50 protein-coding genes, 1 tRNA gene and 1 pseudogene are annotated in these 52,299 nt (G+C 42.0%); 29 read left to right on the top strand and 23 right to left on the bottom strand.

Features of this window, described 5'->3' with window-relative positions:
• From PWQ49_RS07485 to PWQ49_RS07445, 9 genes are all read left to right on the top strand, one after another.
• Nucleotides 1-426 (top strand): PGF-CTERM sorting domain-containing protein (locus PWQ49_RS07485; RefSeq protein ID WP_300609533.1); only part of this gene is annotated, 426 nt, incomplete at its 5' end.
• Between the two features lie 113 nt (nt 427-539).
• Entirely contained in the window at nt 540-1,079 is a 540-nt protein-coding gene (locus PWQ49_RS07480; protein WP_300609531.1) for a hypothetical protein, read from the top strand.
• Between the two features lie 75 nt (nt 1,080-1,154).
• Nucleotides 1,155-1,266 (top strand) — tRNA-Met (locus tag PWQ49_RS07475).
• A 468-nt stretch (nt 1,267-1,734) separates the two neighbouring features.
• Nucleotides 1,735-3,210 carry a DUF2193 domain-containing protein gene (locus PWQ49_RS07470; protein WP_300609529.1) on the top strand — a complete coding sequence of 492 codons (1,476 nt, stop codon included), beginning with the start codon at nt 1,735-1,737 and terminating at the stop codon, nt 3,208-3,210.
• A gap of 50 nt (nt 3,211-3,260) precedes the next feature.
• Entirely contained in the window at nt 3,261-4,010 is a 750-nt protein-coding gene (locus PWQ49_RS07465) for an MIP/aquaporin family protein (protein ID WP_300609527.1), read from the top strand.
• Nucleotides 4,011-4,626: 616 nt separating this feature from the next.
• Nucleotides 4,627-5,142: a DUF134 domain-containing protein gene (locus PWQ49_RS07460; protein ID WP_300609525.1), complete on the top strand. Its 516-nt coding sequence runs from the start codon at nt 4,627-4,629 to the stop codon at nt 5,140-5,142.
• A gap of 43 nt (nt 5,143-5,185) precedes the next feature.
• On the top strand, nt 5,186-5,533 hold the full coding sequence (locus PWQ49_RS07455; protein WP_300609523.1) for a DUF5320 domain-containing protein: 348 nt from the start codon (nt 5,186-5,188) through the stop codon (nt 5,531-5,533).
• 30 nt (nt 5,534-5,563) lie between these two features.
• Entirely contained in the window at nt 5,564-6,553 is a 990-nt protein-coding gene (locus tag PWQ49_RS07450; RefSeq protein WP_300609521.1) for a radical SAM protein, read from the top strand.
• 330 nt (nt 6,554-6,883) lie between these two features.
• On the top strand, nt 6,884-9,652 hold the full coding sequence (locus PWQ49_RS07445) for a DNA-directed DNA polymerase (RefSeq protein ID WP_300609519.1): 2,769 nt from the start codon (nt 6,884-6,886) through the stop codon (nt 9,650-9,652).
• Between the two features lie 414 nt (nt 9,653-10,066).
• Here the strand turns inward: PWQ49_RS07445 and eno are convergent, their stop codons facing one another.
• The 5 genes from eno to nadC all read right to left on the bottom strand — a co-directional run bounded on the left by eno (nt 10,067) and on the right by nadC (nt 15,608).
• On the bottom strand, nt 10,067-11,344 hold the full coding sequence (gene eno / locus PWQ49_RS07440; RefSeq protein ID WP_300609517.1) for a phosphopyruvate hydratase: 1,278 nt from the start codon (nt 11,342-11,344) through the stop codon (nt 10,067-10,069).
• A 406-nt stretch (nt 11,345-11,750) separates the two neighbouring features.
• On the bottom strand, nt 11,751-12,194 hold the full coding sequence (locus tag PWQ49_RS07435) for a DUF296 domain-containing protein (RefSeq protein ID WP_300609515.1): 444 nt from the start codon (nt 12,192-12,194) through the stop codon (nt 11,751-11,753).
• Between the two features lie 128 nt (nt 12,195-12,322).
• On the bottom strand, nt 12,323-13,429 hold the full coding sequence (locus PWQ49_RS07430) for a cell division protein FtsZ (protein ID WP_300609513.1): 1,107 nt from the start codon (nt 13,427-13,429) through the stop codon (nt 12,323-12,325).
• 21 nt (nt 13,430-13,450) lie between these two features.
• Nucleotides 13,451-14,695 carry a CARDB domain-containing protein gene (locus PWQ49_RS07425; RefSeq protein ID WP_300609511.1) on the bottom strand — a complete coding sequence of 415 codons (1,245 nt, stop codon included), beginning with the start codon at nt 14,693-14,695 and terminating at the stop codon, nt 13,451-13,453.
• 88 nt (nt 14,696-14,783) lie between these two features.
• Nucleotides 14,784-15,608, bottom strand: coding sequence for a carboxylating nicotinate-nucleotide diphosphorylase (nadC, locus tag PWQ49_RS07420; protein WP_300609539.1), 825 nt, complete (start codon nt 15,606-15,608; stop codon nt 14,784-14,786).
• A gap of 111 nt (nt 15,609-15,719) precedes the next feature.
• Between nadC and PWQ49_RS07415 the strand changes: the two genes are divergently transcribed.
• On the top strand, nt 15,720-16,535 hold the full coding sequence (locus PWQ49_RS07415; RefSeq protein WP_300609509.1) for an aspartate dehydrogenase: 816 nt from the start codon (nt 15,720-15,722) through the stop codon (nt 16,533-16,535).
• 30 nt (nt 16,536-16,565) lie between these two features.
• Nucleotides 16,566-17,408: a geranylgeranylglycerol-phosphate geranylgeranyltransferase gene (locus PWQ49_RS07410; RefSeq protein WP_300609507.1), complete on the top strand. Its 843-nt coding sequence runs from the start codon at nt 16,566-16,568 to the stop codon at nt 17,406-17,408.
• A 1-nt stretch (nt 17,409) separates the two neighbouring features.
• Here PWQ49_RS07410 and PWQ49_RS07405 read toward each other — a convergent pair whose 3' ends face one another.
• Both PWQ49_RS07405 and PWQ49_RS07400 read right to left on the bottom strand, forming a co-directional pair.
• On the bottom strand, nt 17,410-18,093 hold the full coding sequence (locus PWQ49_RS07405) for an RNA ligase partner protein (protein ID WP_300609505.1): 684 nt from the start codon (nt 18,091-18,093) through the stop codon (nt 17,410-17,412).
• Between the two features lie 322 nt (nt 18,094-18,415).
• The gene (locus PWQ49_RS07400) at nt 18,416-19,117 is read right to left on the bottom strand and encodes a (5-formylfuran-3-yl)methyl phosphate synthase (protein WP_300609503.1); all 702 of its coding nucleotides are present in this window, start codon (nt 19,115-19,117) and stop codon (nt 18,416-18,418) included.
• Nucleotides 19,118-19,165: 48 nt separating this feature from the next.
• On the opposite strand from PWQ49_RS07400, the gene PWQ49_RS07395 reads away from it, so the two are divergent.
• The gene (locus tag PWQ49_RS07395) at nt 19,166-19,894 is read left to right on the top strand and encodes a HisA/HisF-related TIM barrel protein (protein WP_300609501.1); all 729 of its coding nucleotides are present in this window, start codon (nt 19,166-19,168) and stop codon (nt 19,892-19,894) included.
• The gene (locus PWQ49_RS07390; RefSeq protein WP_300609499.1) at nt 19,884-20,117 is read left to right on the top strand and encodes a hypothetical protein; all 234 of its coding nucleotides are present in this window, start codon (nt 19,884-19,886) and stop codon (nt 20,115-20,117) included. The genes PWQ49_RS07395 and PWQ49_RS07390 overlap by 11 nt, the downstream gene beginning before the upstream one ends.
• 52 nt (nt 20,118-20,169) lie before the next feature.
• On the opposite strand, the gene tmk is transcribed toward PWQ49_RS07390, so the two are convergent.
• Both tmk and PWQ49_RS07380 read right to left on the bottom strand, forming a co-directional pair.
• Entirely contained in the window at nt 20,170-20,769 is a 600-nt protein-coding gene (gene tmk, locus PWQ49_RS07385) for a dTMP kinase (RefSeq protein WP_300609497.1), read from the bottom strand.
• 11 nt (nt 20,770-20,780) lie between these two features.
• On the bottom strand, nt 20,781-20,909 hold the full coding sequence (locus tag PWQ49_RS07380) for a hypothetical protein (protein ID WP_300609495.1): 129 nt from the start codon (nt 20,907-20,909) through the stop codon (nt 20,781-20,783).
• Nucleotides 20,910-20,978: 69 nt separating this feature from the next.
• Here PWQ49_RS07380 and PWQ49_RS07375 point away from each other — a divergent pair, with 69 nt between their 5' ends.
• A complete protein-coding gene (locus tag PWQ49_RS07375) occupies nt 20,979-21,635 on the top strand; it encodes a DUF166 domain-containing protein (RefSeq protein ID WP_300609493.1) in 657 nt (218 codons plus the stop codon).
• 13 nt (nt 21,636-21,648) lie between these two features.
• Here the strand turns inward: PWQ49_RS07375 and PWQ49_RS07370 are convergent, their stop codons facing one another.
• A complete protein-coding gene (locus tag PWQ49_RS07370; RefSeq protein ID WP_300609491.1) occupies nt 21,649-23,076 on the bottom strand; it encodes a methanogenesis marker 14 protein in 1,428 nt (475 codons plus the stop codon).
• A 3-nt stretch (nt 23,077-23,079) separates the two neighbouring features.
• Complete coding sequence (gene trxA / locus PWQ49_RS07365; RefSeq protein ID WP_300609489.1) at nt 23,080-23,478, bottom strand: thioredoxin; 399 nt, start codon at nt 23,476-23,478, stop codon at nt 23,080-23,082.
• 154 nt (nt 23,479-23,632) lie between these two features.
• On the opposite strand from trxA, the gene PWQ49_RS07360 reads away from it, so the two are divergent.
• Both PWQ49_RS07360 and PWQ49_RS07355 read left to right on the top strand, forming a co-directional pair.
• Nucleotides 23,633-23,800 (top strand): hypothetical protein, encoded by a 168-nt coding sequence (locus PWQ49_RS07360; RefSeq protein ID WP_300609487.1) that lies wholly within the window; start codon nt 23,633-23,635, stop codon nt 23,798-23,800.
• A 4-nt stretch (nt 23,801-23,804) separates the two neighbouring features.
• Complete coding sequence (locus PWQ49_RS07355) at nt 23,805-24,791, top strand: restriction endonuclease (protein ID WP_300609485.1); 987 nt, start codon at nt 23,805-23,807, stop codon at nt 24,789-24,791.
• A 1-nt stretch (nt 24,792) separates the two neighbouring features.
• Here PWQ49_RS07355 and PWQ49_RS07350 read toward each other — a convergent pair whose 3' ends face one another.
• Nucleotides 24,793-25,005, bottom strand: coding sequence for a hypothetical protein (locus PWQ49_RS07350; RefSeq protein ID WP_300609483.1), 213 nt, complete (start codon nt 25,003-25,005; stop codon nt 24,793-24,795).
• A 397-nt stretch (nt 25,006-25,402) separates the two neighbouring features.
• Nucleotides 25,403-26,380, bottom strand: a complete 978-nt coding sequence (locus PWQ49_RS07345) for a radical SAM protein (RefSeq protein ID WP_300609481.1) — start codon at nt 26,378-26,380, stop codon at nt 25,403-25,405.
• 382 nt (nt 26,381-26,762) lie between these two features.
• On the opposite strand from PWQ49_RS07345, the gene PWQ49_RS07340 reads away from it, so the two are divergent.
• The 10 genes from PWQ49_RS07340 to PWQ49_RS07295 all read left to right on the top strand — a co-directional run bounded on the left by PWQ49_RS07340 (nt 26,763) and on the right by PWQ49_RS07295 (nt 37,345).
• A complete protein-coding gene (locus PWQ49_RS07340) occupies nt 26,763-27,926 on the top strand; it encodes a Coenzyme F420 hydrogenase/dehydrogenase, beta subunit C-terminal domain (protein WP_300609479.1) in 1,164 nt (387 codons plus the stop codon).
• Between the two features lie 402 nt (nt 27,927-28,328).
• Complete coding sequence (gene gatC / locus PWQ49_RS07335) at nt 28,329-28,610, top strand: Asp-tRNA(Asn)/Glu-tRNA(Gln) amidotransferase subunit GatC (RefSeq protein ID WP_300609477.1); 282 nt, start codon at nt 28,329-28,331, stop codon at nt 28,608-28,610.
• A 9-nt stretch (nt 28,611-28,619) separates the two neighbouring features.
• Entirely contained in the window at nt 28,620-30,041 is a 1,422-nt protein-coding gene (gatA, locus tag PWQ49_RS07330; protein ID WP_300609475.1) for an Asp-tRNA(Asn)/Glu-tRNA(Gln) amidotransferase subunit GatA, read from the top strand.
• Nucleotides 30,042-31,472: an Asp-tRNA(Asn)/Glu-tRNA(Gln) amidotransferase subunit GatB gene (gene gatB / locus PWQ49_RS07325; RefSeq protein ID WP_300609473.1), complete on the top strand. Its 1,431-nt coding sequence runs from the start codon at nt 30,042-30,044 to the stop codon at nt 31,470-31,472. It begins immediately after the preceding gene.
• 86 nt (nt 31,473-31,558) lie between these two features.
• Nucleotides 31,559-31,708 (top strand): 50S ribosomal protein L40e, encoded by a 150-nt coding sequence (locus tag PWQ49_RS07320; protein WP_300609471.1) that lies wholly within the window; start codon nt 31,559-31,561, stop codon nt 31,706-31,708.
• Between the two features lie 5 nt (nt 31,709-31,713).
• Complete coding sequence (locus PWQ49_RS07315; protein ID WP_300609537.1) at nt 31,714-32,460, top strand: geranylgeranylglyceryl/heptaprenylglyceryl phosphate synthase; 747 nt, start codon at nt 31,714-31,716, stop codon at nt 32,458-32,460.
• Between the two features lie 32 nt (nt 32,461-32,492).
• Nucleotides 32,493-34,214, top strand: a complete 1,722-nt coding sequence (locus tag PWQ49_RS07310; RefSeq protein WP_300609469.1) for an ATP-binding cassette domain-containing protein — start codon at nt 32,493-32,495, stop codon at nt 34,212-34,214.
• 62 nt (nt 34,215-34,276) lie between these two features.
• Complete coding sequence (locus tag PWQ49_RS07305; RefSeq protein ID WP_300609467.1) at nt 34,277-34,600, top strand: hypothetical protein; 324 nt, start codon at nt 34,277-34,279, stop codon at nt 34,598-34,600.
• Between the two features lie 28 nt (nt 34,601-34,628).
• Nucleotides 34,629-36,305, top strand: coding sequence for an AarF/ABC1/UbiB kinase family protein (locus PWQ49_RS07300; RefSeq protein ID WP_300609465.1), 1,677 nt, complete (start codon nt 34,629-34,631; stop codon nt 36,303-36,305).
• A gap of 74 nt (nt 36,306-36,379) precedes the next feature.
• Nucleotides 36,380-37,345, top strand: coding sequence for an NrpR regulatory domain-containing protein (locus tag PWQ49_RS07295; protein ID WP_300609463.1), 966 nt, complete (start codon nt 36,380-36,382; stop codon nt 37,343-37,345).
• A 1-nt stretch (nt 37,346) separates the two neighbouring features.
• Here the strand turns inward: PWQ49_RS07295 and PWQ49_RS07290 are convergent, their stop codons facing one another.
• From PWQ49_RS07290 to PWQ49_RS07275, 4 genes are all read right to left on the bottom strand, one after another.
• Nucleotides 37,347-37,472, bottom strand: a complete 126-nt coding sequence (locus PWQ49_RS07290; protein ID WP_300609461.1) for a hypothetical protein — start codon at nt 37,470-37,472, stop codon at nt 37,347-37,349.
• 80 nt (nt 37,473-37,552) lie between these two features.
• Nucleotides 37,553-39,040, bottom strand: a complete 1,488-nt coding sequence (gene tes / locus PWQ49_RS07285; RefSeq protein WP_300609459.1) for a tetraether lipid synthase Tes — start codon at nt 39,038-39,040, stop codon at nt 37,553-37,555.
• Nucleotides 39,041-39,416: 376 nt separating this feature from the next.
• Nucleotides 39,417-40,544, bottom strand: a complete 1,128-nt coding sequence (locus tag PWQ49_RS07280; protein WP_300609457.1) for an isocitrate/isopropylmalate dehydrogenase family protein — start codon at nt 40,542-40,544, stop codon at nt 39,417-39,419.
• A 19-nt stretch (nt 40,545-40,563) separates the two neighbouring features.
• Nucleotides 40,564-41,046: a 3-isopropylmalate dehydratase small subunit gene (locus PWQ49_RS07275; protein ID WP_300609456.1), complete on the bottom strand. Its 483-nt coding sequence runs from the start codon at nt 41,044-41,046 to the stop codon at nt 40,564-40,566.
• 802 nt (nt 41,047-41,848) lie between these two features.
• Between PWQ49_RS07275 and PWQ49_RS07270 the strand changes: the two genes are divergently transcribed.
• Entirely contained in the window at nt 41,849-42,124 is a 276-nt protein-coding gene (locus tag PWQ49_RS07270; protein ID WP_300609454.1) for a UPF0058 family protein, read from the top strand.
• Between the two features lie 180 nt (nt 42,125-42,304).
• Here PWQ49_RS07270 and PWQ49_RS07265 read toward each other — a convergent pair whose 3' ends face one another.
• A complete protein-coding gene (locus PWQ49_RS07265) occupies nt 42,305-42,607 on the bottom strand; it encodes a GNAT family N-acetyltransferase (RefSeq protein WP_300609452.1) in 303 nt (100 codons plus the stop codon).
• Nucleotides 42,608-42,632: 25 nt separating this feature from the next.
• The gene (gene arcS / locus PWQ49_RS07260) at nt 42,633-44,465 is read right to left on the bottom strand and encodes an archaeosine synthase subunit alpha (RefSeq protein WP_300609450.1); all 1,833 of its coding nucleotides are present in this window, start codon (nt 44,463-44,465) and stop codon (nt 42,633-42,635) included.
• Between the two features lie 85 nt (nt 44,466-44,550).
• Here arcS and PWQ49_RS07255 point away from each other — a divergent pair, with 85 nt between their 5' ends.
• A complete protein-coding gene (locus PWQ49_RS07255; RefSeq protein WP_300609448.1) occupies nt 44,551-45,930 on the top strand; it encodes an FAD-binding oxidoreductase in 1,380 nt (459 codons plus the stop codon).
• A complete protein-coding gene (locus PWQ49_RS07250) occupies nt 45,930-46,958 on the top strand; it encodes a (Fe-S)-binding protein (RefSeq protein ID WP_300609446.1) in 1,029 nt (342 codons plus the stop codon). The genes PWQ49_RS07255 and PWQ49_RS07250 overlap by 1 nt, the downstream gene beginning before the upstream one ends.
• A gap of 55 nt (nt 46,959-47,013) precedes the next feature.
• Here PWQ49_RS07250 and PWQ49_RS07245 read toward each other — a convergent pair whose 3' ends face one another.
• The 4 genes and pseudogenes from PWQ49_RS07245 to PWQ49_RS07230 all read right to left on the bottom strand — a co-directional run bounded on the left by PWQ49_RS07245 (nt 47,014) and on the right by PWQ49_RS07230 (nt 51,763).
• Nucleotides 47,014-48,843, bottom strand: coding sequence for a YgiQ family radical SAM protein (locus tag PWQ49_RS07245; protein ID WP_363321839.1), 1,830 nt, complete (start codon nt 48,841-48,843; stop codon nt 47,014-47,016).
• 9 nt (nt 48,844-48,852) lie between these two features.
• Entirely contained in the window at nt 48,853-49,488 is a 636-nt protein-coding gene (locus tag PWQ49_RS07240; protein WP_300609444.1) for an MBL fold metallo-hydrolase, read from the bottom strand.
• An 11-nt stretch (nt 49,489-49,499) separates the two neighbouring features.
• A pseudogene (locus PWQ49_RS07235) lies at nt 49,500-50,255 on the bottom strand (TatD family hydrolase).
• A gap of 8 nt (nt 50,256-50,263) precedes the next feature.
• Nucleotides 50,264-51,763: a 2-isopropylmalate synthase gene (locus PWQ49_RS07230; RefSeq protein WP_300609442.1), complete on the bottom strand. Its 1,500-nt coding sequence runs from the start codon at nt 51,761-51,763 to the stop codon at nt 50,264-50,266.
• Nucleotides 51,764-52,299 lie beyond the last annotated feature (536 nt).

The raw sequence follows: 52,299 nt of genomic DNA, 5'->3' as shown, positions 1-52,299 counted from the left end.
GATGAACGTGGAGAACTTGAAAGAACCGAAAGCAGTTCTACAGAATACCTCAAGTACTACAACACTGATGACATCTCACTTGATGAGGATGAGACTATCCACATCGCAGGAGAAATGTACTTCAAGACTGCTGACAACTCTGATCTCAGGTATTATCCATTCGTCGAAATGACTATTGAAGGCGAGGAAACAACCCAGCCAGATGAAGAAGAAGAGACTGACGAAGAAGAGCAGGTAACTGACAACGAAACAGAAGGTAACGATACCATTGAAACTCCAGTAGATGAGACTCCAGATGAAACTGAAGAGCCACCTGTGGAGGATGAAGGTAACGAGACAACTGATGAATGGCCAGTTCCTGGATTTGAAGCAATCTTCGCAGTTGCAGGTCTTCTTGCAGTAGCATACCTCGTGAGGAGGAACTAAACGTAAATTAATTAGAAGGGAATAATCCCTTCTAAGCCTTTTCTTTTTTGACTTACTTTTCTGATAAACTTTAAATACTGTTTTGAATATTCTTTTCTCCTTGAGGTGATTCCATGAAATCAAAAATTATTGCACTATTGTTATCGCTCACACTTGTGATGCTGGCAGTATCCGGATGTACTGATACTGACAGAGAAGAGAAAACCGGTGAAATGGATGTTTCCGATGTGGTTGTATTAAAAGAAATCCCAGCAGGATTTGAATATCTCGGAGCAAGAATGCTTTCTGTAGGTGAAGTTCTCGATGGTGTCTGCAATGAATCCGAGTTCGTGGAATCCTCAGAGGGCATTTATAAGGGAGACGGGTTTGATATTTACGTGACCACAGTTGAAACCCCTTCTGAAGATGATGCTGAAAATCTGGTATCTCGCTACAAAGCAACTTTTCCGCCAATGTCAAAAGGTGACAGGTTTATTGAAGAATCCATCAATGATCACTTTGTAACCCGTATTGTCTGGCATGTAACAAATAAGGGAGAAGAAGTTGAGCGTTATGCCTATATTTGGAATAACGGTAGTTATGTGTTCCATATAAGAGGGGGGACATCTGATCCACTCATACTCAGGGAATTTGCAGAAGCTACAGGGTACTGACCGAAGCTTCTCCTCATTCTTTTTTTTAACCGATATGCTTTAATATGAATATGTACTTCCTACATCCTGCAACATGCCCGGATAGCCTAGTTGGTTGGGGCGCCAGACTCATAGGGTAATTCTGAATGGGTGCTCCCATGTCTCCTGAGACATCTGGAGGTCGCGTGTTCGAGTCACGCTCCGGGCATACTACTACTTGTTTAGTTGTTTATTACTCAAATAGAAGAGTAGATTCAGCAAAAAGGCCATTTTTTCTTAAAGTAAATGTACGTCTTCCATGTCAATATACTAAAATGATTTAGGACTAAGTAGTTCCAAGATATGCATGTGCTTTTTAACAATTTAAATTAATGAGTTATCACTACTACTGCTCTCTCTCACTCACACATTTTAGGTGAAGTTGCAAAACTACATGCTACTATCAAGATTCATCTCTTAATCGATGACACATGAAATCAATTATTAGAAATCTGTCTCTTGGAGTATTTCACAAAAGTTAAATATTTCAAAGTCCGTTTAATAGTTATCTCAAAATAATTCAAAATTACGTGTGGCTTTAATTGTTAATGTAGGGGTATTATCTTTAAAAGCCAAATTTAATGAGCGGAGCATTTTGATTATTTTGAGAATATCTTTCTAATAGGGGGAATTTAATATGAAAGAAATATATGATAAAATGGCAACAGAAGCCATGAATGCACAGAAGGCAGTTGTAAGTACTATAAATAAGAAGCGAGGCACTGCTTTTAAGGTAGAGGATGCAAAACCCTATGTAGATGCAGTCAACAAAATGCAGCCAATGGGTGATCAGTGCAAAGAAGTATTCGATTTGCATGTCAATTCAGTAAATACGCATTATGAAGTCCTCTCCGGGTTGACCGATACTGTAAGACCGGAAGATGATCCTTATGTAGAACATTACCAGACTCCTCCTATATTGGAAATATTGTATGAGGAAGACCCGGCCTTCAGGGAGTCAGTGGAAAAGTTCATTGACATGATTGGCAGGTCAGAGGCACTTATAGGTAAAGAATCCATCAGAAGATATGCAGGCTTCTATGGCCCTACATGTGTGGTAGACTTTGCCTTTTCTCCCGGAAGCACCAGCAATGTTGTTAACAGGATACTGCAGCAAACAGACATCCCAGTAGAACACAAGCGTGCAATACTCTCTTCCAAGTCCTGGGGAATGAATACATCATACGGCATTGGTGCCAAGTTCCAGATGGCAATTGAGAATGGTAAGACACCCGATGAAGCTGTTAAAGAAGAGATTGAAATGCTCCAGATGGTTTATGATACACCAATGGATGCACAGGCTAAACTAATGGACGAGGCTGGTCACACGTCTTTTGATGTGAAAAAATACATGAGCCAGTATAAGCAAAAAATGAAGCCTACTATCAGGGCTGCAATGGATGCTGATGTTTTTTACGGGAATATCGTCACAGTTCCTGCATATGGTGTTGGAGATGTTGCTCATCACATATCCCAGTCGATGTTCAACATGACAAAAGATGATGTTGTCATGGCAGTTATCAATGCTGTAACAGACGTCATGGACGGGACCATGAAAAATGCTATGGGCAAGTTCAAAAATGAATATTCTCCGCTGACCATTGCAACAGATGCAGCCGCAGGAGCAACTACAAAAATACTCTGGATGGATGGATTCACAACTATGATGGTTCATGACCTGTTGGTCAAGAGATTCCACAACCTTGTGCTTAACAATCCAACAAGAGGTGCAGCAGCTGAACTTCACAACGTTGACTTTATGGATCTCATCGAAAAGGGTGAACGTATCATCGATCACAAGCCAAGAGGTATGGGTGGAATGGTCCAAGGCATACCAATTGATTTTAGCCCTATAGAGAAGAACGAGGTCCTCAACAACCCTCAGCGCTACGCATATCCTGCCTGTGCAATCACTGTTCGTTTCTCGGCACTCATGCGTCTGGCTGATTTCCCATGCCTGCTGACAAGTGAACCCGTAACTGCTACAATGCTGACCAACATTATAGCACTGCACAAGACCGAACCACATTCACCGGCACGTACTTGCAAGTTCTGTGCAGCAAATTACTTCGATTACAAGTGCAATTACTGTAACTGGACGGAGGCAGTTTGATCACAGATGTGTCTCTATGAGACACATTTTGTTTTCAGGCAGGTGGTTTTATGTCAGAACAGGATCTGTTTAAGAGATCCATCGCAGAATTGATAGGAACTTATGTACTGGTCTTCCTGGGAACAGGGTCAGTTGTCACAACTGTCCTGCTGACTCAGGGGGCAACATTGATCCCTGGTAATACTTTCAATATAGGTATTGATATCGCTGCATGGTTTGCAATAGGAATTTCATTTGGAATTGCTGTATTGGCAATGATCTATGCTTTCGGACATATTTCGGGAACGCACATAAATCCGGCAGTCAGTATTGCACTGTGGGCTACAAAGCGCATGAAAACATCGGATATGGTCAGTTACATCGTAGCCCAGCTCATAGGTGCAAGTCTTGCATCCTTCACCATTGTGGCTATATTTGGTTCAAGGGCTATTGGAACCGGTCTTGGTGCAACTGCCATGTTCGACGGCGTGAGCTATGGACAAGCAATATTATGTGAAGCTGTGGCAACATTTTTCCTGATGCTTACCATTATGGGGACTGCCGTGGATAAAAGAGCCCCAGGAGGGTTTGCAGGTCTTGCAATCGGTCTTGTGGTTGCTGCGGATATTACGGTAGTAGGTAACATAACAGGTTCATCACTGAATCCGGCTCGTACCTTTGGCCCATATCTTGCAGAGTTACTCTTAGGCGGACAAAACCTGTGGTGGCAATTCCCAATATATCTAATCGGACCTATCATTGGGGCACTTGTAGCAGCGCTAATCTATGATTATGTGTCAGATGTTAAAAAAGTGTCTTGAGAAAGATACTTTTTCCTTTTTTATCATAGCAATGATGATGATTTTCTCTTGGAATGGCATAAATAATTTGTTTAATATTGCTTAATCCTATTCAAAAGTAAGGCAAGAAGAGTGAATATTCTTTAATCTTTACTGCGTTTATGTTATATCTGATAACATCCTTAACGTGCGCCACAGACTCTGACGTATATAAATCTACAGATATCAATCGAAAATTGTTTAGAGCTGCCAATATTGACAGTGGTGATCCGCGCCAACAAACCTATCAGCTTGTGCCTGATGGCTCTTAACAAAAGTGAACGGGTTAAAATGTTGATAGCGAATGATGTAAGGTCTGGGTAAAACCATAAAAGCCGATCTTATCGTAACAGAATTGATGGCACTTAATCTTGTTTTCAGAATAATACTTACTATTATTTCTTTTCTTTAGACTGCTTTACATATCTCAAGAAATCCTCAACATTTGTTTCAAGGGCAAGTCTTAATCAATACCAACCAATATCTTTATGGAATAGATTGGACATTGCAGCAAATAATCTTTGTATTATATAATTTTTTAATATACATCATGAATTGGGAATATATTTATCTATGTTATGCATTATAATGCATAACAATGGTTCGTCCAAGAAAACGAAGAATGGTTGACTTTGAACACAACATAAGGCATTTCAAGCCATCTGGTATTGGTCTAAAAGATCTCGAGGAAGTCAATATAACCATTGATGAATTGGAATGTTTGAGGCTTAGTTATCTGGAAAATATGAAACAGGATGCTGCAGCCTGCAAGATGCAAATTCATCAGTCAACCTTTCAACGAACCTTGCGTAAAGCGCTGGAAAAAATTTCTGACGCACTTGTAAATGGAAAAGCAATACGGATAGAAGGAGGTAATTATAGTATGCCTGGAAGAGACGGAACAGGCCCCACTGGTAGTGGACCGGTTGGTGGCCATGGTCAGGGTCGGGGGCGAGGTGGTTTTGGTGGACAAAATGTCCAGGGCGCCGGTAGAGGTGGCTTCCCCCAGAATTGTCGTTGCCCATCATGTGGTAACACTCAACCCCACCAGCCTGGAGTTCCATGTAGTCAGGTGAAATGCTTGAAATGCGGCTCACCTATGGTAAGAGCTTGATTGCATAGTAGTTGAAAATGATTTATAAAAAGCGAGGTGTTGTATGATGCCGGGAATAGACGGAACCGGACCTCTGGGAAGAGGTCCAATGACAGGAAGAGGTGCAGGATATTGCTCAGGATTTGATATGCCTGTATTGTCCAAGCATGCAGGCACAGGATCTCGTGGAAGAAACAGATTTTTCCCTATGATGGGACGGCGGGCAGCCTTTTCAAGACGCCGTTTTGTTCCAATCTCCAAGGGTTTTCAATCTTCTGAAACAACTGACTATCAAAAAGCCTTTCTTGAAGAAGAGCTGAATGCTCTTGAAGCAGAAAAAACATGGATATTTAAACGCATCGGACAATTGAAATCGATGCTTAATGAAGATAGATCAGGAGATGTCTCCTGATCCATTTTTTAATCAAAGAAGGAACTATTAATGGAAAAAAGAAAATCCAGAATCATCTATGGACCGATACTTTCCAGACGATTGGGACGTTCGTTGGGCATTGATGTCATCCACAGATCTTCCTCCAGAAAGAACTGTAATTTTGATTGTGTTTACTGCCAGCTTGGACATGTTGATAAAAAAATATCTTCTCCTGAAGAAGTCAAAGGCTTAGTGAGTTGCACTGAGGTTGTTGATGGTATAGAGCACTATCATCGCAATATTGATGATATTGATTACATCACCTTTTCCGGAACATGTGAACCGACATTGAACCTCGGGTTGGGTGACATGATAACTGAGGTAAAGAAGCTCATCAATGTTCCTGTCTGCGTGATCACCAATTCTTCCCTCATGGGCAGAAAAGATGTCAGAGAGAACCTTGCAAATGCTGACTTGGTGGTTGCTACACTGGTATCAGGAAACGAAAAAACGTTTAAAGCTATTAACAGGCCAGCATCAGGAATAAACCTTCATGATATCATCGAAGGGTTAAGAGAACTCAAGAAATCGGGTGGTCCAAAGCTTGCAATAGAGGTCATGTTACTGGATTCAAATTCCGGATATCCAACAAATTCCAGTGATCAGGAAGTTGATAAACTGATCGAAGTTCTCAAGTTCATAAACCCCGATGAAATAGAAATTCTCACCATAAGTCGTCCACCTGCAGAAGATTTTATCGTTCCGGTTTCAGAAAACAGGCTCAAGGAGATAGCACAGAAGTTCGATGAAGAATTCGGAAGAAAACGGGTTAGACTTGTCTTAAAAGGCATAAAAAGGAAAAGATCAACCATAAAGCACGAAAATCTTATAGAAGAGGTCTACGACCTCATACTTAGAAGACCCTGTACCTTTGCTCAAATCGGACAATCTCTTGATATTGATGAAGATGACCTCTTTCCAATAATTAAAGGATTGGTTGACGGTGGAAAAATTGTCAGGGTAAATTCTGGCAATGATTCATATTACCGTGCTACATAATCCAAAAAAGATATCATAATCAATATGATGAGAAGGTTACATTGGTTATTATTCTTGCAGCTTTAAAAGGGATTGTTGGATATTACGTGTTTCATGTTATGCTGGAAAAAGTATAAGAAAGAGTTATGAAACAGACTTATTTTTTATATAGGATTATTAATTTTATTTATATTGATTTGCAGTTGACGTATTTTTCCTCTTTTAGGTAGAAGTATTTTTGGATGAATTGGATTGGCATTTTCAATTTTGAGAAGTGGACATATATACAAGTAAAAACATAAGAAAGCTGGCTTTACTGACTGATTGTTTCAGATAAAAGTGAGTTGTTCTATGGCGCAAACATCAACAGAAGACAGACATTTTCAGTTAATAGATGCGGATTATTTCCGCCAGGATTCCGGACCTGTAATCAGGCTTTTCGGAAGGACTGATGATGGGAAGAGCATCTGCTGTCATGTTGCCGGGTTTGAGCCTTATTTTTATGTTAATACGGATGATGATCTGGAAGTTATTTCTGAACGAATAAGAGAAAAACTGAATCTAACCAATAAATCTGGAAAAATAAAAAAAGTCGAAGTTGTACAGCGATTTGAGCCGATAGGCTACCAGAAAACAATGAAACCAATGCTGAAGGTGTTCACTCACGATCCGGGAAATGTTCCTGAGATAAGGGATGACATTGCTGAAATAGCCGGTGTCAAGGCTGTGTACGAAGCTGATATCCTGTTTAGGACAAGATACCTTATAGACAATGATTTTCACGGTATGCGCTGGCTTAAGGGAAAGGGTAAGAAAATAAACCCGTCAGGTTATGCATGTGATGAAATTCTGGAACTCTTTGAAGTGAAAGAAACTGAACGCAAAGCACCCGCTGATCTCAAATATTTTGCTTTTGATATTGAGTGTCTTCCTGAAGATGGGAACATGCCCACTCCTGACAGATCCCCCATTATCATGATAAGCATGTCCTTCAATCCTGTTTTTGAGGGGAAAGATACAATTGTTCTCATAGCAAAGCCTGTAGATGGGATGGATAATGACGTAGAGGCATGTGCCGATGAAGCAACACTTCTCAAACGTTTTTTTGAAATATTCAGAAAATATGATCCCGATGTAGTAACAGGATACAATAGCAATGGATTTGATGTGCCCTACATTGCTGAAAGGGTAAAGGTCCTCAATAACAGTGGTCATGATATTGATTCTGCTGTAGGCAGAGACAGAAGACCCCTTTCCTACCGCAAGATCGGGACACAAACCATGGTTTCCATCCCCGGGCGTGTGGTTGTGGATACATTACCCATCATAAGACAGCAATTCAGCCTCAAACGCTATACATTACGTAATGTATCCCAGGAACTTCTTGGAAGGGAAAAACTAGATGTTTCTGCAGATGAAATGGAGGAACACTGGAACGATGATGGGGAAAAATTAAGGAAATTTGTGGATTATGCGAGACGTGATTCGGAACTGGCACTTGAACTGATTCTCGAATTGAAGCTTCTTGACAAATACATTGCACTTTCACAGGTTAGCGGCACTATCATACAGGATGTTGTCAGTGGTGGCCAAACCAATATGGTGGAACAACTGCTTCTCACGGAATTTGGTAAACATAAAAGAGTTATACCCTCAAAACCCGACGATAAAACTTCAGCAGAGCGGCGTCATCTCAATGAAAGTCTCAAGGGTGGGGCTGTACTGGAGCCTAAAAAAGGACTCCACGAGAACGTCCTTGTACTGGACTACAAATCCCTTTATCCAACTATTATCATGGCACATAACCTGTGCTATACTACCGTAGTTGAGGATGGGAACTACAATGATGAAGATGTCATATCTTCTCCCACAGGTGCACGCTTTGTGAAACCTGATATTCAGAAAGGAATCGTGCCTACAGTTCTGGAAAAGCTGATGGCTCAGAGAAGTGAGACTAAGAGGCGGATGAAAAAAACCACTGATGAGAATGAATACCGTGTGTTGGACGCTACACAGCTCGCCTTGAAAATCCTCCTGAACAGTTTTTATGGTTATTCTGGATACGCAAGAGCGAGACTTTACAGCCTCGAAATGGCCAGTTCGGTTACTGCTATTGGAAGGGAAAACATATCCCGGACTGAGAAAATCATATGCGATGAAATTGGAACTGTGGTTTTAAGAGAAGGTCAGGCTTTCCTCAAAGACGAGGTTTTAATTACCCCAAAGGACAGGCTGGTTGATCTTTCTGTAGTTTATGGTGATACTGATAGTGTATTTGTCCATTGCATGTCTCCTGAAGGTAGGGAATTCACGGAAGAGGAATTCAGCCTTGAGGATTCTGAACTTGTGGGAAAAAAGGTAGCTTCGGTAGTAACGGCTTCACTCCCCGATCCGATGGAACTTGAATTCGAGGCAGTTGCAAAACGTGTGCTTCTTGTTGCCAAGAAACGATATGCACAATGGCTTTTTGAACCAGGGCCACAGGGTTGGACCGATAAAATAAAAGTTAAGGGACTTGAAACTGTCAGAAGAGACTGGTGTGAACTTACTTCAAAGATGTTGAATCAGGTTTTGGAATATGTACTCAAGGAAGGTAACATTTCAAAGGCAGTGGAACATGTTCGCCAAACAGTTAACAGGGTGAGAAACCTTGATGTTCAGCATGATGCGGAGATCATGGATGATCTTATTTTGACAAAATCATTTTCCAAGAGCGCTTCAAGTTACAAAAATAGGCAACCACATCTCACTGTTGTTGAGAAACTTAAGCGTCGAACAGGTGTCCATCCTCCCATTGGTGAAAGGATTCCTTTTGTGATTACTGCTGGCAAAGGGCTTTTTGTGGACAGGGCAGAAGATCCTGAATACGTAAAAGAACACAATATTCAGCTGGATGTTGACTATTATATTCAGAAACAGATGTTACCTCCTGTTGAGCGTATTCTTGGAGTATTTGGTGTGGACGTTGCAACCCTTGATCATGATTCAAAACAAAAAGGTCTTTTTGATTTTACAAATGCATCAAAAGAGAGTGATAATTTCATTACCAAAAACCATGAAAGGGAAGAGAAACCACAGGTAAACGGTTCAAACAGCCAGAGTTCCCTTTTTGATTTTTAATTAATACTATCAATTCTACTGGATTAAGGTTTGATGCCTTGCGTGGCAAGGATATTTTCCATGCAAGAAAGGTTGATTAACAAATGAAAATAATGCCACATAAATGAAGTTACTTAATTTAACGCTTAAACGTATCCAGTGCGAAATACTTCGGGTATTTCCTTGATTCTGGTTGTGTTATGATTGATAAATGGATGAAATCTTTATCATCTTTGAGATAAACGAATGTGGCGGAGAAATCCCAATAGTTTTGTCAATAAGGTCTGCCTGAAACCTGGACAGAATTGACACCAGAATATAATTACCGTTATTGCAAATACTACCCCAATAACCGAAGAAGGCAGCATTTCTCCTTTTGGAGAATATATGCTGCCTGTTTATGTGCTTGAATTCATACAGTCGGTTTGGTTTTTTTTAGAGTTGCACAAATCTTGCAGCATTGCCCAGATCTTCTTCTATCCTAAGAAGCTGGTTGTATTTGGCAGTCCTTTCTCCTCTTGCAGGTGCTCCGGTCTTGATGAAATCAGCACCAAGTGCAACTGAAATGTCTGCGATGGTACTATCTTCAGTCTCAGCCGATCTATGGCTGACTATGACACTGTAACCACTGCGACTAGCAAGTGTTGCAGCATCAAAGGCTTCAGAAAGTGTTCCGATCTGGTTGACTTTCAGGAGGAGTGCATTTGCAGCGTTCATTTCTATACCTTTTGCAAGACGTGAAACGTTAGTTACGAAAAGGTCATCTCCTACAATAATGGTTTCCCATGCTTCACTTGTGAGATTTGCAAAGTCCTCAAAAGCCTCTTCATGGTAAGGATCCTCGATTGAGAGTATAGGATAGGTTCCAATAAGTTCCAGATAGAAATCGGTTAGCTCTTCGGGTGTAAGTAGATTGCCATCAATGGAATAATTTTCTCCATCAAAGAACTCGGACGCAGCGGCATCAAGTCCAATAGTAATTTCGGACTCCGTATAACCGGCTTCTTCGATTGCGCTGACAAGTGCATCAAGTGCATCAGAAGTCAGGTCAATCGGTGGTGCATAACCGCCCTCATAACCGACATTTGTTGCAGATGCACCGTACTTGTCCTCAAGGATTTTTCCAAGGGCATGGTAGGTTTCACTTCCCATACGAAGAGCATTAGAATAAGTATCTGCACCTTTTGGCTGTATCATGAATTCCTGGATTGAAAGTTCATTGCCTGCATGTTTTCCACCATTGAGGACGTTCATTGTGGGAATTGGGAGTGCAAAGGCATTTGTTCCTCCCAGATATCTGTATAAAGGTAAATTCAGTGAATCAGCTGCTGCTCTTGCAACAGCCATGGAGACTCCAAGAATAGCATTTGCACCAAACGTCATCTTGTTGTCTGTTCCATCGAGGGCTATCATCAGGTCATCAATTTCACGCTGGTTCCTGACATCCATTCCTAGCAATTCACTGGCAATTGTGCTATTAACATTATCAACCGCATCAAGGACACCCTTTCCGTTGTAACGATCATCTTCATTGTCCCTTAATTCAAGAGCTTCGTTACTACCGGTAGATGCACCTGATGGTACACTTGCTCTTCCAAAACCCGCTTTAGTGTACACATCAACTTCCACAGTCGGATTACCCCGAGAGTCTAAAATTTCCCTAGCGTGGATTTTTTCAATCTTAAATCTACTTTCCTCTCCGATGTAGCTCATTATTTTTCACCCTATGACCTGTATAGAATGAATAATAGGATTTCTCTGTATAATATATTTCCCTCTCATGAAGAACAAATAATCATCAAATTAATAGATAGAATCTAATAAATAGAATCTTTTTTCTATTGTTGGATTACTTGATGGCATAATCAAACTTCCCGGTAAATCAGGCGATGGCGAATCTTCGCCAGTTGGAGATTAGTGTTGAATGTTTTATTTCTATGAGTAGGGAATAATTATAGCTGGGATGAGAAAAGTACACTTAAACGCGGTCCGCCCTGCTAAATATTATTTTGTGTTCCTTGAAAGAATAGGTAGAATGTCATGAAACAAAGATACCAAATGAATTTCAGCAGAAAAAGACAATTGAAATATTTAAGGAACTGCAATAATTTAATACCCTTTAATCTTTCCTGAAACAAATTGGTGAAAAGCCGCGCTCTTTATCGTGAATTCTTTCTGCTTGCATGCCTTGAATTTCAAGAACAAATATCTCGGTAACCATGAATGTTTCGTTTTTCTCTCTTATGCATCCAGCACTTGTGTTGCCATTTCTGCCAAGAGCTGCATGAAGATGGATTCTGGTTTTGCCATTTTCCTTGAATATATTCCCAATTCCGATAACTTCATGAGGATTGTTAAATCGGAACCAAATAGGCGTGGGAGGAGTCTGGTTCTTCTCAGGTCCCACAACAACGTTTCCCTCTGAAAGTGCACCCAGCATGAACATAAAAGCAGAAGTGATATTTTCTGCGGTGGCAAATTTTTCGATTTCTTCGAGGACGTTATCACCATGATCTATTCTCAATACAAAAACCCGTCCAATATTTCCACCTTGATAATCCATAATCTCTCTCATCCAACAAATTTACCGTCTATAATCCCTTAGTATACGATTTGTCTTTTTGCCATATTTTCGTCATGTGTAACTTGCAACTGCAACTCGCTGGCTCTGACAGCCATGTTTTTCAACTTTCAATAATGAGGCTCAAGACCATCGATTTGTGAAAATGCACGGTCTAACTCTTTATTTTCAGTAACACGTTCTTTTTTAGCTTTTTCTTCCTTAATGGCATCCACAGCTATTGAATAAAGCTTCTCAAGTTCGGTTGCGGTTTCGAGGGTAAGAACAGCAAGTACCCGAGGGAGATCACCTTTGCGCACAACAATGCCTTTGAAGACATGACCTACTGAGGATGAGAGTTTTTCGACTTCCGCTGAAATTTCCTCGATGCTAAGGTATGTCTTGTCTCCTCGTATAATAATCATTGAACGGCTTGCTTCACTGTACACGTCAGTATTGAATAATAGGCCGGAGGGCGCAATAGCTTTCTGGATGACTGATTTTATGGGCATCGCATGGTCTGCTTCATAATATCCAATAGTTGCAATTCCTGCTCCACCACTCATAACAGTCTTAAAATCACCAAGATCCGTAACCATCATCATTTCACTGTCAAGTGAATCAAGAAGGAGCAACAACCTCCTTGCTATCATAGTATTAATAGCATCATAGGCGGACTGGACATCACCGCCAAGTTGCTTAAGGTACTGGTTATCGGCAAGAATTATACCGTCAACTCCACTTTCCCTGATGTCACGGAGACAAAAAGCAGCGTTTTGTAAGTAGAGAGTCCCTTCTTCACGGAATGGCAATACAACAATGGCATAGATTGGAAAATCATGTTCCTTCTTGAGTTCTGTTATCAACGAAGGAGTGAAAGAAGATCCAGTTCCACCAGATGCTGAAGTTATAACAAATCCTACATCAAAACTACCCCTTTCATCGATATTGCGCATTATTTGGGCTTTGTTTTCCTCAAAGACTTTTTTACCGACATTACGGTTGGCACCAACACCATGCAAATGAGGAATATGAATGCGATCTTTTGCCTTTGTGTATTTCATCTCTTTCAGATCATTGACAGCCGTGTTAATGGCAAGTGTCTGCACATTGCTTTTGTAACTCTGCTTTGAGTAGAATTTTGCAAGTTTCCCGCTGCCTCCAAATGCTTCTTTATTGACAGCATCCAGAATACGATTGCCGCACTGGCCATTTCCGATGATAAGTATATTAAGCAAACCATTCCTCCAAATTGATTATCAGAAGCGATATTGACGGTGCCTGTATACTATCCAGGCTCCAATTCCTATTATTACAAGGATAGGTATTATATAAACATAGATCGGTTGCTCAAGAATGGCATCAAACCTGCCTTTCTCAACTGTAATTGTTCCAGATGTGAATTCACCGCTTACTTCCTCGCCTTCAACTCCGTTGTCATAACGGTAAGAATAATGCCCGGTAATCGTATAACTTCCCACACTCTTGGCTTTTGCAGTCAAAGTAATCTCTTTTTCCTGCTGGACTCCGAAAGATTGCAGGTAAATGGTTGGAATTCCACCTATTACTTCGATTTCTTCATCTCCTTTCTGATATTCCAATCCGTCAGGAAGCAAAAGCTCTACAGAAACGGCCTCTGCAGGCCCCTCACCGGTGTTTTCGATATGTATTGTAAAATCAATATTTTCATTTCGCGGGACAGTTGATTGTCCTGCTGTGGCAGAAAACTGTAAGTCGGGAGTTTTTATGTCCCCTTCAACGGTAACTATTACTACGTTCGAAGAGGCCTGTGGGAAATTCTGCCCGGCTTCATTTGAGAAGGTGGCCGTTGTGGGCTTAATCACATACTCTCCAGGAGCTGTAGCTTTAATCCGGTATACAAATACTTGCTGAGACTGGCCTACATCAAGGGTCATTTCTCCAGTCTGGCTTACAAAAGTTTCCTCAAGGATGAATTTCTCAGGTGGAACATCTGAAAACCTGATTTCTGTGGCTTTATCATCTCCTCGGTTTTCTACGGAAACAGTCACAGTAATTGTATCACCGACTTTGATATTCTGGTTGCTGACAGATTTGGTAATAATCAATTTTGGAGTTCCGACAAAATCTGCTTTTTCGTGTCCACCTTCCACTACACCATCTGTGTAAACAACATCATCGTCAGTTATTGTAATAGCAATTTTTGCTTTATTTAGGACTCCGGATGCCGTATCTAGTAATTTTACTTCCACATCTTCTCCGTCTACTTCAAAGCTGAAGGTGTCATTGATATCCATACCTTTGTCAAGAATCTTCTCATCCTTTTCATAGACATATAATGCGGCATATTCGGCTGAAGGAAACACATCAGTAACGTCAATAACGTAATTGTTTATCTGGTATCCATCTCCTTCATTAATATAGTCCTCAAAAAGAACCTGCTTTGCAGCGGACATGCCGGTGAATACCGTAAACAGTATCATCACAAAAAGAAAAATTGTTGTAATCCGTTTTGGGCTGTACATAGTTCCCCTCTGTCATCCTTTAAGGATTCTTTTTCCGTTAGCCTATAGCCTAAATACAAGATTGGAATTTAATATAAAGTTTATGTCATCACTTCTTTATTTCAAGGCTGATGTCTATCCAGTGAGATTTATGAATAAGGGATCCCATTGAGATAATATCAGCGTCGATGTCGACGAAATCTTTTAGGTTATCCTGAGAAATCCCACCTGATATTTCAATGATCACACGTTCGCGTAAACCTTCTGCCTGAAGTGCAGAGATTGTGTCAATTATTTCTTCAGGACTCATATTATCAAGCATGATAATATCAACATTCATTTTTGCGGCAATAAGGGCATCATCAACAGACTCAACTTCCACTTCTATTTTCTGGGTAAAACTGGTTCTTTTTTGTGCTTCAAGGATGGCACTTTTCAGTCCCATTATATTTCGGTGATTGTCCTTTATGATAATAGAGTCAGAAAGATTGAAACGGTGAGGATCTCCACCTCCGGCTATAACTGCAAGCTTTTCATATTTGCGGAGTCCAGGTGTTGTTTTCCTTGTGGCGGCAATCTTTGTTCTGGAATGCTTTGGAATTATATCCACGCATTTGCGTGTAAGGGTCGCAATTCCGCTCAAATGTCCGAGGAAATTTAGTGTAAGGCGTTCGGCTCTTAGTATGGATACAGCATCTCCATCAAGGTCATAAATAATGTCCCCGGCACCCAGAAAATCCCCGTCATTAAAGTGTTGCTCATACTGTATTCCAAAATAGTCCAGTATTTCCTTTGCAATATCTGTTCCTGCCAGAACACACTTTTCCTTTGCAAAAATAACTGCCTTTTGAGGATTGTCAGGCACAAGTGTACAGGAAATATCATTGTAACCCAGATCTTCTTCAATAAAATCTTCCAGACGCGACGTGATCATCATTTCACCAATAAATGATTTATGTTTCAAGAGATTTATATGCTTTCAACAGAGAATCAATAAACAGATAGTAATACGATTGCTGGCAAGGGCTTAAAAAAGGAGAATCTTATGATAAGGGTTGGAGTAGTTGGTTGTGGTGCGATTGGTACCGAGATTTGCAAAGCAGTGGATACATCAATTCCAGGAATGAAGCTTTACGCGATATATGATAAGCATGAGGATTCTGTGAAAAATGCCTTGGCCTCTCTTGTTAATTCACATCCGCGGGTTCTGGATGTGCCGGAAATGGTCTTGGAAGTTGACATGGTGGTGGAATGCGCATCACAAAGTGCGGTTTATGAGGTGGTACCCATGGCACTTAAAGCAAAGTGTGATGTTCTGGTTGCAAGCATTGGGGCATTTGTCGATGCCGAACTTTTTGATGAGGTCCTGTCGATTGCAAAGGAAAATAGTTGTAATATCTACTTGCCTTCAGGTGCAATATGTGGAATTGATGGTCTCAGGTCTGCATCAATTGCAGGAATTGATTCGGTTTCCCTCACGACTGAGAAAGCACCAAGAGGGCTTGCAGGAGCACCTTATATTATTGAAAACAACATTGATCTGGATTCAATCACAGATAAAACACTGATCTTTGAGGGGACTGCAGCAGAGGCCGTAAAGGCATTCCCGGCAAATGTCAATGTTGCAGCAACGCTCAGTATTGCGGGAATAGGTTTTAAAAAGACGCATGTCCGGATTTTTGCCAATCCGGATATTACACGGAATATCCACGAAATAACAGTAAAAGGAGATTTTGGATCTTTTACTAATCGTATTGAAAACGTGCCCTCTCCAATCAATCCAAAGACCAGTTATCTTGCAGCTCTTTCATTGATAGCCACATTGAAAAAGATATCCAATCCCCTGCAATTGGGCACGTGATCAGGGGTAATTTTAGGAGTTAATAAGCTCATGCATTCTTACCTGCAACTGATGCGTATATCCAATTGTGCAATGGCGGCATTTGCCTCTATCATAGCTGTCCTGATTACATTTGGAATCCTTGAGGAAGGAGACGGCCTCTTCCCGATAATGGATTCATTACTTGTCATGGTAACAGTTGTGCTGATAACAGGTGCAGGAAATACAATAAATGACTATTATGACATCCATATTGATTCCATAAACCGACCACAAAGGCCGATTCCTTCCGGAAGGGTTTCAGCTCGTAATGCCCTTTACTTTTCCTTTTTGCTATTTGCAGTCGGAATTTTCCTTGCTTTTTGGATTAACTATGTTTGTGTGGCAATTGCGATTATCAATTCTTTCCTGCTGGTACTTTATGCAAGAAACCTCAAGAGCATGCCTCTGGTGGGCAATGTTTCGGTTGGTTACCTCACAGGTTCCACATTCCTTTTTGGGGGGGCAGTTTTTGGTATTGGGGGAGTTTATGCCTTGGCTATCCTGTTCCTTCTGGCAACATTTGCGACAATTGCCCGGGAAATTGTGAAAGATATTGAGGACATGGAGGGTGACATGCAGGAAGGGGCTAAGACACTTCCAATAGTCGCAGGAGAAAAAGTTTCAAAGTTCCTTGCATCAGCACTGGGAATAATAGGTATTATTGCAAGCCCTTATCCATATCTCACGGGTCTTCTTGGGGAGGGATACCTGTACCTTGTAGTTCTTGCAGATGCTGTATTTATTTTTGCAATTCTTGCAATCCTTCGCGGCAACCCAGGAAAATCTTCAAAATGGTTTAAGTACGCAATGTTCCTGGCACTTTTTGCATTTGTAGCGGGCTCCTCACTGTAAGTTACTTTTTTACTTCCGCATGACTGAGGTACTCCTTGAGCATCATGGGAAATGTATCTGCAGGAACAAAACGCACGCCAAGTTGCTCAGCCCATTTCTGAATGCCGTAATCCTTGGCGACTACCGCAGCATCGAGTTCCTTGGCAAGAAGCAATACATCAATATCCGGGGCACTGTCGAGGATTCCATAACGCAACGCTGATCTGTACTTATTGCGGAATTTCCCGACTATGGTACCAATGACTTCTCTCTCAATTTCCGTCTCAATCTGTTTGTGATTTTCGGCTTCGGATGTGAGGAACAGGCATTTATAAGAAGCATCGCGGATTGCTTCCTCGGCGACGTTCATTCCTTTGTCGATCCTTTCCCGCATGTAAGCCACATACTCATGGAAAATCCGGGAAGGAATTTTTACCTCATACCTGTCAGGTGTCTTCTTTACAAGCCATGTGTCAATTTTTGCAAATACTTCGCTATCGCAGTTGTTATTAGATGCAAATTCACGTAGTTCTTTATAAACTGAGGGAAAAGGCACATAGCAACTGATCTCAAGATCAAGCCTTGCCTTTGCAATCAGTTCAAGAATTTCTTTCATACCATCACAGACATTGTCTGCTCCCACGCTGTCTCTTACCTGAAGGTCTGTAAGCCCGGTAGTATCCAGCACAAATCTTTGTCTTAGCATTGAGCAACCCCTACACCTTTTATTTAGGTTACTTCAGCTAAAATATTTTTGTATCATCTCGTCTTCTTCCCAAGATGAATAGGCTGTGTGGTAGTCAACAGGATATACTCTGCTTCGCATGGACGGGCTTTTTTAATAGATACCTAAAATCATCTATTCCAATTCCTGCATTTCCGCGAAGGTTGCCGTCATTCGTATAAAATCTTTTCCGGAATCCTCTGGATACCCAAAGGTCTGACAACTACATATCTGTGTTTCTTGTCGATTATTTCGACAATATCACTGCTCTTGTACTCCCATGATTGGGAATTTACTTTCGGAATCAGGATATCTTTGCCTTAAGTTCTTCTACAAGCTCTTTTTTGATTGTGGATGTCCTGTCTCCTCCGCAGACCATACCCCTAACACCGATGATATCAGGATTGATCCGCTTGAGTATGGGGATATCTTCGAACTTCAGACTACCGGCAATAGCGGTTTTAAGCCCCAGTTCATGTGCTTTGTTAACAAAATCTATGAGTTCTTCCTCTGACATGAACTCAAAGGTCGAGGCGCCGTCCTTTACCCCTGTATCAACCATCACAAGGTCAACTCCTGCGCGAGCCCCAATTGCCGGCAGCAAGGCAGGATTTATTGAATTAATCCTTTTGTAGTCAGAATATCCGCAGGCAACAACCTTTGGAGGTTCTTCCATAAGGGATGCAGTTTTCACAATTCCGGAAAGGACGTCAAAAGCCTGTTCTTCGGTTTGGATATCGTAGAGTCCGATTTTGACATAACTTGCTCCTGCCATGGCTGCACCATAGGCTGCAAGGGCTGCACTTCCGGGTTTATAGTTAAAATCTCCCAATGCTGCACTAACAGGTTTTTTGGATTCAATTGCTTCCTTTACATCCTTTATAACCCATGGGAAATTTGCACCGAGAGATCCTTCTTTAGGATTCTTGACATCGATAATATCGGCACCGCCTTGCAATGCAGAAACAGCTTCTTCTGTATTAATAGGGCTTATGAGCAACTCCATATATACTTGCCTCTTTTTATATGATGAGATTAAGTAGTCCGTTTGAATATGTTTCGAATTGTCTTTGTATTAGACATATATAATGGTACCGTTGTCCATGCTAGGGGAGGAGTTCGTCGAAATTATATGCCGGTACACATCAGTAGCAAGGTATGTAAGACTTCCGGGGTGGTGGATGTGGTCCGAACACTGAAGCCACAGGAAATCTACATTGCTGATCTGAATGTCCTTCAGGGAGAAGAGCAACCTGAAGCAAACAGGGAAGCAATTGATGAAATAGCTTCAATTGTTCCCACGATGCTTGATATAGGTATCCGGAAGTTTGAAGACATCCACAAGTGGGAGGATTTTGCAGGAAACCTTATACTGGGAACAGAAACGTGTTCCATGGATACAATTGCCCGCATTTCTGAAGCATACCCGAAGAAGACTATTGTAAGCATTGACAGGAAAGGTGGAAAAGTTCTTTCTTCCTCCGGAGATGTGCCTGAAGACCCCCTAAAAGTGCTAGAGCTTCTCAATACGTTTGATTTGAAGGATGTAATCTATCTTGACATGGATGGCGTCGGAACCTCCAGAGGAGTAGACAAATATTTGCTTAGAAAAATGGTCTGCCTTTCAGACAACGACTTATTGCTGGGTGGGGGAGTAAAAGATATGGATGACATAAAGACACTTAATGACATCGGACTCTCCGGTGCACTGGTTGCAACCGCGGTCCACAATGGGAATATTTCATTAAAGACAATACAGGAAGGTATTTTTAATGGCAGATAAAAATCTTGAAATCGACCCTGAAAATGCATTTACCGAAATCAAAATGGGAGGTGGCTGGTATCTTACCATTTCCATTGAGAAAAGCGAACGTTTTGAAAAAGAGTATGTTGAGATTGCCAAGGAGCGTGCCGGACAAAAAAGAGGCAGGTTCAACCTAAATCCCAAATATATTAGGGAGCTTGGGCAGGCACTTCTCGAATTTGCAGATAAAAACAATCTCTAAAATTTTCTGGATTTAAAATCCGGAAAACTCCCACAAAATTGATTTAATGGTATCAGAAGAGGTTTGTAAGGGCTTGTGTGACTTGTTTTTTGACGTCTTCAATGCCCCATGAGGCGTCAATTACACAGAACCTTTCGGGTTGCTTTTCCGACAGTTCCAGAAAATTTTTTCGTACTTCATTGAGGAAATCAATTTTTTCAAATTTAGTTTGGACTTCACGGGAATTGCATCTTGAAACAGCTACAGCAGGATCAAGATCAAGCAGCAGTGTAAGATCAGGTTCGATTGTCCATCCCTGATGCAAATTCAGAATCCACTGCGCAGGATCATCCAGGATTCCCTGAAGCGTGACAGTTTGGTATGCTATCCTGCTATCGTAGTACCTGTCGGAGATTACATTTTTCCCATCCATTATCGAAGGGCGAATTACCCTCGCAACGTGATCGGCATGATCTGCTGTAAAGAGAAACAGTTCCGCCATTGGATCGGTCTCAGAGTGAATTGCACGTTCCACTGCCATCCCTATCCAGTTAGTTGTGGGCTCCCTTGTGAAAACAGCTTCCCCGAAAACAGGATGTTTCCTGAGAAAATCCAATACAGTAGTTTTTCCGGCTCCGTCAATCCCTTCCAGCGTAATGAGTTTTCCCTTCATCAACAGTTTCCTCAGATACGTTCGGTATCTTCACTTCCACACTGGGGACAGATTATGGGAAAAAAGTTCGGATCATCCTGAAACACAAAATCACAGACTGTACACCTGAAATACACTTTGGATTGATCAACTTCTTCCATGGATAAAATCCCTCTATTCTCTACATTTAGGAAATAATATATTAAACAGTTACGTACAAATCCATTCCTATGGCAAATATTGGCGTTATAATAAGGGGGAAATACGGCACAAGACTCGTTGAGACTATCCGACGGAATTCTTTTATGGAAGTGGTTGTAGCAGAAATCCCTGCAAACTTACCGGAATTCATAGACAAATCAGAAGAATATTTTTCTTCCTTACATATTAATCCTGAAGTATTCAATACTGATATTCTAATTACATATTCGCTTCATCCTGATCTCACTCCTGAAATAGTACGCGAGGCTGCAAAACATGGTGTGAAATCCGTGATAGTTCCAGGTGGTGCACAGAAGGCCCCTATTTTGGAATTGAAACAAATTGCATCTGAGTGTGGAATCCATGTAGAAGTTGATGAAATCTGTTGTACCATAGGGGGAAACCCGTACAATCTTGCATTTACCTCTAGATTCGGGATACCACAATTTGAAGTCTCGGTATCAGACGGGAAAATTTCAGATGTTAGGGTAACTAGGGGAGCCCCTTGTGGAAGTACTTGGTACATGGCAAGCAACATAATTGGGACCCCTGTTAAAGATGCCCCAGCAAGGGCAGGTTTGCTCATTCAGCAATATCCCTGTCGGGCTGTACGGGGTCAGGAAGGCGGTATCCACAAGTCTGCGGAAATCCACAAAAAAGAAATGGAAGCAGCTCTTCAAAGATAGGAATAAGCTGAAATTACTTGTTTTGTAGCTTCATTCTCTGAGCCAGTATGCACTTGCCGCCGGTATGTCCTCCAAGTGGGTTAAATGTTGTTCCAAGTGAATTCATACAACGTGCCATTACTGCTGCTCCTCTTGCAAGCCCATCATCAATAAATGCAACTTTTTCATCGATGTTGCCCGGGATAAGTGGATCAAGTTTTTCAAGAATCAACTTGGGCTTATTTCCAGTGATTCCTGCTCTTCCAGTGACTCCGAAGGTTGTGTCAGGGAAAAGGAGTCCTTCATCGTTTGCAACTTTAACCAGTCTGTAAACGACATCTGACATCACTTCATCGATAACCGCAAACAGGATTTTCAATCCTTCCGAAGTGTAAATCTCCTTGCCTATTTCTGAAAGTTTGTCCATATCGGAACCATTTTTTCCCACATCACAGCCTATCAATACGACTCCGATGTCCTTTGCAGATTTTGGGTTTACAGGAACACTGCCGTATCTTTTAACATTCTCAGGAACAGTCTCAATTATTATGTAATCCTGTATACGCTTTGCATATTCCTTCACCTTGTTGCCCTTAAAGAGCATTGTGAGCTTTCCGGCAGGCTTTTCGTCAAAAACATCAAGTGCGGTTCCCAATTCGAGATCTACAAGGCCGGTACCCCGGATGATGGCATCAGGGATGGCCCCCGCATAGCCGCAGAAATTGCCGATTGTACGTGCATAAGGTTGATCTTCATTGATAATCCTGCCATCAAGGGTTGTTCCAAAATCCATTGAAGCACATGGGTTGCGGAAATCTACGTCAACCCATTTTGAACCTTCCTTGATGCCTGCGGTTGCAAGTTCGCCTTCCATCTCATTTGCAACAATTTCAACACCACTTGAGCCAGTTGGAGGCAATACGCTTGCAACTGCACCGTCAAAAATTACATGATGAAGTTTGCTGAATTTCTGGAATTTCTGTTGTATATTGTCTATAGACATAGGGGGGGTCATGTTTTTAGGTGGTACTCCTGCAAGCAGGCAGCCATCGGCAAGAGCCTTTATGAATTCTCCGACTTCTTCCGGTTTATCAAAACCTGCCACAACTCCTGTGGAACGTACTACAAAATGAATATCAGTTTTAATGTCCAGATTGGCTTTTTTAACCGCTGCAAGCAAAGTATCCCGTACAAGCTCAGCAACAGATTCTCTTGTAAGTTCAACTTCTGTAAGTGTTTTTCCGAAAACGGTCTCATTTGGCTTTGGTTTTCGGACATCACGGGTCATTTTAACCATCTTAGTGACATGGTAAGTTTTTCCTTCTTCAAGGTTTGTTGCAGTAAGGATACATTTTGTGGTAGTATTCCCGACTTCAACTGATGCCACTATAAAATATGGCTTGGATTTAAGATCAATCAGCCGTACAGATGGAGTATGTGCAATTCGGGGTTTATGTGTCATGTTTTAACCTTGAATTTTGGTTTTAATTCTTTCTACGATTTGTTCTTTTGGCAAGGCTCCAACAATGCGATCAACAAGGTTTCCGTTCTGGAAAACAAGAAGTGTAGGGATTGCAGAGATCTGATATTTCATGGATGTCAGATGATTGGTATCTGTATTGAGTTTCCCGAAAACAACTTTTCCCTGCAAGGATTTAGCAAGTTCTTCAATAACCGGGGCAATTCGACGACATGGACCACACCACGGTGCCCAGCAGTCGATAACAGTTAACGGATATTTCTCTACAAAATGCCCGAAATCCGCATCGGTTATTTCTACAGGTTCTGTAGGGTAATTGGTGTGTTCAACTTTCTTTTTGAGTTCTTCAATCCGCCTTTTCCTGATCTCTTCAAGTTCATCCATTTGTACACCAATCCACAATTAATTCATAAGTTATATCTGCTAATATAGAGTTACCATTTTATACGAAATAAAAGCATTTAAACGTTCGCATGGTTGTCCGTAATGCATACACAACCATCATGGTATAACGAAATCTTAATTGGAGGAAAAAGTCTTGGGAGATCGGGATGACGCAAGTGTTCCAAACCGCACATTATTTGATCAAAAGTGCGTTACCTGTGGTACATGGATGGAAAGATCAGCAAGTATTACGAAAAAAGGGGTAAAGCTGGTTACGTATTCCTGCCCGGAATGCGGTCTTTCTTACACAGCTGAAGAATGATTTTATGTGGGACCTGCACTATTTACGACAGCTTGAACCAGAGGATTTTGAAAATCTCGTAGCTCACCTGTTCAATTTGATGGGTTACAAAACCTGCCTGACTCCTGCTTCAAAAGATGGAGGTGTGGATATAGAGGTTTCTATTGAACATGTGGGTTTGTCCCACAGGTGGCTGGTTCAGGTAAAACGATACAGCAATAATGTGGGCGTAAAAGAAGTACGTGAGTATTGCAGTCTCAAATATCGTGAGTTGGCAGATGGTGTCATAATTGTAACGACTTCCAGATTCACAAAACAAGCACATGAAGAGGCTGCAAAACACAATGTAAAGCTCATAGAAGGTCCGCTACTGATCACAATGCTTGATCATTACTGCCCTGAAGAAAGTAGTGTTTCAAAATCATCCCTACCAAAAGCTGACTTTGCCGTCAATGGGGAGCCTGTTATTGGAAGACAACTTGTTATGTTTGAGGGCTCAAAAATCATGATTACGCTGACGGCCGAACATCTCTATTTTGAAAAACTCACAGGATCTTTATTATCCCGAAAATCGGAGCTTTTGAGGCGGGTAAAAGTGAAGGATATAGTGGGAGTACATCAGGAATCAAATGAGACTTTTCTGGTTATTGGGGGAAACAATATAGAAATTATAAATTTTGTTGCCCTGAAAAACGAAGCTTTTCATTCCACTCTTGAAAGCCTCCGACCATTATACCTGCGGGGAGAGCACCTCTTGAAAATGGAAAAATCCGGCAGAGAGTTCGTTATACTGACTTCACGCAGGTTTGTAATCCTCGGGAAAAATAATGAACATTCTCTTTCTATTAATCTGAAAAATGTTGCAGGATGCGAGAAAGAAAAGTCAGGTGCTCTCCGCAGAGAAAAAATGGTGCTCCTTGAAGCAGAAAACGGAATAATCCGCCATAAAGTGGAAGTTAAGGATGTAAGTGAATGGATGGATTTAGTAAAAGGCGCACTTCAAGGGTGCTGAATTACAAATCTTTGAGTTGTTTATAATAATGCAGGTAGGACACAACCTTGGAAAGGACTATGGCTATTATACCTATAGCTATACCCAACAGTACAACCATCACAATATCGCCTTTATCTGCATATTCCATGAGGAAGTAAAAAAGTATCGCGCTAATCAGGGCACCTACTGCAATTACATAACCAACATTGATCTCGCTGAATTTTTTGTTCATCTTGGTTATCCATAGTATATACTTTATTAATACTTTTCCTGATATTTAGGACCATTTTTCATATGTTTTTTTAATTGCACCTCAGTGAATTTTGCCATCAAGGTCCAAAATACGTCTGATGCTTTCCATCTGCATAAATCGGATGATTTCTTCAATATTGGGGCTATATGACAAATTTTCATAGAGGGGTATCATCGCCATCATCTTCCTACATTACGTAAAAGTGCTCCAGCCAGAAGTCTATTATGGATTTAATACCATGTTCATGGCAACTATTTTTATAAATTCAAGGGATGACAGCGGATTTGCAAACTCAAAATAAGTTTCATGCATATCTATGGATGATTTAGTACGCTTCTTCCATAATCTCGATTCAAAATTTCGATGCGATGGCTTTTCACTCCAGATCATAGTATGGACTGAGATCACATCCTGTGCAGGGAAGACACATTGTCTTGAAAGCCCCGACATCAAGGTCTGTCTTGTCAAGTTCCTTTTGAAGGAATTTTGTCAAGCGAAGTAATCGTTCCGCTGAAGGGCGCTCGATAAAAATCTCTCCTTCTCGAAGAGGATGCATGCTTGCAGGTCGGAGGATAGGAATGACTCCAATCTCGATTAATTCCTTGATTCCTTTTTCAACGCTTTCGTCGGATTCACCCAGCCCGATAATGAAATTGGAGCAGACATGATTCTTTCCGAATATTTCTACTGATTCCCGGAGAGCTTCAAGTATTTCTTCAAGTGGCTGTCCCGGGCATAATTTTTCATGAAGATCCCGGTCCATAGTTTCCACGTTGTATTTGATTTCATCAGCACCTGCTTCCTTGAGCCTCCTTGTAGATCCTTTTGTAGGATAAATTCCGACTCCTATGGGGACTCCATATTTTTTTGTTTCTCGGATAACACTTATCGCTCTTTCAACTTCTTTTTCGGCAGTTGTGTCCACCCCTGAGGTGATAGAGATAGCTTTCATTTTACCAGTAGAATTTGCTTTTTCAATCATATGGAGCACTTCTTCAATGGATTTCACTTTTCCCGAAAGCTTCGGAACAGGACAGAATTTACAATCGAAAGTGCATTTTTCCGTGAGGTTGACATAAGCCTGATCAGGGCAGTGAATAAGTTCTTCTTCAATTCTCCCGCGCACAATTTTCCGATCGTTTTCACAAATTATGATTTCCCCGTTTTCTTCGGCTGCAATGAGCGGAGAGTTCTCACTAATTCCCAGCCTTACCCGTTGGTTACCGGATCGGAAGAAAAAGGCAAAATTTCCAGCTCCAGGTCCTGCGGTAGGAACTGTAAAATTTTTCAAAAGGGCGGTGTCTATCCGGACTTTTCCAATTTCCAGAAGTCTAGCTTTTGTTTTGGCGTCCATCAATTCACGCATGTGAACTAATTTTCTTATAGATTTTGGTAGGGGGAATAATTGTGCTTAATTTAAAGTGCAAAATGCATGAAAAGTTTGTTTAAATTATATTAAAAAACGCTTTATAATGGATCAAAAGATGGTATATTGCGCCCACGTTCTAATTTTTTTAATAATATCCTATTTGTTATGTCCATTGTATATTTCCATTTAAGCAAGTACACAGTCACTGATTGTTATTGTTTTTCATGATAAATTGGGGGAAAAATGCATGAAAAAAGTCTTCAAAGCGAGAACTTCTTAAGCCAGTAATTTAACAGTCTTTTATGAATGTTTAGTTTTCTGATGAGCCAGGAAGATCATTTTGTTTAATAAAAAGGTAGATACAGACATGAAACGGGATCCGGTGTGTGATCAGGAAGTTCCGGAGTGCACGCCTTACAAGTTTGAGTACGGGGAACAGGAATATTATTTTTGTTCACCCGAATGCATGCGCTCATTCAGGGATATGAAAAAAAGTGTTGACAGACTTAAACATAGCATTGATAGGGAAACGCGGCTATCATTTGGAAAATTGAATAGGGATATCATTAAACCAGGAATCTGTACCATGTGTGGTGCGTGTGCTGCCTGCTGTGAATTTATTGAGATGAGAAATGATAAGCCGCGTATTGTTGGTCCGTGTAACGGTTGTGGGGTTTGCTATAATCAGTGCCCGCGCACAATCACCACCGAAGAAGATCTTATAGGAAAAATACGCTTTGCCTATGCTGCCCGCAGTAAGCTCAAAGATATCAGGGGGCAGGATGGTGGTGTAGTCACCTCATTACTTGCTTATGCTCTGGAGGAGGGTCTCATCGACTGTGCGGTCGTAACAACAAAATCAGAGGCTGAACCCTGGAAACCCGTTGCGATTGTGGCCAAATCCTATGATGATTTGCTAAAATCATCCGGAAGTATTTATTCTCACAGTATGACAATCGGCAGGCTTATGGATTCTATACAAAAAGGTATGCATAGCATTGCATTTGTAGGTCCCAGTTGCAATATTGATGCGGTTTACAAGATGCAAAAGAGTTCATCAGGATTCCTGCATCAGTTCATGAGAGCAAACGTGCTGCGTCTTGGCCTTTTCTGCATGGATACTTTTTCCTATGATGGAATAAAGGAATTTGCCAGCAACCATGGTTTTTCCCTTAAGGATATTGATGCCATGAAAATCCGCAAGGGCTTTTTTGAATTTGAAACAAAAGGGAAGGTACTGAAATATCCTCTCTCGGAATTTGATGAATATAGGAGTAGTTCCTGCAAATATTGCACGGATATGGCTGCTGAGAACTCAGATATAAGTTTTGGGGGTGTTGGAAGTCCTGAGGGGTATACGACAGTTCTCGCACGTTCAGTTATAGGATATGAGATACTAAAAGAGGCTATTGACAGTTGTTTTATTGAGGCACGTCCTCTGAAAGATATGGAGATGGGGAAAGTGTTGAATCTGGCAAAACTCAAAAAAGTACAGATGTATGGTATTAATCGCAGGGATAAGAAAAAGTAAAATCAGGCCGACATTATAAGAACCCATAAGCTGGATCAGTGAAGCTGAAAATTAAAATCTCCCTGAAGGTTGACTGTGCAGAAGAAAAGATTGGGTAAAAGTGTTTCAGGTTTGGTTCGTTTTTATTACTTTTATTTTTGGCAATTGTATCTCAAAGTAAGCATATTATATTTGTGATTTGTTCAAAATTTGAACCATGAAAATAGCCGTATTTGGTTTTATCTTTTCAATTTACCCTCCGAGTTCTCTGTTATTAAAATACCATGAACCGAAGCACAATGAAACGAAATACTCTTATAAATATATGAGTTTTATGAGTTACCGAATGGCAGGGCGAAAAGATTAACATACTTATCTAAGTTGCAAGAGATCACAATTATTAATATTACAGAGGAACTCACGATGATCACAAAGGAGGAAGTGGAGCATATCGGATGGCTCTCCCGTATAAGTCTCACTGAAGAAGAAGCCGTGAAATATGCCACCGAACTGAGTAGTGTGCTTGATTATTTTAATCAGCTGGATGAAGTGGATACGTCCGGCGTGGATCCCACATACCATGTTGCAGATTTGATGAACGTGTTCAGGGAAGATGAGGTTTCACCTTCTCTTCCGCAGGAAGAAGTGCTTCGTAATGCAGCTGAAAAGAAGGAAGGCTACATCAAAGGCCCCAGAATTATGTGAGGTTGCAATATGCCGGAAACTATTAAACAGGTTAAAGAAAAGATTGCAAACTCATCCGCTGAAGATGTCATCAGTTCATATCTTGAAAAAATACGGAGAAGCAGCATAAATGGCTTCATCTATGTTGCAGAGAATGCGCTGGATCAGGCAAAAGCGATTGATTCAGGCAATAACGGTGGAGCACTTGCCGGAGTCCCCATTGCTATTAAGGATAACATTTCCACAATTGGAATGCCTACAACATGTGGTTCAAAAATTCTGCAGGGCTATGTCCCACCATACGATGCACATGTAATTGAGAGGCTAAAAGCCGAAGGAGCTATCATCCTTGGAAAAGTCAACATGGATGAATTTGCAATGGGTACATCCACTGAAACAAGTTATTATGGTCCAACCTTAAATCCATGGGATACGGAGCGGGTTCCTGGAGGTTCATCCGGTGGCAGTGCTGCTGTTGTGGCAGCAGGGGAAGCTCCGGTTTCACTTGGATCGGATACAGGTGGTTCAGTACGCTGTCCTGCGGCTTTCTGCGGCGTTGTAGGATTGAAACCAACTTATGGGGGAGTGTCCCGTTACGGTCTTGTTTCCTATGCAAACTCCCTTGAACAGATCGGTCCCCTTGCAAACAGTGTTGAAGATATTGCAACTTTGATGGATGTCATTGGCACTTATGATCACAGAGATTCTACCTGTGTAAACCGGGATATCAATTACAGGAGCAGTCTGGAAGACGATGTTTCAGGTATGAAAATCGGTATTCCAAAGGAATATTTTGGTGAAGGCATTGATGAAAAAGTTGAGGAAAAGGTGTGGGATGCTATCGGGAAATTCGAGGAACTTGGAGCAACTTATACTGAAATATCCCTTCCCAATACAAAATACGCATTGGCAGCTTACTACATAATTGCCATGAGTGAGGCTTCCTCCAATCTTGCCCGCTTTGATGGGACAAGGTATGGCCCCAGATCAGAAGGAGAAAACTGGCACATGATGGCTTCAAAGACCCGGCATGAATGTTTCGGGGCGGAAGTGCAGAGGCGTATTCTTCTTGGAACCTATGCCCTTTCTGCAGGTTACCATGACAAGTATTACCTGAAGGCTCTCAAGGTACGCACTCTCGTGAAAGAAGACTTTGACAGGGCTTTCTCTGACGTTGACGTGATGATGGCACCCACAATGCCTTCTCCCGCATTTAAACTCGGCGAAAAAATGGAAGATCCGCTCTCTCTTTATCTTTCTGATGTTAATACCGTTCCGGTCAATCTCTCCGGAGTACCCTCAATATCCGTTCCATGCGGACTTGCAGACGGTTTACCTGTCGGGTTGCAGATAATAGGGAAACACTTTGATGAAGCAGGTATTCTTAAGGCTGCATATACCTTTGAGAAAAATACACATCATCACATGAACACTGCAGGGGAGGTGATCTGAATGGTCTATGAGAATCCTGACGGTGTTATGATAGGACTTGAAGTGCATGTCCAGCTCAACAAGCTCAACAGCAAGCTGTTCTGCGGTTGTTCAACGGATTATCACAACGATGAGCCCAATACCCACGTTTGTCCGGTATGTATGGGACTTCCCGGGTCATTGCCTGTGTTAAACAAAAAGGCAGTTGAATATGCAATCCGAATCGGCCTTGCCCTTAACTGTGAGATTATTGAACAAACACAATTCCATCGTAAGAATTACTATTATCCTGATCTTCCGAAAGGTTTCCAGACTACGCAATATGACTTTCCTATCGTCGGAAACGGAAAAATTGTGATTGACGGTGAGGATGGAGAACACGTGGTGAGGATTACCCGTGCACATATGGAAGAAGACCCCGGGAAGCTTATGCACATAGGTCACATTGAGAAATCAAAGGGAACTCTTATTGATTACAATCGATCAGGCATGGCTCTTGTTGAGATTGTCACCGAACCTGATATGAGAAGCCCTAAGGAAGCAAGGCGTTTCCTTGACAAGTTGCGTAACATCCTTGAATATCTGGACGTTTTTAATGGCACTCTTGAAGGTGCCATGAGGGTGGATGCTAACATTTCCATTGGGGGCGGAGACCGTATCGAGATCAAAAATATTTCTTCCCATAAGGGGGCTGAAAGAGCACTGCTTTATGAAATAATGAGGCAGAAAAACCTTGTTCGTAGGGGTGGAACCGTGGTCATGGAAACCCGGCACTTCGATGAGGCAAGAGGTGTCACCATCTCCATGAGGACCAAGGAAGAAGAGCACGATTACAGGTATTTCCCGGAACCGGATCTTGTACCAATTCGAGTATCTGATTGGGTAGAGGGAATTCGTGAAACCCTGCCGGAGCTTCCTGATGCCAGAAGAAAGCGCTTTGTTTCCGATTACAATGTTGCCGATACACATGCGAAGGCACTCACATCTGACATCCGTGTAGCTGATTTCTATGAATCGGTAGCAAAGGAAGTAGATCCAGTGATTGCGGCAGCATGGGTTGCTGATATTCTTAAAGGTGAACTCAATTACCGAGATCTTGGTATATCCGCATTCAAGGTTGAAGATCTGGTAGAGATAATCGATCTTGTGACATCCGGAAAGATTACCGAGAAGAGCGGTGTTGATGTCATCAGGACGATTCTCGATGAGGGAGGAAGTCCGGAAAGTATTGTGGAGAAGAAAGGTCTGATTAAGGTAGAGGGAGACATTGTTTCACAGGCAATCTCAGAAAGCCTTAAAGAAAATCCGGAAGCTTTGCAGGACTTCCTTGCAGGGAAAGAAAAGTCTCTGAATTTCCTTGTGGGGCAGGTCATGAAGAAGACTCGCGGGCGTGCAGACGCAAGAAGTGTAAGAGAGCTATTGATACATGAAATAGATGAAAAATACAGGTAAGTGTCTTTCCAAAACAATTATATGTTTTGAAGGACATGTAGCCAGCCCGATATCAATCATATATTATATTTGCTAAGGTGGAAAAAATGGCAAGATTCCCAGAAGCAGAGGAACGTATCCTCAACAAGAAGATATGTATGAAATGCAATGCTCGCAATGCTGTGAGGGCAACACGCTGCAGGAAATGCGGATACAAGCATCTCCGTGTGAAAAATAAAGAGGTGAAGAGAGGCTGATCAGTCTGTCCAAGGTTGAGCAATATCTCAATAGTGTCATAGAACGGGACGGATGTGCCCACATGACACTAATTGATCCTGCATCTCAGAGGCCTGAAAAGGCTGCCGAGATCGCCGCTGCAGCAGTAGCTGGCGGAACAGATGCAATTATGGTTGGTGGTTCGACAGGAGCTGCCGGCAATGTGCTCGACCTGACGGTTCTGGCTATCAAAGAAAAGACTACTGTGCCGGTTGTTCTTTTTCCCGGAAATGCCGGTGGAATCAGCGCCCACGCAGATGGTATCTTTTTTATGAGTCTTCTTAATTCGAGAGACATTAATTACATTACTACCAATCAGGCAATGGGGGCGCCACTGGTTTACCAGTATGGAATTGAACCAATTTCCATGGCATACCTCATTGTGGAGCCAGGAGGGACTGTGGGTTGGGTGGGAGATGCACGTTTAATTCCGCGCAAAAAACCCGAACTTGCAGTTGCCTACGCTTTAGCCGGGAAATACATGGGTATGCATTTTGTGTATCTTGAAGCTGGCTCTGGTGCAGACTCACCAATTCCTCCGGAGATGATTGGAGCTGTCAAGAAGGCAATTGGTGACACTGTACTGATTGTTGGTGGTGGCATTCGTGATGGCGAAGCTGCTTCAATTTGTGCTGCTGCAGGTGCTGATATTATTGTTACAGGCACAGCAGTGGAAGACGCTTCTGATGTAAGGGGCAAAATTGAAGAATTTGTCTTGAGCATCAAAAAGTAAGCGTATCCTTAACATCGAAAGGGGTGCGTAATATGTTAAAAATCCAGGATATTTCTAAATCCTACAAAATCTCATCTGGGGTAAAAAAGGTTCTAAATGGAATCAATTTAACTGTTAATAAGGGCGAGATCCTGGGTATCACAGGCAAAAGCGGCTGTGGAAAATCCACCCTTCTTCGTATTTTACGTGGTGTTGAGTCTTTTGATGGTGGTTCAATAGAACTTGACGGACGGGAAATAACCCCTGATTCCGGTATAGAAGGGGCAAAATTCCTGCAACATAATTCTGCAATACATATCCAGCGCAACTTCAGTCTCTGGTCAGGTCCGGCAATTGAAAGTATCCTGAGAAAACTATATTACCAGAAGAAGGGCTATGAGGGACTACCGGAGCCCGACTCCCCATATTACGATGAATTGTATGAGGAAGCGCTTGTATTTTTGAGACTTGTAGGTCTTGAGGAAAAAGCCCTTCATTTTTCCAGAGCTCTAAGCGGTGGGGAAAAACAACGTTTGATTCTTGCGAGACAACTCGCAGCTCGGCCAAAACTTCTGCTCTTGGATGAGCCTGTGACCATGACAGGACCTGATACAAAGCAGGAAATTATGGATGTTATCAAGCAACTAAAAAACCATCTTTCGATTCCGATTATTGTAGTTTCACATTTACCGGAAGTTCACCTGTATCTTGCCGATAGGCTTGTTTATATCGATGAGGGTAAGGTTGCAGAAGAAGGGGATCCGGATCTGGTTGTAAGGCATTTTCTCAAACGTTTGCCCCCTAAAGTTGATCTGGCACCGCTGGATAAAACCAAACCCTGTATTACTGCTAAGGACATATCCAAACGCTACTATCTTCTAAGGGTTGGGGAAGTGCTCAATCTGGAAGATATATCATTCTCTATTAATAAAGGGGAGATTGTTTCTCTGATAGGTCCCTCCGGAGCTGGCAAGAGCACTATCTTGCGGATTCTTGAAGCCTTAATCCCTCCCAAAGAAGGACAGGTACTCTATGCACATGATGGCGATTGGGTAGATTTGACGGTCTATAGCCAGAAACGAATGGATGTCCTTCGTAAAATCAGCATTATGCATCAGGAATTTACCTTGTCTCCGCATTCCACGATTGGGCAGCAAATTGGGTTCAGACTGGCACTTAAACGCAGGGGTGCCATCGAGGAAGCCCGGCAGAGGGCAATTGATCTTGGAATCACTGACGAAATGTTGGATACGATATACAGGCTTCCAGACATGTCTGAAGATGAGAAGCAGGATTCGCTTTTTAAAATGGGCCTTGGGGTAGACATTTACGGGAAATTGTTCCCTTATCCGGTGAATATGAATCTGCGAGAATATGCAGAACCTGTTTTTGAGGCACTGGATTTGCCGATTGAAATTCTTGACAAAAGACCGGATGAAATAAGTGGCGGAGAACATGTTCGTGCTTATATTGCAGTATCACTTGCAACATCTCCGGAAATCCTGATGATGGATGAACCTTTCGGAGATCTTGATCCGGTTACTCTGAGGGATGTTACCAATTCTCTGAAAAACATCAACCGAAAACTCGGCACAACCATTGTGCTTGTAAGCCATCACATGGATTTTGTAAGGGAAGTGGCTCACAGGGTTATCCTTATACGCAATAATCGTATTGAAGCGGATGGGGATGCAAGAAAGGTTTGTGACACGTTCATTAAATCTTCCAATGCCACATATCTCAACAGGTGTTTGGAAGATATCCTTTCTGAATAAATCCCTCTGTTCATGTTTGTTTATATAGTTTGAAAGTCATACTTGTATGTGGAGGTTAAATTATGGTAGATCCTGTGGATTACATGAAGAAGTTAGGTCTTTTTGGTATTGGTGTTTATGCATTGACTGAAGAGAAGATTGATGAATATGTCCGGGAGTTAATTGAAAGTGGGGCAATAAACCGGGAAGAGGGGAAGAAATACGTAACCGAGCTTATTGAAAGGAAGAATAAGCAGCAGGAGGAGCTCGAAGAAAAGATATCTTCCAAGGTAAAGGAGACTTTTGGGAAAACCGAACTTGCTACAAAGGAAGAAATCAAAGCACTGGAAGATAAGATCACAAAGCTTGAAGAGATGCTTGCGGAGGCATTGAAGAAAGACGAATAAATCCAAAATGTGATTTTCCTATAGGATTATGGTTGGATTATTACGACGATATTCCATGGTAAAGCGCTATGGAAAGATCGTAGATGTACTCGTAAAATACGGATTTGGCTATTTTGTAGATCAGATGGGGCTTCAATCATGGAGTCGCTTTAAATCACGTTTTGGAAAGGCTGGGAAGGCTGAGAATTTTGTGGGCAGCAGTCCTGAGAGGGCAAGGAAAGCCCTTGAGGAACTGGGTCCCACATATGTAAAATTTGGACAGCTTTTGAGCATGCGTCAGGATCTGGTTCCTGAAGAATATGCAAAGGAGCTTAGCAAGCTCCAGAATCGTGTATCTCCATTTCCTTTTGAAGATGTTGAGGCAAGGATCCGAAGTGAATTTGGGGTGCCCATATCTGAATTATTTGCAGAATTTGACAGGGAACCGATTGCAGCAGCATCTATCGGTCAGGTCCACAGTGCAAAACTGTATACTGGCGAAAAAGTGGCGGTAAAAATACAAAGACCGGCAATCAGGAAAATAGTTGATGCAGATCTGGATATTATGTATAGTCTTGCCGGTTTTGCCGCGGAGCATATTGAGGAAATCAAGCTTTATGATCCTGTGGGTGTAGTTGATGAAATCTCCCGCTCTATCCATGCAGAACTAGATTACACACAGGAAGCACGTAATATAGAACGTTTCATGGAAAATATGCGGGGAAACAAGCATATTGTCATTCCCCGTGTTTACTGGGATTACAGCAGTGAAAAAGTACTTACACTAGAATTCATTGATGGTGTCAAGTGCGATGATTTTGAAAAAGTTAAAGAGATGGGAGTTGATGTAAAAAAGGTTGCAGTGTATGGTGTGGAAGCATTCATGAAACAAGTTTTTGAGGATGGTTTTTTCCATGCCGACATGCACTCAGGGAATGTTTTTGTTCTTCAAGATGGAAGAATTGCATTACTTGACATGGGGATGTCCGGGCATATTTCTACTGAAATGCGGGGTTATCTCCTTGATGCCCTGATTGCTATAACCAGAGGTGATTTGCAACGTTATATCGAGGTTCTCAAGGATCTTGGTATGATTGATGAAGAGGTACGAATTGAATCCCTGAAGAATGATTACGAGTACCTGTTGAACAAATATTATGGTCGTTCCCTCAAACAGATTGACACCGCTGAGATGCTCGGGGAAATGGTCAAGACTCTGAGAAAATACCATGTCCATATTCCACCAAATATTGCTCTTCTTTTCAAGGGCACGATGACGATAAGCGGCTTTGCAATGCAGCTTTCACCGGATTTGAATATCGCAACAATTGCGGAACCATATGCTCGGAAGGTAATGTTTGAGAGGATGAAGCCCCGCAATATGGCACAAGGAATTTATAATGATCTCTGGTATGCAAAGAGATTTCTTAAAAAAGCACCTTTGCAGTTGTCCCATGTGCTATCGATAGCTGAAAGGGGTTATCTTAACCTTCGTTTTGAGCATCAGGGATTGGACAGGATTGTTGCGGAAATCAATGCTGCCAGTAACCGTCTGGCTTTTAGTCTCATAATATCTGCAATAATTGTTGGTTCTTCTTTGGTGATTCAGACTGGGATGGAACCATTTCTCTGGGGTGTGCCGTTGATTGGTGCGGTTGGGTTTCTAACAGCCGGTTTTCTTGGGATGGCTTTGGTAGTGTATATCATGCGTACTGGAAATATTTGATATTCCAATAACTTTTTAAGCGGTTAACCGGCAATAGGTTAGTACACGGAATAATTTTGCCGGTGATATTATCTATGACAGATCCCCAGATTGAACGCAAATTGATTGAAATCATGCGCATAATTAATGAAAGTGATAGACCAATTGGGGCTCGTGCCATTGCTGATGAGCTTCACAACAGGGGCTACAAGCTGGGAGAGAGGGCTGTCAGGTATCATCTGAGGATACTTGATGAACGCGGTTTTACGTATAAACACGGCTACAATGGGAGGACAATCACGCCCCGGGGAGCCGAGGAACTGGAAGAAGCTCTCATCGGGGACAGGCTTGATTTTGTAATTACCCATATCGAAGACCTTATTTATAAGGTTGATTTCAGTCCTAAAACCGGGAAAGGGAATGTAATTGTTAATGTTTCCTATATTGACAAGGATTATTTTGAGGATGCCATTGAAATCATCGAAAAGTCATCAAAAGTTTCAATCAGCCCGAAAATTGCTATTTTTGATGAAGATAATCATACAGTGAATGTTCCTGCCGGGAAAATTGGGGTGGGTACTCTTTGCAGTATCACCTTTGACGGGATTTTGTTAAGAAACCGGATTCCGGTAAAACCCGCTTTTGGAGGGGTCATAGAGCTTAATGAATGGAAGTTTGATAGATTCTTGGATTTGATATCCTATTCAGGTACATCCATTGATCCGATTAAGATTTTCTTGATCAGACAGCCCACTTCGGTATTGAATGTGCTTGAGAATGGGTCTGGGCGGATTCTTGCAAACATGCGAACAATTTCGGTTTCTTCAGTGGATAAAGCTCAGTGCGTGTTAGAATCTCTCACAAAATCTGAACTCAGCGGGATGTTTAAAATCGGCGGGGAAAACGGGAGTATTTTTGGTGCTCCGGTTGATGCAGGTATGGTGGGAGTTGTGGTTTCAGTAGGGGTTAATTCAATAGCTGCGGTAGCTGAATCCGGTATACCGGTGAATACCGATCCGGTTTCAACAATAATGAAATATGAAGATATGTTTTTACCTTAATTTAAAGATGTGAACTTATACATGCCAGCTGTTTGTGTTCATGCAGATCTTCTACATCCTTGTGGACAAAACGGGCTTTTCCGTGCTGACTCTCCAGCACGACTCCATATTCGAGTACGAAATCCATGATTTATTTCTGCTGCTTTGAATATTAAAATCCGGTCATGACAGGGATTTCAGCTTACCGTCCATTGAGTTAATAACTACTCAGTTTTCTCGCATGGGCTTTCCTTCATAGGGGCGCAGGAATTTTGATTCAACGGCATCCCTATGCAGTGTGTTGTAAGTGCAAAAGGGTATTATCCGGCCATCGGGAGTTGCATAATGTATTCCACAACGTTCAACTCTGTGGCAATCAAAATTATATGGATCCTGGAAGTGCATGGATCCCAGAAACAAAGTGTTCCTGTGGAACTGACGGGTGGCTTCCTTTCCGCCATCCTTGATAACATTCATCAGTAATTTTGTAATGTTGACATTTTTTGGTCCCTTCTCAGAATCCACCAACCTTGGTATCTGCTTCAAAACCTTTGCAAGAACTAGCATGTCTTTGGATCTTTTCCCGTTTAGTTCATTTGTAGCATCCTCAAGTACTTCCATAAATCCTTCTACATCTATGAAATTAGTAATCGGAATGATCTTACCATCTTCAATGAATACATAGGTCGCTGCACCACAATGTGAATGCACGGTAAATTCAGGAAGATACCGTCGCTGTATTTTTTCCAGGAATCGGGATACAGGTACAACAAACGGAACCGGATACCAGGCATCTACCGGAATCTGGCCATCGGTCTGCTCTTCCATATTCTTCATGAGATCTGGAATTGTAAAACGTTTCTGGTTTCGGCTTTCTTCATCAATTCTTCCTGTAAATGATACTGGCTGGAAATTGATACCTTTGATTACATCAAGTTTGTCCGATGCAAAGCGGACTATATCCCCAATTTCATTGTCATTGACACCCCTGACAACAGTGGGTACTAGTACCACACTTGTAAGCCCGGCTGCTCTGCAGTTTTTGATTGCTTGTTGTTTTATGGGAAATGCATTGAATCCACGCATTGTCTGGTAGGTTTCTTCGTGAACTCCGTCAAATGAGAGGTATACGGTATGTAACCCGGCATTTTTCATTGTTTTGCCGTAATTAAGATCCTTTGCAAGTCTGACACCATTGGTAGCTATCTGGATCTGGACAAACCCCATCTCCTGTGCTGTTTTAATCATCTCAGGGAGATCATCGCGAACCGTGGGTTCTCCACCCGAGAATTGCACTGAAAAACAGCGGGTGGGTTTTTCATCTCTCAACATTTTGAGCATATCAACTATCTGCTCAAAAGTCGGTTCATAAATCATTCCTCTAACCTTTGCATTTGCAAAACAAACTGGACAGTTCAGGTTGCAACGATTGGTAACATCTATATTTGCAAGAAGGGTTGTGGTTATATGATTAGGGCAAAGGCCGCAGTCATTTGGGCATCCTGAGTTTACATCTGTCATAGGATTGGATATGCCGTTTCCTTTTTTTCCAAAACGTTTGAATTTGTGATAGAGTTCGGCGTCAGACCAGTATACTTCCCTGAACCTTCCATGTTCATGGCATGTTTTTTCTATCATAATTCTGCCATTTTCTTCAAATACTTCTGCATCAACAACTTTCAGGCATTCTGGACAAATCGATTGTGTGCGTTCCACTTACACCCTCCATAAACATACGGTGGTCACAAAAGGATCTTGTTTTCGGACGTACTATTTACAAAGTTCTATAATACTTTTACTACATCCTTCCCATACACTCTTGCTCATGACATGCAAATTGATCTTATATAATACTTCCGATGAAGTATGCAAAGGTTATTACCGCAGCAGACCACGAATGCAAATTTCCACTAATTCAAATGTCAAGAAATAAAGGACGTCGTATGCGATAATATGAGGATTTCTATGTATTAGTGGGAGGATATGCTATAGAAACAGCGGATTTATATTTACAAATTAATGGATAATGCACTTAAAAAGGAAAAGTTCTCCGCCCCCAAAAAGTCGTGGAGGCAGAAAGCAGTGATGAGTTTTACTGTTCAAGCAGTATCCTTGCGATGTCATCACCAACATCGGAAGTTGTGTTTGATCCACCCATGTCGTAGGTCCGGACCCTTGCTTCGAGGATGTTCTTCTCGATGGCTGCAATGATAGAGTCTGCGGCCTCTTTCTCACCTAGCTGTTCGATAAGCATTGCGCCTGCCCAGATGGTTGCGATTGGGTTGACCTTGTTCTGACCCTTATATTTTGGTGCTGAACCGTGGATTGGCTCGAACATACTGGTGCCATCAGGGTTGATATTTCCACCAGGTGCAAGTCCGAGACCTCCCTGGACCATTGCACCAAGGTCAGTGATGATGTCTCCGAACATGTTAGGTGTGACAACTACATCGAACCATTCGGGGTTTTTCACAAACCACATGGTGATTGCGTCAACAAAGTTGAAGTCGGTCTTGACATCCGGGTGTTTTTCTGCAATTTTGTTGAATTCCTCTCTCCAGAATCCGTAGATATCAGAAAGAACATTTGCCTTGTCAACGGATGAAAGATGCTTGTTTCTATTTTCTGCAAGCTCAAAAGCGTAGTTGATAACTCTCTGTGTGCCTTCCTTTGAGATTATGCCTATCTGGTAAGCTATTTCCTCGCTGTCGGTTTCGATATCAAGGCCAAATTTTGCATTATAGAGTGTCCTGTTGACTTCGAGGACATCTTTACTCATACCTTTGTTTGCCCTTCCACCGATCCCAATGTAGAAGTCTTCTGTATTTTCTCTGACTACAACAAAGTCGATATCTGCAGGAGTCTTGTCCTTAAGTGGGCACCATACACCTTCGAGAAGTTTAATTGGGCGCAGGTTGATATACTGGTCGAAATAGAACCTTGCAGCAAGCAGGATTCCTTTTTCAAGGACTCCAGGTGCGATTCTGTCATCACCAATTGAACCTAGATAGATAGCCTTGTAATTTGAAAGTTCTTTAAGTGTATCTTCGGAGATCAGTTCCCCTGTCTCAAGATAATGGTCAGCTCCATGCGGGTACTCTATCCATTCAACGTCAAATCCAAATTTCTCTCCGGCTGCATCGATAACTTTTCTACCTTCTGCTATGATTTCCGGACCAATACCATCACCTGGCAGGACCGGAATTTTATATTGTGTCATATAAGATTCTCCTATAAGTTTAGGCGATAATCTTGCGGGTGTATTTGATGAGTCCGCCAGCATCAACAATTTCACGGACAAAGTCAGGCAAAGGAGTTGCCTGGTACTGTTCATTTCTAGTAAGGTTTTTAATAATCCCACTCGCAAGGTCTATATCGAGTTCGTCTCCTTCCTCAATACGATCAGTCTCAGGGCATTCAAGCAGAGGGACACCGATGTTAATGGCATTGCGGAAAAAAATCCTTGCAAAGGATTTGGCAATCACACAACTTACTTTTGATCCCTTGATTGCAAGAGGGGCATGTTCTCGTGAAGATCCGCATCCGAAATTGTTTCCAGCTACGATAATATCATTTTCATGTACGTTTTTCGCAAAATCCGGACGCACTCCTTCAAAAGCATGAACTGCTAGTTCTTCGGGTGTGTTCATTACAAGGTATCTGCCCGGGATGACTGCATCAGTATCGATGTCATCGCCGAATTTCCATGCTTTGCCCTTCATATTATCACCGAAATTATTCATATAAATTATAAATTGTAGTTGCTACTATTGTTTGGATCAATAAGATATTCTAATATTACATAAGTTGAATGGAAGGTTAGGGGGTATGTAATTCTTTCTGTGTGCTTGTTATGATTGTTCAGGTGTGTTCGAAGTGATTTTCAACAAAAATATTTAGAAATAAAAAGAGGCGGAAAATTGTACATAGAGGTGATGTAATGCTTCCTTTATTGCTTATTTTTATTCTGCTTCCGGCGATTTTATTGCGGATCCTATGCCTGATTGGCTTTCTGCTACTTAAACTCATAAAATCAAGGACCAAGCAATACTCCTTTTGCGATATCAATATGGATTTCCAGTGAACTGAACGACTTTACACTGGATCCTCTGCTCTAATTTATCTTTGCATTCCTGTTGCGTCTGCTTTCAGATCGAGTTAAACCTCCTCTTCTGCTACGTTGCAATAGTGGTGCTTTAGGGGGGGCGATTCTCTGGAATTATAACTTAAAACTTTGATGTTAAAAATATGACATTTTGCTAATACAATTTGGCTAATTTTCCACAATGTTTTTTTGTAAAATCGATAGGTTTGTTTTAATTGTCAGTGACTCCGACTATTGATTATTGTACGAAATAATATCTAATTATTGAAAAGTCATAAATAGCAAAAAGTATATTTGGTATTAGGCATTTGATATTCAGTATTAAGTCTTCGGCTATAATCGTTTTGTTTTTTAATTCGATTTGCCACATCCTCGGTATTAATTCGAGTAATGTAGGGATATGGTATGGATGTATTACCATGCACAAAGACGAACTGATACAGCTGCATACTTTAATGGCGCAGATTAAGAAGTATCTCGAAAGTCAGGGTATAGAACATGACTTCGAAGAGTACAATTCACTTGCCATTAGCCCAATTCATATTCACCGAAGCAAAGCGGAACACAAACATGCGATTTTTGTTCTCGGGAATCATCTTGCATCTATTATTGCAGAGGATGAGTTATCTTCTTCATGGCGTACTTCTGTGAGAATGCAGGAGCTTGCAAATAAATCAGGCAAAAAATGTAGCTGATCAGTAAAAATTACCAATGATTCTGGCATCAGGTTTTTGGAGATGTGTAGGTAACAGGCGTTTTTTCATTACGACTGCATCTTCTCCATCAGAATAATATCCAACTTCGTACCGGCATTCTAAAAATCCCATTTTTTTGTAAAGCCCGATTGCTTCAAGGTTGCTTTCTCTGACTTCCAGCTATGCGTATTGCAAATTCTGATGCTGGAATTCCTGTAATATCCTTTGTAAAAGACGCGATCCGATTCCCTTTCCGCGCTGATCCCTGCGAACAGCAAGGGAAAATATACGTCCTTCGAGTTCATCACTACGATATCCCATTACAAATCCGTATATGGTTCCACTTTCTTCAGCTACAAAAAAACCTTCGGGATTCAGCTCGTAAAAATTCATATAGATGTAGGGATTATGCTCGGTGAATGCTTCCATTTCAATCTGGATGATTTGCTCAAAATCAGATCCCATAAAATTCCGGATTTGCACTGGAATCCTCCAATCGGGTTAATATTCACAGTTTTTTGACGTGTCTTAAGTCCACCGCAACTCCGCGAACGGATTCTTTCATCTCTTTCCCGCCCATGAAAGCGCGCCCGACACCAATTGCTTTTTTCCCGACGACTATAACTTCGTCCAGTGGCCGGATGTCGGGGTCGGCATCAGTAATACCGGGTGCAAGGATTGAGCCTTTAGGAACAAAGTCATCAATATGTACGATATAACGTTTCATTCCAATTATTCGTTTTGCACCTTCAAGACCCAGTGCAAGCGACCCGTATTGTGGTACAAGGGTTGTAACTTGCATCTTGCCCGCAAAAACCTGGTGTTTCGGGTATGGTGCTTTAATTTTATCACTTTCCTGTACGAGCAGTTTCCCGGCACCTGAGCCAAATTGGTAGTCTGCAATTGCTCTTAATGTATCCCTGCGCCAGTCTCCTTTTCTTAAACCTTCAGTTTCAATCTCATTAAGCGTGTTTTCCAGCTTCTTAAGTGAAGTAGCATCTGTACAACTATCTTCTGCAGTGTAAACAAATTCAATTCCGGTTTTTCTGGCAACATCTTCGCAGATTTCCCTGTAATCACCATCAACATGTGCAATTATGTGCTTGTAATTATGATTCTCCAGGAAATTCTCCAGACAACTTTCCACCCACTTACGTTCCTCAGCATCCCAGTATCCGGTCACAGTAGTATCATAATGTGCGGCTGGGTATACAATCTCAAGTTCACGCGGTACAATTCCCATTGGTGATGTGAGTATCATTTCCTGCACATACTTGCGATTCTTTCCCATTGCGCGAATGAATTTGGAATGAGAAAGGGATGTTGAATAAGGCTTTTTTGCAGAGCAGGGTAGCAAAAGGAGAATATCTTTCTCAGGAGGTATGTATCGCTGCTGAATACGTTTTGCAAAACGCACCACTTCACAGCGTGTCAGGCTTTCAGAAGTCGTGGCAAGAAGTGTTGCTCTTCGGGATATCGGAGTTCTGGATTCAATGTAATAATATTCGGAGTCCGCGTGTCTGAGTAAAGCAGTAAGCCATGGCTGGATACGACATTTTCCCTCAACATATTCTCTGAGGATTCCTTTCCTGATCATTTCCCTACATAAGGAGATTTCTGATTCAAGAATTGCATTATTGTGGATTTCCAGCAGTGCTTTTCTCTCTTCGGCTCTAAGTTCCAACAGGCTTGCAGGGCTGTGATCCTTGCATGCAGGACAAGCACATGGGAGTTCCGTGAGACTGTCCAGATGGAATGCCCCTGCGGATGTGAAATATATATTACTCCCTGCCGCTACCAGTGCTTTCGTGTTGTCTACTGCGTCAATCCCAAGGAATATGAGCATTGAAATATTTTCCGGGGTTCCAATATTCGGAGCGTAAAGAACAGAATCCGGTGGGATTTGTTTCCTGATCTCAACTATTCTCTCAAACAATTTCCGGGATTTATTATCAAAAGTTCCGGCACCATCCAGTATATAGAGGTCTTTTGGGAATTTAGAGTCGTCTTCGCTGAAAGCTATGCCCAGAGGTCCTTCGATTTTCTCATTGGCTGGTTTTGAAAGATCGCATTTTTCGGATATTTGGGGAGGATAGTTTCTTGATGGGTATATGATCAATACGTCTTTGCCTGCTTTTTCTCTAATCTCTTCCATCAGGGCAGTGGTATCTTTCAGTCTGTACATTCCCCAGAGATTCCCAGGATAGATTATGGAGCTGTTTTCCAGATCTCCAAATTGGCGTACATCAAGAACCGTGGGTGTTATAATGCGATCTTTAAGCATCAGAGTACCTATTCTTCCGGCTCCGTCTCTCTGGTGCACTTCAAAAAACCTGCTCATGGTTCATAGAATAGAACTATATAGATGTAAATGTTTTCTACTTCCACTCGGAATATTACCATGGAATAACCGCAGGTAAAAACATATGTTTCTCCAAGAACTCAGAGATATAGTAGGAAATGAGAATGTCAGCGATTCCACATCAGACAAACTTTGCTATTCCTGTGATGCATCCCAGGAAAAGGGGATGCCTGATTTCATCGTAAGACCCAAAACAGCCGGTGAGATCAGCGAAATAGTGAAACTTGCTGCGAAAGAAAACATGCCTGTTGTTACGAGGGGTGCCGGCAGCGGCCTTGCAGGGGGTGCAGTCCCAATAAGAGGTGGCATCGTGCTTGATATGAGCAGCATGAATAAGATTCTTGATATTGACATTGATAATCTTCAGGTTACCCTGCAGCCTGGAGTTGTACACACAAAGCTGAATGAGATCCTTAAACCATATGGATTTTTCTTTCCACCTGATCCAGGAAGCACCAAGATGTGTACCATTGGGGGATTGATTGCAAATAATGGCAGTGGAATGCGTTCTGTAAAATACGGGACGACTTTGCGCTATGTTCTTGATCTCGAAGTTGTGCTTGCAGACGGCAGCATCATACGCACGGGTTCAAAAACTCTTAAAACCGCATCAGGTTATGATTTAACATCCCTAATGGTGGGTTCGGAGGGAACCCTAGGGGTTATCACTGAAGTGGTTCTCCGTATTCACCCCCTTCCACGCACACGTCTGGTGATATTACTCACCTTCGAGAGTCTAGGTAAAGCTGGGGAAGCGGTTGTAAGGACTCTTTCTTCAGGTGTGATTCCATCGGCATGTGAAATTCTTGATAATACTACAATCACAGCCCTGAAAGCCTATGATCCATCACTTGATCTCCCTGATTCAGGAGACATGTTGATGATGGAAGTAGACGGTAACGAGGGGGCTGTCAAAGATGCAGTACGTACCGTAAAAGAGGTCTGCAAGGATCTTGCAATGGATATACGTGCTGCTTCGACCGAAGAAGAAAATGAGAAATTGTGGGCTGCCAGAAGAGTTGTGGGTGCAGCTATTACCCGTTTGGACCCCAAAAGGAATCGTGTTTACGTTGGAGAGGATGTCGGCGTACCTATCAAGCATATACCGGAGATGATCGAACATGTGCGTGTAATTTCAAAGGAAGTCGGAATGCCAATTATGATCTACGGGCATATCGGGGATGGAAACCTCCACACCGGAATGAGCATTGACATGCTCAATAAAGATGAGTGGGACAAACTTTTCCGGATTGCAGATCTGATTTACAGAAAAGCCATTGAATTAGGAGGTACTGTTTCTGCAGAACACGGAATAGGCTCTGCTCGAGGAAAATATATGAAACTCGAGCATCCTACTTCTATGCCGGTTATGCTTGCAATCAAGAAAGCCCTTGATCCGCAGGGGATTATGAACCCCGGAAAACTCGGACTGGAGGATTTCTGATGGCTGATATGCGTAGTGTCTTGAAATGTGTACACTGCGGAACATGCAGGGCATATTGTCCGGTTTTTGAGGTACTTGGTTGGGAATCCACAAATGCCAGGGGTCGGGTTCTGATTTATCAAGGCATTCTTGAAGGCCTGCAAATAGACGACAGTGTCATCAAAACCATTACTACCTGCACAACATGCGGATTGTGCGAAGAAATATGTCCCGCAGGTGCAGCACCTCCTTCGATTGTTGAAAATGCACGCAAGTATCTTGCGGAAAAAGGTCTGCAGACAGATGTCCATAAAGAACTCTGTGATATTGCGATTGAAAAAGGTAATCCTCTTGACGAGGAAAAATCACGCTTGCACTGGCTGGAAGAACCAGACCTTCCTGAAAGGGCAGAGTATGTTTATTTTGTGGGCTGTATGAATTCATATCGCTATCCAGAGGTTGCAAAAAAGACTTTTGAGCTTCTAAAACCATATGGCGTTTCTCTCCTAAGGGATGAGGTATGTTGTGGATCACCTCTTGAAAGAACTGGTTCAGATGCATCAAAACTAATTGAGCACAACATTAAGCAGATCAGAGAAATGGGAGCACATACAATCATCACCGGATGTGCAGGTTGCTATGCATCTTTCAGAAAATACTATCCAGATGATCTAAAAATACTTCATGTGGCTGAGTTTCTGATAGAAAGGGTGGATTCACTGGATATTAAAAAACAGGATATTATCGTTTCTTACCATGATCCATGTCATCTCGGACGTGATGGTGGAGTATATGAAGCACCCCGGGATTTGATCAGGAAAGCAACAACCCTTGTTGAAATGGCATCACACCACGAAACCTCTCACTGTTGTGGCGGTGGGGGCGGAGTCCGGCGTGGATATCCCGAACTCTCACTGAAAATAGCCGAAAAAAGAATCAATGAAATGCCAGATGAAGCTGAATTGCTTGTGACATCATGCCCTCTATGCCGCTCTAACCTTGAGCAGGTATGTAAAAAGAGGGTAATTGATCTTGTAGAATTACTCTAACCCCTCGAAAGTTTGTTGAGATGGAAGCATTATTTTTGTCTGGTAAAATCCATTTTCATTTTTTATCAAAGTAAGATTTCTTCTTTCTTATCAAACATTTCCAGCTGTTTCCCACTAGGTCAAGCCTGCCGGCTTTCTGAAGTCCTTCATAAACCAGATTATGATTTTTGGGTTTCCTGTAATGAAGCATCGAACGCATTATTTTCTTATCCCTTCTTCCTTTTACGACCTTCACCTTCTTACCGGTAAAAGGATCGATGCCAGTATGATACATGCATGTCGAAGCAGTCATTGGAGTGGGAGTAAAATCCTGAACTTGCTCAGTATAAAGTCCTGTATCCCGAATGTATTCGGCAGTTTCTGCCATATCCTTAAAATCACTTCCAGGGTGTCCTGACATTAGGTATGTCAATAGGTACTGGTTTTTATTGAGATTTTTATTAATTTTAGTAAACAACTCAACAAATTTTTCAAAGACTTTTCTCTCGGGTTTTCTCATAAGTCTTGTAGTTTCCGGGCTATAGCTTTCGGGTGCGACAGTTAGTCTTCCGCTAATGTGGTGCCTGCACAACAATTCGATGTATTCCGGACTTTTAAGTGCAAGATCATAGCGGATGCCATATCCTACGAAAACTTTGCGCATTCCGGATATTTTGCGAAGCTTTGTCAGGAGTTCTATGGATGCATTATGATCAATATCAAGTGAAGGGCAAATAGTGGGGTATAGGCAGTATTTATCAGGACAAACTCCCTCTTTTTCCCACTTTTTGCATTTCATTCCATACATGTTTGCAGTGGGGCCGCCAACACCTGTAATGATTCCCTTGAAATCTTTCATTCTGGCAAACAATTCCGCTTCCTTTAGTATCGAACCAATACTTCGTGAAGTGATCATGCGGCCCTGATGGTATGTAATAGCGCAGAATGAACAAGAACCAAAACATCCTCTGTGTGTGGTAAGTGAAAATCTGACAGTTTCCAGTGCAGGTATTGGTTCTTTGTAAGATGGATGTGGTTGTCTGGTGAAAGGCAGTTCATAAACTTGATCCAGTTCTTCTTGGGAGAGGGGTCTTGCCGGAGGATTCTGTATTACAACGGTTTTAGGATGCGGCTGGGCCAGTGCTTTTCCTCGAACAGGATCCTGTTCCCTGTGGATGACTGCAAAGGCTTTTGCAAAAGCTGTATCATCATCTGCGACTTCACTGTAGGAAGGCAATACAACGAAATCTTTGTGAGGCAGATCTCTCCACTCTTTTGGTGATATCTTCCACATTGTGCCTGGGATGTCTCGAATCTGGTGGATATCTTCTCCTTCTTTCATCCGCTCTGCTAGTTCGGTTGTTTGGGATTCTCCCATCCCGAAGATTAGGATATTGGCAGGGGCATCCGCCAGAAGGGACTGACGTACTTTATCCGACTGGAAATCATAATGTGCAAAACGGCGCAATGACGCTTCAATCCCACCGATGACGATTGGGACATCGGGGTATGCTTCATGGATTCGATTAGAGTATACGATTGTAGCCCTGTCAGGACGCTTTCCCGGCTTGCCGCCCGGTGAATACATGTCTTTTTTACGGGGTTTCAGGGATGGTGTGTAATTCGACACCATGGAGTCGACATTTCCGGCTGTTATGGCAAAAAATAGTTTTGGTTTACCCAGTTTGCGGAAGTCTTCGGTATTTTCCCATGCCGGTTGGGCGATGATTCCCACGCGAAAACCTTTGTCTACAAGCACTCTGCCTATAATTGCAGCTCCAAAAGCAGGGTGATCAATATAGGCGTCCCCTGTGACAATAATTATGTCCAGTTGTTTCCAACCCCGTGCGGCGATTTCCTTGAGGCTCATAGGGAGAGGGTGGTAATTAGTATCAGTTTGTTTCATTTTTTCACTTTACCACATGCCTTTTGAAGCACGAAGTGATAGTTGGATGTGATGGTTTGCGTTATCGGTAGTGATGGGGCCGTGACCGGGATAAAGTATTTCAACATCCAGTTTTGTGATTTTCTCGATTGATTTTGTGAGCTCTTCTACAGAACCACCCTCAAAATCAGTTCTCCCTACTCCTCCCGAAGAAAAGATCGTATCCCCGGAAAAGAGACTTTTTGATTTTCTTTCGTAGAGGCAGATACTTCCCTTTGTGTGACCGGGTGTGTGAATTATTTCCAGTTTTTCCCCATTACCAATATCGATTACATCGCCATTTTCATAAACTTCATCAATGTTAATTGCCGGTGCATCTTTATGGAATAGATACGCAACGCTTTTTTCTGTGTCACTAACGCATTTTGCATCAACTTTGTGGATACCTACCCTTGCATGACTTCTCCTCACAATTTCCGGCACAGAAGCCGTATGATCAAAATGGCAATGTGTAAGGACTATTAGTTCAAGTTGTTCAATCGGGATTTTTTCTTCTATTAACTTAATCAGACCTTCCGTGTCGATGCTCGTGTCAATCAGGATTGTCCCGTTAACAAGGTATGAATTGGCGCTATACTGTGATGTGGTGAATTTGGTTACTTCCATTTTTTCCTCCTTCATAGTTTGAATGCTTTCTTGGTGTTCTTTGTCGTAATGGTAGCCACTTCTTCTGCTGAAATATCGCGAAATTTGGCAATTACTCCAACAGAATCAACAAGATATGCTGGTTCATTACGCCCTTTTCTTGGTGACAGGTATGGACTATCGGTCTCGATAAGCATCAGGTCAAGCGGGATGTTCCTTGCAATATCTCGATGGTGTTCAGAGAAACAGACAAGAGTAGGTACTGAAATGTAATGCCCGGCATCAGTTATTTTTTCCATTGTTTTAATTGATCCACCGTAGCAGTGAAAAATAACGGTTTCAAGGTTCTTTGTCATTTCAAAGCATTCCTCTTCCGCATCACGCCCGTGGATCACAAGGGGCTTTCCGAGGTTATCGGCAATTTCAATGACCTTGCTGAATATTTCTTTTTGTCTCTGACGCTGGCTTTTGTCTTTGTGGTGATAGTAATCCAGCCCGGCTTCGCCTATCCCGATTACTTTATCCCCAAGCTATGAGAGTTGTTTCAGGATTTTCCCGACCCTCTCATCATCCTGTGTGGATACAAGGGAAGGACTCAAACCGGCAGTTGGATATATAAAATTGTATTGTTCTGCAAGCCGGATGCTGGATAAGTTTGTCTTGAAATCTATTCCCGAATTAATCATTGCTTTTACTCCCGCTTCCCTTGCCCGGGAAATTGCTTCCTCTCGGTCTTTGTTGAATTTAGGGAAATCGAGGTGGCAATGGGAGTCAATAATAGAAAACATGCTTTCTCTTAGGTTTGGAGAAGCATGTTAATAGCTGTTACGAGAGCTTCTACGGAGGCCAGGACAATATCTGCATTTGCCGCTCTTGCGGTAACTATACGTCCTTTCTCATTCTGCACACCGATGATTACTTCTGCAACAGCATCGGAACCACCGGTTACAGCTTCTATCCGGAAGTCATGGATTTTGATGCCCATATGCTTGCTGGATATTTCATATACAGCATTCATGGCAGCATCTACCGGTCCGATTCCAACATCTGAAGCTATTCTTTCCTCTCCGTCAACAATAGCTTTCACCACAGCAGTAGGGGTGGTGACGTTCCCTGTCATTACGGATACTTCCTTAAGGTCTATGACGGGTTTTCCCTCGGGCTTACCCATTACTGCAAAAGCAATTGCATAAAGATCAGCATCCGTTATCTTCTTGCCCTTGTCCGCAATTTCTTTTATCCTTTCAATTATCAGGTTGAGCTGCTCGTCAGTGGGTTCAAGGTTTATGGATTCAAGCGATCTTCTTACTGCATGTTTTCCTGCATGTTTTCCAAGTACAATTCTCCGGGAATGACCTACCATTTCAGGCGTCATGATGCCTGGTTCGAAAGTGTCACTTTTCTGAAGAACACCATGAGTGTGGATGCCTGATTCGTGGGCAAAGGCATTTTCGCCAACGATTGGGGTGTGAGGTGAGATAGTTATTCCTGTGTACCGTTCAACCAGCCGGGCTGTTTCCACAATATATTCTGTATTGATGTTGGTTTTTGCCCCGTAGATTGATTGCAGGCTCATAACTGTTTCAGCAAGGTCTGCGTTTCCGGCTCTTTCCCCAATGCCGTTAATTGTAACCTGTGCCTGGCTTGCACCTGCTTCGATTGCCATCAGAGTATTAGCAACAGCCAATCCGAAATCGTTGTGGCAGTGTGTATCAATGGGTATATTGACTTCACTATGTAGATTCCTGATAAGGTTATACATGCGTGAAGGTGACATTATACCAACCGTATCGGGTACGTTGATAATATCACATTTGGCATTTTCCACAGCTTTGTAGATTTCTATCAGGTAATCAAGATCAGTTCTTGTGGCATCCATGGCCGAAAACATACATTTGATGCCATGATCTTTAATAAGTTCCACGGCATTTACTGCCATATCCAATACTTCTTCCCGGCTCTTTTTGATGGTGTGTATTCTCTGGATGTCCGAGGTGGATACAAATGTATGCACCATGTCGACACCCACATCGATGCAGGCATCTATATCCTTTGGAAGTACGCGAGCCAAACCACAGACCATTGCTGACGACAATCCGGCAGCGGCGATGGAACGTACCGATTCCCTGTCTCCTTCGGATGCAATAGGAAAACCAGCTTCTATGATATCGACACCAAGTTTGTCGAGTTGGTAAGCAATATCAATTTTTTGCTGAGGAGTAAGGGATACGCCGGGTGTTTGTTCCCCGTCGCGAAGAGTTGTGTCAAAAATGGTTATCTTTCGGTCCCGAAGCAAATCATCGCTGTAAAAAGCGATCCCTCAGTTCAATCTTCGCATTCATGATAATCTTCCCTTACTTTATTATTTCTGCTATAAATAGATGTGTATTAGGCTATTTTTATTCATGGTTCTGATTTTGCAGTTATTTTGATCTCCATGGAGTTATACTTCTGGTCTTTTCTGCAGAAGGGCTCGTAAAATGAGGTATAGTTAGAACTGGATTTTCTAGATGTAGGCTGATAATTTAGGGCGTGTAAGCTAATAGGATATGAAGGTTTAACGCAAAGTTTATATACAATGATGCAGTTGTAGTGCTGCTTCTGATAGGATGGTCGTGTGTGGCACATGTGTCACAGTGGTTTTTCGGTTCCGCAATTTCGGGACGGAAATCCTTATATATGATCTTTACTATCCAACATCCCTCGCAAAATGCGGGAATATCACCTCCTGATATTAAATTCATGGAGACAGGAACAATATTCTCCTGTCTGACTAGTGATATGGCAGTTCGATTAATTCTGATTCGGTATTGATACAGAATTAATGGAAAA

The organism is Methanohalophilus sp. (assembly GCF_030156785.1).
GTDB lineage: Archaea > Halobacteriota > Methanosarcinia > Methanosarcinales > Methanosarcinaceae > Methanohalophilus.
Note: the sequence above shows the minus strand (reverse complement) of the source record. Positions and strands in the feature narration are given on the sequence as shown.

Bases quoted from the DNA above. Each gene is read 5' to 3' on its own strand.
- PWQ49_RS07355 (WP_300609485.1), top strand. From the start codon at position 23,805: ATGTGGGACCTGCACTATTTACGACAGCTTGAACCAGAGGATTTTGAA.
- PWQ49_RS07455 (WP_300609523.1), top strand. From the start codon at position 5,186: ATGATGCCGGGAATAGACGGAACCGGACCTCTGGGAAGAGGTCCAATG.
- PWQ49_RS07375 (WP_300609493.1), top strand. From the start codon at position 20,979: ATGGCAAATATTGGCGTTATAATAAGGGGGAAATACGGCACAAGACTC.
- PWQ49_RS07310 (WP_300609469.1), top strand. From the start codon at position 32,493: ATGTTAAAAATCCAGGATATTTCTAAATCCTACAAAATCTCATCTGGG.
- PWQ49_RS07450 (WP_300609521.1), top strand. From the start codon at position 5,564: ATGGAAAAAAGAAAATCCAGAATCATCTATGGACCGATACTTTCCAGA.
- PWQ49_RS07320 (WP_300609471.1), top strand. From the start codon at position 31,559: ATGGCAAGATTCCCAGAAGCAGAGGAACGTATCCTCAACAAGAAGATA.
- PWQ49_RS07405 (WP_300609505.1), bottom strand. From the start codon at position 18,093: ATGCTAAGACAAAGATTTGTGCTGGATACTACCGGGCTTACAGACCTT.
- PWQ49_RS07435 (WP_300609515.1), bottom strand. From the start codon at position 12,194: ATGGATTATCAAGGTGGAAATATTGGACGGGTTTTTGTATTGAGAATA.
- PWQ49_RS07470 (WP_300609529.1), top strand. From the start codon at position 1,735: ATGAAAGAAATATATGATAAAATGGCAACAGAAGCCATGAATGCACAG.
- gatC (WP_300609477.1), top strand. From the start codon at position 28,329: ATGATCACAAAGGAGGAAGTGGAGCATATCGGATGGCTCTCCCGTATA.
- gatB (WP_300609473.1), top strand. From the start codon at position 30,042: ATGGTCTATGAGAATCCTGACGGTGTTATGATAGGACTTGAAGTGCAT.
- PWQ49_RS07300 (WP_300609465.1), top strand. From the start codon at position 34,629: ATGGTTGGATTATTACGACGATATTCCATGGTAAAGCGCTATGGAAAG.
- PWQ49_RS07280 (WP_300609457.1), bottom strand. From the start codon at position 40,544: ATGACACAATATAAAATTCCGGTCCTGCCAGGTGATGGTATTGGTCCG.
- gatA (WP_300609475.1), top strand. From the start codon at position 28,620: ATGCCGGAAACTATTAAACAGGTTAAAGAAAAGATTGCAAACTCATCC.
- PWQ49_RS07345 (WP_300609481.1), bottom strand. From the start codon at position 26,380: ATGGACGCCAAAACAAAAGCTAGACTTCTGGAAATTGGAAAAGTCCGG.
- PWQ49_RS07250 (WP_300609446.1), top strand. From the start codon at position 45,930: ATGGCTGATATGCGTAGTGTCTTGAAATGTGTACACTGCGGAACATGC.
- PWQ49_RS07400 (WP_300609503.1), bottom strand. From the start codon at position 19,117: ATGGAGTTGCTCATAAGCCCTATTAATACAGAAGAAGCTGTTTCTGCA.
- PWQ49_RS07480 (WP_300609531.1), top strand. From the start codon at position 540: ATGAAATCAAAAATTATTGCACTATTGTTATCGCTCACACTTGTGATG.
- PWQ49_RS07340 (WP_300609479.1), top strand. From the start codon at position 26,763: ATGAAACGGGATCCGGTGTGTGATCAGGAAGTTCCGGAGTGCACGCCT.
- PWQ49_RS07465 (WP_300609527.1), top strand. From the start codon at position 3,261: ATGTCAGAACAGGATCTGTTTAAGAGATCCATCGCAGAATTGATAGGA.
- PWQ49_RS07410 (WP_300609507.1), top strand. From the start codon at position 16,566: ATGCATTCTTACCTGCAACTGATGCGTATATCCAATTGTGCAATGGCG.
- PWQ49_RS07290 (WP_300609461.1), bottom strand. From the start codon at position 37,472: ATGGATTTCGTACTCGAATATGGAGTCGTGCTGGAGAGTCAGCACGGA.
- PWQ49_RS07305 (WP_300609467.1), top strand. From the start codon at position 34,277: ATGGTAGATCCTGTGGATTACATGAAGAAGTTAGGTCTTTTTGGTATT.
- PWQ49_RS07380 (WP_300609495.1), bottom strand. From the start codon at position 20,909: ATGGAAGAAGTTGATCAATCCAAAGTGTATTTCAGGTGTACAGTCTGT.
- PWQ49_RS07370 (WP_300609491.1), bottom strand. From the start codon at position 23,076: ATGACACATAAACCCCGAATTGCACATACTCCATCTGTACGGCTGATT.
- PWQ49_RS07425 (WP_300609511.1), bottom strand. From the start codon at position 14,695: ATGTACAGCCCAAAACGGATTACAACAATTTTTCTTTTTGTGATGATA.
- eno (WP_300609517.1), bottom strand. From the start codon at position 11,344: ATGAGCTACATCGGAGAGGAAAGTAGATTTAAGATTGAAAAAATCCAC.
- PWQ49_RS07255 (WP_300609448.1), top strand. From the start codon at position 44,551: ATGTTTCTCCAAGAACTCAGAGATATAGTAGGAAATGAGAATGTCAGC.
- PWQ49_RS07240 (WP_300609444.1), bottom strand. From the start codon at position 49,488: ATGGAAGTAACCAAATTCACCACATCACAGTATAGCGCCAATTCATAC.
- PWQ49_RS07460 (WP_300609525.1), top strand. From the start codon at position 4,627: ATGGTTCGTCCAAGAAAACGAAGAATGGTTGACTTTGAACACAACATA.
- PWQ49_RS07295 (WP_300609463.1), top strand. From the start codon at position 36,380: ATGACAGATCCCCAGATTGAACGCAAATTGATTGAAATCATGCGCATA.
- PWQ49_RS07415 (WP_300609509.1), top strand. From the start codon at position 15,720: ATGATAAGGGTTGGAGTAGTTGGTTGTGGTGCGATTGGTACCGAGATT.
- PWQ49_RS07245 (WP_363321839.1), bottom strand. From the start codon at position 48,843: ATGAAACAAACTGATACTAATTACCACCCTCTCCCTATGAGCCTCAAG.
- PWQ49_RS07445 (WP_300609519.1), top strand. From the start codon at position 6,884: ATGGCGCAAACATCAACAGAAGACAGACATTTTCAGTTAATAGATGCG.
- arcS (WP_300609450.1), bottom strand. From the start codon at position 44,465: ATGAGCAGGTTTTTTGAAGTGCACCAGAGAGACGGAGCCGGAAGAATA.
- trxA (WP_300609489.1), bottom strand. From the start codon at position 23,478: ATGGATGAACTTGAAGAGATCAGGAAAAGGCGGATTGAAGAACTCAAA.
- nadC (WP_300609539.1), bottom strand. From the start codon at position 15,608: ATGATCACGTCGCGTCTGGAAGATTTTATTGAAGAAGATCTGGGTTAC.
- PWQ49_RS07390 (WP_300609499.1), top strand. From the start codon at position 19,884: ATGGCAGATAAAAATCTTGAAATCGACCCTGAAAATGCATTTACCGAA.
- PWQ49_RS07275 (WP_300609456.1), bottom strand. From the start codon at position 41,046: ATGAAGGGCAAAGCATGGAAATTCGGCGATGACATCGATACTGATGCA.
- PWQ49_RS07270 (WP_300609454.1), top strand. From the start codon at position 41,849: ATGCACAAAGACGAACTGATACAGCTGCATACTTTAATGGCGCAGATT.
- tmk (WP_300609497.1), bottom strand. From the start codon at position 20,769: ATGAAGGGAAAACTCATTACGCTGGAAGGGATTGACGGAGCCGGAAAA.
- PWQ49_RS07395 (WP_300609501.1), top strand. From the start codon at position 19,166: ATGTTTCGAATTGTCTTTGTATTAGACATATATAATGGTACCGTTGTC.
- PWQ49_RS07350 (WP_300609483.1), bottom strand. From the start codon at position 25,005: ATGAACAAAAAATTCAGCGAGATCAATGTTGGTTATGTAATTGCAGTA.